General features: G+C 71.6%; 55 protein-coding genes, 1 pseudogene and 1 riboswitch (2 of these 57 only partly in view). Of the genes and pseudogenes, 31 read left to right on the top strand and 25 right to left on the bottom strand.

From position 1 onward, the window contains the following. From RB614_RS28420 to RB614_RS28410, 3 genes and pseudogenes are all read right to left on the bottom strand, one after another. A pseudogene (locus RB614_RS28420) lies at positions 1-823 on the bottom strand (DEAD/DEAH box helicase) (it extends 532 nt beyond the left edge of the window). A 209-nt stretch (positions 824-1032) separates the two neighbouring features. Then, on the bottom strand, positions 1033-2715 hold the full coding sequence (locus RB614_RS28415; protein ID WP_308715722.1) for a hypothetical protein: 1683 nt from the start codon (positions 2713-2715) through the stop codon (positions 1033-1035). Between the two features lie 1759 nt (positions 2716-4474). Continuing rightward, entirely contained in the window at positions 4475-6028 is a 1554-nt protein-coding gene (locus tag RB614_RS28410; RefSeq protein ID WP_308715721.1) for a C40 family peptidase, read from the bottom strand. A gap of 125 nt (positions 6029-6153) precedes the next feature. On the opposite strand from RB614_RS28410, the gene RB614_RS28405 reads away from it, so the two are divergent. The 3 genes from RB614_RS28405 to RB614_RS28395 are packed head-to-tail and all read left to right on the top strand — an operon-like array spanning position 6154 to position 7416. Further along, positions 6154-6675 carry a hypothetical protein gene (locus RB614_RS28405; RefSeq protein ID WP_308715720.1) on the top strand — a complete coding sequence of 174 codons (522 nt, stop codon included), beginning with the start codon at positions 6154-6156 and terminating at the stop codon, positions 6673-6675. Positions 6676-6719: 44 nt separating this feature from the next. Next, positions 6720-7142 carry a hypothetical protein gene (locus RB614_RS28400; protein ID WP_308715719.1) on the top strand — a complete coding sequence of 141 codons (423 nt, stop codon included), beginning with the start codon at positions 6720-6722 and terminating at the stop codon, positions 7140-7142. Between the two features lie 10 nt (positions 7143-7152). Next, positions 7153-7416 carry a DUF4229 domain-containing protein gene (locus tag RB614_RS28395; RefSeq protein ID WP_308715718.1) on the top strand — a complete coding sequence of 88 codons (264 nt, stop codon included), beginning with the start codon at positions 7153-7155 and terminating at the stop codon, positions 7414-7416. A gap of 7 nt (positions 7417-7423) precedes the next feature. Here the strand turns inward: RB614_RS28395 and RB614_RS28390 are convergent, their stop codons facing one another. Both RB614_RS28390 and RB614_RS28385 read right to left on the bottom strand, forming a co-directional pair. Continuing rightward, positions 7424-7846 carry a PPOX class F420-dependent oxidoreductase gene (locus tag RB614_RS28390; protein WP_308715717.1) on the bottom strand — a complete coding sequence of 141 codons (423 nt, stop codon included), beginning with the start codon at positions 7844-7846 and terminating at the stop codon, positions 7424-7426. A 59-nt stretch (positions 7847-7905) separates the two neighbouring features. Continuing rightward, a complete protein-coding gene (locus RB614_RS28385) occupies positions 7906-9249 on the bottom strand; it encodes a C39 family peptidase (protein ID WP_308715716.1) in 1344 nt (447 codons plus the stop codon). 153 nt (positions 9250-9402) lie between these two features. Between RB614_RS28385 and RB614_RS28380 the strand changes: the two genes are divergently transcribed. Then, positions 9403-11259 (top strand): M14 family metallopeptidase, encoded by a 1857-nt coding sequence (locus RB614_RS28380; RefSeq protein WP_308715715.1) that lies wholly within the window; start codon positions 9403-9405, stop codon positions 11257-11259. Between the two features lie 43 nt (positions 11260-11302). Here the strand turns inward: RB614_RS28380 and RB614_RS28375 are convergent, their stop codons facing one another. The 3 genes from RB614_RS28375 to RB614_RS28365 form a co-directional block, all read right to left on the bottom strand. Further along, positions 11303-12943: a 5'-methylthioadenosine/S-adenosylhomocysteine nucleosidase family protein gene (locus RB614_RS28375; protein WP_308715714.1), complete on the bottom strand. Its 1641-nt coding sequence runs from the start codon at positions 12941-12943 to the stop codon at positions 11303-11305. Between the two features lie 65 nt (positions 12944-13008). Next, positions 13009-13479 (bottom strand): DUF7768 domain-containing protein, encoded by a 471-nt coding sequence (locus tag RB614_RS28370; RefSeq protein ID WP_308715713.1) that lies wholly within the window; start codon positions 13477-13479, stop codon positions 13009-13011. 2 nt (positions 13480-13481) lie between these two features. Next, positions 13482-14687, bottom strand: a complete 1206-nt coding sequence (locus tag RB614_RS28365; protein ID WP_308715712.1) for a hypothetical protein — start codon at positions 14685-14687, stop codon at positions 13482-13484. Positions 14688-14870: 183 nt separating this feature from the next. Continuing rightward, positions 14871-15028: riboswitch (cobalamin riboswitch) on the top strand. A gap of 87 nt (positions 15029-15115) precedes the next feature. Between RB614_RS28365 and RB614_RS28360 the strand changes: the two genes are divergently transcribed. The 9 genes from RB614_RS28360 to RB614_RS28320 are packed head-to-tail and all read left to right on the top strand — an operon-like array spanning position 15116 to position 26019. Continuing rightward, positions 15116-16042 (top strand): ABC transporter substrate-binding protein, encoded by a 927-nt coding sequence (locus RB614_RS28360; protein WP_308715711.1) that lies wholly within the window; start codon positions 15116-15118, stop codon positions 16040-16042. Continuing rightward, the gene (locus tag RB614_RS28355; RefSeq protein WP_308715710.1) at positions 16039-17106 is read left to right on the top strand and encodes a FecCD family ABC transporter permease; all 1068 of its coding nucleotides are present in this window, start codon (positions 16039-16041) and stop codon (positions 17104-17106) included. The genes RB614_RS28360 and RB614_RS28355 overlap by 4 nt, the downstream gene beginning before the upstream one ends. Further along, positions 17103-17882: an ABC transporter ATP-binding protein gene (locus RB614_RS28350; RefSeq protein ID WP_308715709.1), complete on the top strand. Its 780-nt coding sequence runs from the start codon at positions 17103-17105 to the stop codon at positions 17880-17882. The genes RB614_RS28355 and RB614_RS28350 overlap by 4 nt, the downstream gene beginning before the upstream one ends. Positions 17883-17939: 57 nt before the next feature. Further along, entirely contained in the window at positions 17940-19277 is a 1338-nt protein-coding gene (locus tag RB614_RS28345) for a hypothetical protein (protein WP_308715708.1), read from the top strand. Then, positions 19274-20251 (top strand): glutamate ABC transporter substrate-binding protein, encoded by a 978-nt coding sequence (locus RB614_RS28340; protein WP_308715707.1) that lies wholly within the window; start codon positions 19274-19276, stop codon positions 20249-20251. The genes RB614_RS28345 and RB614_RS28340 overlap by 4 nt, the downstream gene beginning before the upstream one ends. A gap of 20 nt (positions 20252-20271) precedes the next feature. After that, entirely contained in the window at positions 20272-21459 is a 1188-nt protein-coding gene (locus RB614_RS28335; RefSeq protein ID WP_308715706.1) for a hypothetical protein, read from the top strand. Then, complete coding sequence (locus RB614_RS28330; RefSeq protein ID WP_308715705.1) at positions 21456-23723, top strand: serine/threonine-protein kinase; 2268 nt, start codon at positions 21456-21458, stop codon at positions 23721-23723. The genes RB614_RS28335 and RB614_RS28330 overlap by 4 nt, the downstream gene beginning before the upstream one ends. Next, a complete protein-coding gene (locus RB614_RS28325; protein WP_308715704.1) occupies positions 23720-24727 on the top strand; it encodes a PP2C family protein-serine/threonine phosphatase in 1008 nt (335 codons plus the stop codon). The genes RB614_RS28330 and RB614_RS28325 overlap by 4 nt, the downstream gene beginning before the upstream one ends. Further along, a complete protein-coding gene (locus RB614_RS28320) occupies positions 24724-26019 on the top strand; it encodes a VWA domain-containing protein (protein ID WP_308715703.1) in 1296 nt (431 codons plus the stop codon). The genes RB614_RS28325 and RB614_RS28320 overlap by 4 nt, the downstream gene beginning before the upstream one ends. 40 nt (positions 26020-26059) lie before the next feature. On the opposite strand, the gene RB614_RS28315 is transcribed toward RB614_RS28320, so the two are convergent. After that, positions 26060-26239 carry a hypothetical protein gene (locus RB614_RS28315; protein ID WP_308715702.1) on the bottom strand — a complete coding sequence of 60 codons (180 nt, stop codon included), beginning with the start codon at positions 26237-26239 and terminating at the stop codon, positions 26060-26062. Between RB614_RS28315 and RB614_RS28310 the strand changes: the two genes are divergently transcribed. Continuing rightward, positions 26223-26756, top strand: a complete 534-nt coding sequence (locus tag RB614_RS28310) for an FHA domain-containing protein (RefSeq protein WP_308715701.1) — start codon at positions 26223-26225, stop codon at positions 26754-26756. The genes RB614_RS28315 and RB614_RS28310 overlap by 17 nt on opposite strands. A 314-nt stretch (positions 26757-27070) precedes the next feature. On the opposite strand, the gene RB614_RS28305 is transcribed toward RB614_RS28310, so the two are convergent. From RB614_RS28305 to RB614_RS28290, 4 genes are all read right to left on the bottom strand, one after another. Next, entirely contained in the window at positions 27071-27259 is a 189-nt protein-coding gene (locus RB614_RS28305; protein WP_308715700.1) for a hypothetical protein, read from the bottom strand. Between the two features lie 206 nt (positions 27260-27465). Beyond that, positions 27466-27648 carry a YbdD/YjiX family protein gene (locus RB614_RS28300; RefSeq protein WP_308715699.1) on the bottom strand — a complete coding sequence of 61 codons (183 nt, stop codon included), beginning with the start codon at positions 27646-27648 and terminating at the stop codon, positions 27466-27468. Continuing rightward, the gene (locus tag RB614_RS28295; RefSeq protein WP_308715698.1) at positions 27645-29855 is read right to left on the bottom strand and encodes a carbon starvation CstA family protein; all 2211 of its coding nucleotides are present in this window, start codon (positions 29853-29855) and stop codon (positions 27645-27647) included. Before RB614_RS28295 ends, RB614_RS28300 begins: the two co-directional genes overlap by 4 nt. A 15-nt stretch (positions 29856-29870) precedes the next feature. Next, the gene (locus tag RB614_RS28290) at positions 29871-30041 is read right to left on the bottom strand and encodes a DUF3311 domain-containing protein (protein WP_308715697.1); all 171 of its coding nucleotides are present in this window, start codon (positions 30039-30041) and stop codon (positions 29871-29873) included. Positions 30042-30118: 77 nt separating this feature from the next. Between RB614_RS28290 and RB614_RS28285 the strand changes: the two genes are divergently transcribed. The 3 genes from RB614_RS28285 to RB614_RS28275 are packed head-to-tail and all read left to right on the top strand — an operon-like array spanning position 30119 to position 32399. Then, positions 30119-31597, top strand: a complete 1479-nt coding sequence (locus RB614_RS28285; RefSeq protein WP_308715696.1) for a sodium:solute symporter family protein — start codon at positions 30119-30121, stop codon at positions 31595-31597. Further along, positions 31594-32121 carry a SigE family RNA polymerase sigma factor gene (locus RB614_RS28280; protein ID WP_308715695.1) on the top strand — a complete coding sequence of 176 codons (528 nt, stop codon included), beginning with the start codon at positions 31594-31596 and terminating at the stop codon, positions 32119-32121. Before RB614_RS28285 ends, RB614_RS28280 begins: the two co-directional genes overlap by 4 nt. Continuing rightward, positions 32118-32399 (top strand): hypothetical protein, encoded by a 282-nt coding sequence (locus RB614_RS28275; protein WP_308715694.1) that lies wholly within the window; start codon positions 32118-32120, stop codon positions 32397-32399. Before RB614_RS28280 ends, RB614_RS28275 begins: the two co-directional genes overlap by 4 nt. 7 nt (positions 32400-32406) lie before the next feature. Here RB614_RS28275 and RB614_RS28270 read toward each other — a convergent pair whose 3' ends face one another. After that, positions 32407-33162 carry an SDR family oxidoreductase gene (locus RB614_RS28270; RefSeq protein ID WP_308715693.1) on the bottom strand — a complete coding sequence of 252 codons (756 nt, stop codon included), beginning with the start codon at positions 33160-33162 and terminating at the stop codon, positions 32407-32409. 100 nt (positions 33163-33262) lie between these two features. Here RB614_RS28270 and RB614_RS28265 point away from each other — a divergent pair, with 100 nt between their 5' ends. After that, positions 33263-34135: a helix-turn-helix transcriptional regulator gene (locus tag RB614_RS28265; RefSeq protein WP_308715692.1), complete on the top strand. Its 873-nt coding sequence runs from the start codon at positions 33263-33265 to the stop codon at positions 34133-34135. Here the strand turns inward: RB614_RS28265 and RB614_RS28260 are convergent. From RB614_RS28260 to RB614_RS28250, 3 genes are read right to left on the bottom strand one after another with little or no spacing between them, the layout of a single operon-like run. Next, the gene (locus RB614_RS28260) at positions 34083-35327 is read right to left on the bottom strand and encodes a (Fe-S)-binding protein (protein ID WP_308715691.1); all 1245 of its coding nucleotides are present in this window, start codon (positions 35325-35327) and stop codon (positions 34083-34085) included. The genes RB614_RS28265 and RB614_RS28260 overlap by 53 nt on opposite strands. 9 nt (positions 35328-35336) lie before the next feature. Continuing rightward, positions 35337-36368, bottom strand: coding sequence for an FAD-binding oxidoreductase (locus tag RB614_RS28255; RefSeq protein WP_308715690.1), 1032 nt, complete (start codon positions 36366-36368; stop codon positions 35337-35339). Next, positions 36365-37810, bottom strand: coding sequence for an FAD-linked oxidase C-terminal domain-containing protein (locus RB614_RS28250; protein ID WP_308715689.1), 1446 nt, complete (start codon positions 37808-37810; stop codon positions 36365-36367). Before RB614_RS28250 ends, RB614_RS28255 begins: the two co-directional genes overlap by 4 nt. Positions 37811-38216: 406 nt before the next feature. Between RB614_RS28250 and RB614_RS28245 the strand changes: the two genes are divergently transcribed. Next, a complete protein-coding gene (locus tag RB614_RS28245; protein ID WP_308715688.1) occupies positions 38217-38975 on the top strand; it encodes a DUF6082 family protein in 759 nt (252 codons plus the stop codon). Here RB614_RS28245 and RB614_RS28240 read toward each other — a convergent pair. The 5 genes from RB614_RS28240 to RB614_RS28220 all read right to left on the bottom strand — a co-directional run bounded on the left by RB614_RS28240 (position 38967) and on the right by RB614_RS28220 (position 43452). After that, positions 38967-39233, bottom strand: coding sequence for a hypothetical protein (locus RB614_RS28240; RefSeq protein WP_308715687.1), 267 nt, complete (start codon positions 39231-39233; stop codon positions 38967-38969). The genes RB614_RS28245 and RB614_RS28240 overlap by 9 nt on opposite strands. A gap of 62 nt (positions 39234-39295) precedes the next feature. Beyond that, entirely contained in the window at positions 39296-40453 is a 1158-nt protein-coding gene (locus RB614_RS28235) for a 4-hydroxybenzoate 3-monooxygenase (RefSeq protein WP_308715686.1), read from the bottom strand. 83 nt (positions 40454-40536) lie between these two features. Then, positions 40537-41139, bottom strand: coding sequence for a hypothetical protein (locus RB614_RS28230; RefSeq protein ID WP_308715685.1), 603 nt, complete (start codon positions 41137-41139; stop codon positions 40537-40539). A 27-nt stretch (positions 41140-41166) separates the two neighbouring features. After that, positions 41167-43170, bottom strand: a complete 2004-nt coding sequence (locus RB614_RS28225) for a HelD family protein (RefSeq protein WP_308715684.1) — start codon at positions 43168-43170, stop codon at positions 41167-41169. Positions 43171-43269: 99 nt separating this feature from the next. Further along, the gene (locus RB614_RS28220) at positions 43270-43452 is read right to left on the bottom strand and encodes a VOC family protein (RefSeq protein ID WP_308715683.1); all 183 of its coding nucleotides are present in this window, start codon (positions 43450-43452) and stop codon (positions 43270-43272) included. 106 nt (positions 43453-43558) lie between these two features. Between RB614_RS28220 and RB614_RS28215 the strand changes: the two genes are divergently transcribed. Next, a complete protein-coding gene (locus RB614_RS28215; protein ID WP_308715682.1) occupies positions 43559-44398 on the top strand; it encodes a menaquinone biosynthetic enzyme MqnA/MqnD family protein in 840 nt (279 codons plus the stop codon). Here RB614_RS28215 and RB614_RS28210 read toward each other — a convergent pair. Together RB614_RS28210 and RB614_RS28205 are read right to left on the bottom strand one after the other, a co-directional pair. Beyond that, a complete protein-coding gene (locus RB614_RS28210; RefSeq protein WP_308715681.1) occupies positions 44388-45335 on the bottom strand; it encodes a serine hydrolase in 948 nt (315 codons plus the stop codon). The genes RB614_RS28215 and RB614_RS28210 overlap by 11 nt on opposite strands. 4 nt (positions 45336-45339) lie before the next feature. Beyond that, positions 45340-46269, bottom strand: a complete 930-nt coding sequence (locus tag RB614_RS28205) for a hypothetical protein (RefSeq protein WP_308715680.1) — start codon at positions 46267-46269, stop codon at positions 45340-45342. A 245-nt stretch (positions 46270-46514) separates the two neighbouring features. On the opposite strand from RB614_RS28205, the gene paaA reads away from it, so the two are divergent. From paaA to paaE, 5 genes are all read left to right on the top strand, one after another. Then, complete coding sequence (gene paaA, locus RB614_RS28200) at positions 46515-47531, top strand: 1,2-phenylacetyl-CoA epoxidase subunit PaaA (protein ID WP_428983122.1); 1017 nt, start codon at positions 46515-46517, stop codon at positions 47529-47531. Beyond that, on the top strand, positions 47524-47811 hold the full coding sequence (gene paaB / locus RB614_RS28195) for a 1,2-phenylacetyl-CoA epoxidase subunit PaaB (protein WP_308715679.1): 288 nt from the start codon (positions 47524-47526) through the stop codon (positions 47809-47811). The genes paaA and paaB overlap by 8 nt, the downstream gene beginning before the upstream one ends. Continuing rightward, complete coding sequence (locus RB614_RS28190; protein WP_308715678.1) at positions 47808-48725, top strand: 1,2-phenylacetyl-CoA epoxidase subunit PaaC; 918 nt, start codon at positions 47808-47810, stop codon at positions 48723-48725. The genes paaB and RB614_RS28190 overlap by 4 nt, the downstream gene beginning before the upstream one ends. Then, complete coding sequence (gene paaD / locus RB614_RS28185; RefSeq protein ID WP_308715677.1) at positions 48719-49186, top strand: 1,2-phenylacetyl-CoA epoxidase subunit PaaD; 468 nt, start codon at positions 48719-48721, stop codon at positions 49184-49186. Before RB614_RS28190 ends, paaD begins: the two co-directional genes overlap by 7 nt. 63 nt (positions 49187-49249) lie before the next feature. Further along, positions 49250-50353 (top strand): 1,2-phenylacetyl-CoA epoxidase subunit PaaE, encoded by a 1104-nt coding sequence (gene paaE / locus RB614_RS28180; RefSeq protein ID WP_308715676.1) that lies wholly within the window; start codon positions 49250-49252, stop codon positions 50351-50353. On the opposite strand, the gene RB614_RS28175 is transcribed toward paaE, so the two are convergent. Next, positions 50341-51903 carry a phospholipid carrier-dependent glycosyltransferase gene (locus tag RB614_RS28175; RefSeq protein WP_308715675.1) on the bottom strand — a complete coding sequence of 521 codons (1563 nt, stop codon included), beginning with the start codon at positions 51901-51903 and terminating at the stop codon, positions 50341-50343. The genes paaE and RB614_RS28175 overlap by 13 nt on opposite strands. Positions 51904-52087: 184 nt before the next feature. On the opposite strand from RB614_RS28175, the gene mqnC reads away from it, so the two are divergent. The 6 genes from mqnC to RB614_RS28145 all read left to right on the top strand — a co-directional run. Beyond that, positions 52088-53284, top strand: coding sequence for a cyclic dehypoxanthinyl futalosine synthase (gene mqnC / locus RB614_RS28170; protein ID WP_308715674.1), 1197 nt, complete (start codon positions 52088-52090; stop codon positions 53282-53284). Positions 53285-53566: 282 nt separating this feature from the next. After that, positions 53567-54277, top strand: coding sequence for a demethylmenaquinone methyltransferase (locus RB614_RS28165; RefSeq protein ID WP_308715673.1), 711 nt, complete (start codon positions 53567-53569; stop codon positions 54275-54277). A gap of 71 nt (positions 54278-54348) precedes the next feature. Next, entirely contained in the window at positions 54349-54576 is a 228-nt protein-coding gene (locus tag RB614_RS28160; RefSeq protein ID WP_308715672.1) for a hypothetical protein, read from the top strand. A gap of 96 nt (positions 54577-54672) precedes the next feature. Continuing rightward, positions 54673-55935: a geranylgeranyl reductase family protein gene (locus RB614_RS28155; protein ID WP_308715671.1), complete on the top strand. Its 1263-nt coding sequence runs from the start codon at positions 54673-54675 to the stop codon at positions 55933-55935. Positions 55936-56008: 73 nt separating this feature from the next. After that, complete coding sequence (locus RB614_RS28150; RefSeq protein ID WP_308715670.1) at positions 56009-56374, top strand: NADH-quinone oxidoreductase subunit A; 366 nt, start codon at positions 56009-56011, stop codon at positions 56372-56374. A 13-nt stretch (positions 56375-56387) separates the two neighbouring features. Further along, positions 56388-56538 carry the 5' portion of a NuoB/complex I 20 kDa subunit family protein gene (locus RB614_RS28145; RefSeq protein WP_308715669.1) on the top strand. Its footprint extends 524 nt past the window's final position, so only the first 151 of its 675 coding nucleotides appear in the window; it begins with the start codon at positions 56388-56390; its stop codon lies off the right edge, out of view.

The following is a 56538-nucleotide window of genomic DNA, read 5'->3' as shown; positions in this document are numbered from 1 at the left end:
AGCTGCCCGACCAGCCGGTCGACACCCATCTGGGTGCGCGCGAACATGATCGTGCGCCCCTCGCGGGCGGCGATCGAGGCGGTCACGCCGAGCTTGTCGTGCGGCGGGATCAGCAGCAGGTGGTGGTCCATCGTCGTGACGGTCGCCACCGGTGGGGCGGTCGAGTGGGTCACCGGGTCGGTCATGAAGCGCTGCACCAGCGTGTCGACGTCGCCGTCGAGCGTGGCCGAGAAGAGCAGCCGCTGGGCGCCCTCCGGCGTCTTGCCGAGCAGCTCGGTGACGTCGGGCAGGAAGCCCATGTCGGCCATCTGGTCGGCCTCGTCGAGCACCGTGATGGCGATGTCGTCGAGCGAGCAGGCGCCCCGCTCGATCAGGTCCTTGAGCCGGCCGGGCGTGGCAACGAGCACCTCGACGCCGCGGCGCAGCGAGTCGATCTGCCGGTCGTACGGCACACCGCCGACAGCCGTGGCAAGAAACACACCCACGGTCTTGCCGAGCGGGCGCAGCGCGTCGGCGACCTGCATGGCCAGCTCGCGGGTCGGCACCAGGATCAGCGCGCGCGGGTGGCGTGAGCGGGCCCGGTCACCCTCCGCGACCCGGGCGAGCAGCGGCAGGCCGAAGGCGAGCGTCTTGCCCGAACCGGTCTGGCCGCGGCCGAGGACGTCGCGGCCGGCCAGCGCGTCGGGGACGGTCGCGGCCTGGATCTCGAACGGGGTGAGGATGCCCTCCCGGTCCAGCTCGCGCACCAGTGGCCGGGGAAGGCCGAGGTCGGCGAAGGACAGGTCGGTGGAGGGGTCGAAGGCGGACGGGAACGTGCTGGGATCAGCGAACGCGGTCAAGTAAACCTCTCAGCGGGGGGCGCTTCTTCGCGTGGCCCCGCCGCGGCCATGATCAGCCGCCGTGTATCGCCCCAAAGAACGCCCAAAGACGCGCCAATCAAGCGCGCCGGGGTCAGTAGATCTCGACAAGTGTACGGGCAGCCACGCGTATCACCACATGGATATACCCGGTCGTGGGGAGGCTCACCCGGGGTCAGCTCTTGAGGAAGCTGTCGAACAGGTTGGAGAACGTGTCTCCGCTTACCAGGACGACCAACGCGCCGACGGCCACCAGGATTCCCAACACGAGGGCCATGACCAGAAACACCTTGGCGGTGTTGGCGGTCGGCGTGGGCCCGTCGGAGCGCCCCTGGGAGAGGATGTGGCCGGTCAGCGAGCCGGAGTTTTCCAGCGGGCTGCCACCGGCGATCGCCATGGTCATCTGCGCCGGACCGCCGTCCGAGCCGCCGTAGACCGTACCCTGTGGAGGCTCCTCGCCCTTGCGCCCCTGGCCGCGGGCCCACTCCCCGTACTCCGGGGAGGTGGAGACCGGCGGCGCGCTCGTGGGCGCGGGCGGCGGCTGGGCGGGTGCCGGCGGTGGCGCAGGAGGAGGTGCCGCGTTCGCGGCCGCCTCACTCACCGGGGGTGGCGCGTCGATGGCACTCCAGCGCCCGGGCGCGGTCGGGTTGCCCGCCGGCGGCCAGCTCGGCAACGCGGCCGCCGGTACGACCGGTGCCGCCGGTGGCGCCTGCGCCGCGTGCGGCGGCGGCGGGGAGGCGGGTTGTGGCGGTGCGAGATACGCGGGCGGTCCAGCTGCGGCCGGCGGCGCGGCAGCCGGCACTCCCGGTCCAGGCGCGGCGAGGTACGGCGGCGGTGCCACCGCGGGTACCCCCGGCTGTGGCGTCGCGGCCGGAGCGCCAGGCTGCGGTGCCACGGCGGGTGACCCCGGCGGAGCTGCCACGGGGTATGGCGGTGCCACCCCCGGCGGACCCTGCGGTGGCGCGACGGCCGGTTGCGGTGGGACGGCCGGTTGCGGTGCGACGGCCGGTGGCAACGCGGCGGCCGGTGGCGGTGGGGCCGCCGTTGGCGGTGGGACGGTCAGTGGCGGTGCGGCGGCTCCGCGCGGTGTGAACGGCGTGGCCGCACCGCGGACCGGCGTGCCCGGCGGCGCCGGCAGCACCTGCGGGACAGACATCACCGGCGGTGGCGGCGGAAACGGCGGCGGCGGTTCCGGTGGCTGCGGTCCTGGAGACGGCGACGGTTCGGGCCCCGGCACGGGCGGGATGGGCACCGGCGGCACCGGCTCCGGCGGCGGGAACGGGTTGGGTGCCGGCCCAGGCCCGGGCGGCTGCGGCGCCGGCGGGCCGGGCGGCGGCGGCTCGACCGGCTCGGGGTCGGGGTCGGGAGTACCGGCGCGGTAGACCCGGGCGCGGCCGGCCGAGGGCTGCACGGCGACCGCCGCCTCCTCAGCGGAGACCTGGCCCACACCGGGCACGCTCGCGCGGGCGCGGGCACCCAGCGCGGAGACGAGCGAGTCACCCCGTGGTGCTGAGCGCTGCGGCGGCACGAGGTACTCCGGCTCGGCCGCCGCCTCACCCGCGGCCCCGGCAGCGTCGGCTGGTGGAGCGGGCGGCGCCAGCGCACCTCCGGGCAGCGCCAGCGCACCTCCGGGCGGCGCCAGCGCACCTCCGGGCGGGGTCGGCGTGGCGGACGGTACCGAGTAGACCGGCGGCGGCTCCGGCGGCTGCGGCTGGGCCTCGCGCTCCTCGGGCTGCGCATCGCGAGCGCTGGGGGCCGAGTCACGCCACGGCACCTCGAACGCCGACCACGGCGAATCGGTCTGCGGCTTCTTCGGCTGGCGCCGTTCCAGCGGCGGTCCGGGAATCGGCGATCTCACCGGCACCGGCACCCCAGGCGGCGTCGAACCCGACCCCGTCGATGCCGAGCCCGCGGCGGGCACTGCCGACCCGGGGCCCGCAGGCGCCGAACCCGGGGCGGGCACCGCCGTCCCTGGCACGGCCTGTCCCGAACCCGCGGCGGGCGATGCCGAAGCGGAGTCCGGCGGCGACGAGACGGCCGCCCCGAAGGGTGTGCCCGGTGGCGCGGAGACCGGCGTTCCGGAAACGGGGGCCGGCGCCCCTGCGGGCGGTGCCGGCGGCGCCGAGGCTGGCGCGCCCGAGATCGGCACCCCTGAGGCCGGCGCACCCGAGGCAGGCGTGGGCGGGTGAGCGGCGGGTGCGCCGGAGGCGGGCGTGGGCGGGTGAGCGGCCGGCGCACCGGAGACGGGAGCCGGCGGAGCGGACGCCGGCGCGAGTGGCGGCATCACCGGCGGGACGCTGGGTGCGGCCGGGGGTGTGCTCGACTCGCCGGCCCGGTAGGTGCGGCTGCTGGCTGGTGGTGCGGGCAGCGCGGCCAGGTCAGCGGGGGCGGGCGCGGCAGAGCCCGATACCGAGGCGCGGCCGACGACGCCCGGCCGGGGGCGCACCGGCTCGGGCGGGTTGTAGGGCGTCGGGTTGCTCCACGCCGGCACGATCCGCGCCGGCCCAGACGGGGCTGCGGGCGGCGCGGCCGCGGCCGGTGCCGGCGGCACGGCGGGCGGTGGCGGCACGGCGAGGGCCGGCGGCGCAAGCGGTGCCGGTGGCGAGACGGCGGCCGGCGGCGCAAGCGGTGCGGGTGGTGCGAGGGCGGCCGGCGGCGTCGACGGTGCGGGTGGCGGCGGGACTGCGGGTGGCGGCGGGACTGCGGGCGGCGGCGGGACCGCGGGCGGCGGCGGGACCGCGGGCGGCGGCGGGACCGCGGGCGGCGATGAGCCGGGCGGTGGTGGCGCGCTCACCGGCGCGGAGCTGGCCGGCCGTGCGGGCGGCGAACTCACCTGTGCCGGGGCCGGCCAGACCGCCCCTCCGCCCGATACCGGCGGCGCGGCGCCGCCCGATACCGGCGATACCGGCGGCGCGCTAACCGACGGGTAGGCGCCTCGCGGCGCCGGCGGCGCGCTCACCGATGCCGAGGCGGCCCGCGATGCGGGCGGTCCACTCACCGAGGAAGGCGGCCCACTCACAGGCGCGGACCCCACGGGCGGCGCGCTCACCGACGAAGGTGGCGCGCTCACCGAAGCGGACGCCCGCACCGGAGCCGCGGCCGGTGAGTACGGAGCCGGCGGGGGGACGGGGGCCGCAGGCGGCGCCGGGTGGGGTGCGGGTGGCGCCGAGGAAATGAAGGAAGGGGAGGACGGCGCGGGCGGCGCTGAAGTCGGGGCGGGTGAGGAGGCGGAGGGGGTCGGCTCGGGGGAGCTGAAGCCGGGCCAGAGGGCGCCCGCCGGCGGGGGCGGGGGCATCTCGTACGCCTCGGGCAGGGACTCCTGCGGCGGCTCGGGCAGCGCCGTGCCCACGGGCGGGGGCGGAGGTAGTGGCGGCAGCTCAGCCGCGAGCCCCGTCGGCTCGCCGGTCGTTCCGGCGGCTGGCGGCTCTTGTCGCTCGTCCATCATCGCCTCCCGCTCCCCCGCCGCACCGGACCGGTGACGGCCGGACCGGAGCGTCCTTCAGGTTTACCGTGCCACATCGGCCGGCGCCCGGACACCCGGAGTCGGGTTGTGGGCGTCCACCTGGTCAGCTGCCCACTCCACGCGGTCCAAACCGCCCACTATGCGGACGGATGCGTCAGCCTACCGTGCTCGCGCCAGCCGGTGATTCGGATGAAGCGGACGCATCCGGCTCGGCCTCAGAGGTGGCCGGGGCGGCGCTCGTGGTGGCCGGCGGCTCCGGGTTCTCCGCGGGCGTCGACGGCGGGTTGGGCGTCGGTGTCGGCTCGCTGCTGGTCGGCGGGGTCGTCGGCTGAGTGGTCGGCGGCGTCGTGGGTGGGGTGGTCGGCGTCGTCGGCGGGGTGGTGGGTGGCGTGGTCGGGGGCGTCGTCGGCGGCTTGGTGGTCGGCGGCGGGGTCGTGGGCGGCTTTGTGGTGGCCGGCGGCTTGCTCGGTGGCGTGGTCGGGGGTGTCGTCGGCGGCTTCGTCACGGGAGCGGCGACCGCGCCGTAGATCCGGGTGGCCGCGAAGAGCCGGGAGAACCAGACGGTGGATACCTTGACCTTTTCCCGGCTGTTGGGCGCGTGGACCATCTTGTTGTCGCCGATGTACATGCCGACGTGGTGGATCCCGCTGGCCATGCCGTTGGAGCTGAAGAAGACCAGGTCGCCGGGGAGCATCGCGCTGGTCGGCACGATCCGCGAGCGGGTCGCCGCGTACTGGTCGCGGGAGACCCGGGGGAGCTGGTAGCCGGTGCTGCGGTAGGAGGCCCACATCAGACCGGAACAGTCGTACGCGTTGGGCCCTTCGGCCCCCCACACGTACGGCTTGCCGAGCTCGCCGAGCGCGAAGTTGACCGCCTTGATCGCCCGCGGGTCGGCGGCGAGCCCGGCGATGTTGTCGGAGTTGAGGAAGTCTGCGCCGAGCGCGGCCTCCTGCGCCTCGCGCTCCCGCTCGATGACCGCGAGCTGCGCCGAGTTGCGCTCCTTGATCCCGGCGAGCGCGGCTTCCTTGGTCTTGAGCGTCGACTCGATGGTGTTGAACTGCCCGGCGAGCGTCTGCTCCTTGCCCAGCGCCGTGTTGTACGCCTCCTGGGCGACCCGCTCGGCGTCCTTTGCCCGGATCACCTCGTGCTCGGCCGCGTCGCTCTTGGCCGTCGAGGACTCGCCGCGCTGGATGCGGGACAGCTCACTCAGCCCGTGGAGGTCGGAGCCGAACGCGCCGGGCGGCAGCTCGGCCGCGTCCTTGATCGCCTGGGCGGCCGCGCTCTCCGCGTCGGCCTCGGCCGCGGCGACCGCGGCCCGCGCCTCGTCGAGCTGGCGGTGGGCGATCGCCAGGTCGGTGCGGGCCTGCGCCTGCTCCTCGCGCTTTTTCAGCAGGTCTTCGCCGAGCAGGCCGATCTCGACCTCGGCGTTGTAGATCTGGGTGGCGAGCGGCCCGGTCGCCGACGAGGCGGGCGGCGTGTAGGTGCCGCTGGAGGGTGGCGTGGTCGTGCCGGGCAGCTGCAACGAGCCGGCCGGCGCGGGTCGCGAGCCGGCGTCGGGGATCGTGTTGGGCGTGGGCTCCGCGTACACCGGGGCGGCGAACGCGGCAGCCGCGGCGGCGCCGAGCATGGCGGACCAGGCCAGTGGCCGAAGGACAGGGCTGATGAACCCGTCCGGGCGCGCCTGATGCCGGCCTTTGCGCTTCGCCATACGCGTCTCTCCCCGCCACTCGCGTCCCATTCTGTCCTACCGCACCGCGGCAACGATGTCGATTGGAGAGCAGGTAACGGGTACCTGAGAGCTCTCTTACGTAAGGGGTGACTACGCTCTAAGTCATGAACGTGGATCGCCGCCAAGAGATCGAAGAGCGTGTTTACGCAGGTGACCGGCTTACCGGCCCGGACAGCGAGGAGTTGGCCGCCGTCGACGACCTCGCGTGGCTCGGGCGGCTGGCCGACGATCGCCGCGCGGCCCACCACGGAGACCGGGTCACGTTCCTGATCGGAGGCAGTCAGGTTTCCGACAGGACGCCCGAAGGCGAGGCGCCGGAGGACGGGACGGCGCCGGCCGAGGTGCTCCGCCGGTTCGCGATCACCCGCCTGGGGATCATCGGCCCCCGCCACGTGACCTGCTCGACGGCGCAGCACACCGCCGCGCTGGCCCAGCTCGCCCTCAACTTCGGCGTCGACGACATCGTCGCCCCGCCGGACGCCGACCGCGACGAGATACTCCACCTGATCTGGGACGCCGGCTTCCGCCCCATCGAGCGGGACGCGGACGGCAACGTGGTCCGCGAGTACGACCCACCCGTGCCGCTGTCCGAGCGCCGCGCCACCCCCCAGCAGGTCTGGGCGTAGCCCAAGCGGGCGGCGCACCACGCCGGCAGTACCCTCAATGGGTCATGACTGAGGCGGAGAGTGGCTTTCCCCGGCGCGACGCCGACGGGCGGATCCTCGCCGTGACCGACCTGCTGGGCCTGGTCCTGGCCGGCCTGGTCATCGGCCTGCTCGCGCTGCTCGTCTTCGACGGCGGCTTCTCGCTGCTCGGCTTCGGCGACTTCGGCGGGGCCTCCGGGTGGCTGGCCGTGATCCTGCCGGCGTGGGCGTTCGTCGAGGAGTTCCGGGCCTGGTCCTTCGGCGCCGCCCGGGTGGTCGTCGCGCTGGTGGGCGTGGCCGTCTCGGTCACGTTCGGGCTGCTGGTCGCCGGCCTCCTCAACGAGGCTGGAGCGCTCTGGTCCGGGGTGGCCGCCGCGGCGGCGTTCGCGCTGGCGTACTCGTTGATCTGGTTCTACGGCATCCGGTGGCTGGCCCACCGGACCGGGTAAGGGATAGGACATGAGCCCGGTAATCAAGTACACCCTGGCTCGCGTCGGACTGTTCGCGGCGGTCTTCGCCGCGCTGCTCCCGCTCGACCTCGACATCTTCGTCAAGCTGCTGATCGCGCTGGTCGCGTCGGCCGGTTTCTCGTTCATCCTGCTGCGCGGGCTGCGCGACCAGGTGGCCAACCAGATGGCCGGCGCGGCAGAGCGGCGCAAAGCGGAGAAGGACCGCCTACGCGCCGCCCTGTCCGGCGAAGACGAGCAGAAGCGCGAGAGCTGACGAGCCCCTACGACACCCGGGCGACCACGCTGCCGTTGGTCACCGCGACGTACGAGGTGGGTCGGATCGTCATGACCACGCGTACCGGCGCGTCCCTGATCGGGTAGTCCATGCCGTACCGGATCTGGAGCGACTTGTAGAACGACGCCACGGCATCGTCGTCCTCGATCGCCTCGACCACGCCGCGCACCTCGAGGAAGCGGTACCCGTCCTCGGGGTCGACGACGGAGAGCGCGACCCGCGGTTCACGGCTGAGGTTTTGAAACTTTTGGCGGGTCTTGGTGTGTGTCATCCGGATCCGCTTGCCGTCCCATTCGAACCACATGACGCTGCTCTGCGGCGAGCCGTCGGGGCGGACGGTGGCCAGGTGGGCGAAGAGGGGGCGTTCGAGGAGGTCGGCGTGGGTCTCAGGGGGGAACACGTCGGTCATGGTCAACCGAATACACCCGGACCGGGGCCCGCCGCCAACCGGCGGCGGGCCCCGAACTCTCACCGCGGCAGGCCAGCCACCCGCGGCCACGGCTTCCACCAGGGCTTGATCAGGTACGCGATGCCGCCCGAACCGCCGGAGACGCCGCCGGACGCGTTGACCCGCTTGGTGCGCAGCCACACGGTCTCGAACTGCTCGCGCGGGTAGACGTTGCGCACCGCCTCGTTGGACGACGAGGCCGGGTCGTTGATGATCACGTCGCCGTCCGCGGTGAACCCCACCACCACGAAGAGGTGACCCGAGGTGCCGTAGTTGGCCCCGTCCAGCTCGCTGGCGAGGAACGACTGGCTCGTGATCACCGGGATCCCGGCGCGGATGAACCGCTCCACGTCATCCAGCGAGTGCAGCCGGGTGACGAACGCGTCCAGGCCGGGGAAGGACGCCGCGTACGCGGTGTTGAACGGCCAGTTGCCCGCCCCGTCGTACGTGTAGTCGTAGACCATCCGGGCCGCGTGGTTGACCGTCGGGTCGGGGTAGGTCGGGTCCACCCAGGACGTGTCCTCATCGGACGGACGCCGGCCCCAGTACTCCACCACCATCTCGGTGGACGTGGGCGAGCACCAGGCCTCGCCGCCGCCGTCGTACTCGGGGTAGTGGCCCTCGTGGATGTTCTGGGAGTAGCGCGGCACGGACAGCTCCCGCCCCCACGCGATGTGCCCCCGGCTGAGCGGCACGGTGAAGCGGTCCGGCACGTACGAGCTCATCGCGCCGACCATCCACACGCGGGGCGAGCGCCACTGCCCGGGAGTGCGGTAGAGGGTGACGCGCAGCTGGTAGTCGCGGAGCATGACGCCGGTCGCCACGTCGTCGATCGAGAAGGTGTCGGTCCAGATCGTGGACCACGGGTCACCCTGGCGGTTGACGCTCGTGCGGCGGATGTCCTGGTCGCCGGAGGCCCAGCGCCCCATCACGTACCAGGGGGTGTGGTCGCCGGTGTTGTAGGTCCCCTGCATCTCGACCTGGATCCAGGTGCCGGCCGGGGTCTCCGCGTTCCACGAGGCGACCAGCTCGCTGGCGTCGAAGCCGACCGCGCGGACCGGTGACGTCCAGGTCGCGTACGCCCAGGTTTTCGTTACGCCGGTGTGGGGGTCGGTGTAGTCGACGGTGCCGGCGGGCCGGCCGATCGTGATGCCAGTACGCACGCCCGGCAGGGCCACGGTGCCCCGGTGCGTGCCGCCGCGCCAGTCCTGGTAGCTGGACCAGCGCTGGAAGGTGATCTCCTCGTCGTGGCTGATGGCTCCTCCGGCCGGGGCTACGGCAGCTGCCGCGGGGGCGGCGACGGCCGGTGCCGCGGAGCCGAGCAGCGCGAGGGCCGTGACGGCTACGGCGGTGGTTCTGACCATGCCGACACTATCCCGTTTGAAGGGAAGTTTCGCCAGAGTCATCGACCAAGAAAGTCTTTGTCGGCGAGACGACCACACTGGCATGAGCCTGCGGGGCCAGGGATGTGCTTTCGTCTATTCACACGGGATCTCCCCACCCCCAGGAGGTCATGCATGTCCACCCTTCTCAGACCCCGCCGGGCCGTCATCCTCGGCGCCGCCCTCGCGGCCGGGCTGCTGCTGGTCACCAGCAGCCCCGGTGCCGCCAAGCCCGATCCCGGTCCGGCGGCGGCCGAGGTCGCCGCGCAGTACACGGTGATCGGCCCGCGCACGTTCGCCGACCGCGACGCCATCGCGCATACCGGCGCGGCCGTCGACTACATCGAGCACGGGAAGATCTACGTTTCGGCGATCCAGTCCGAGGTGCTGGCGATCCGCAAGCTCGGCTTTCAGGTCGTGCCGGTGCCGGTCGCGGCGCCGGGCGGCATGACCACGTTCGACTTCCCGCCGGCCGACTCGGCGTACCACAACTACGCCGAGCTCAACACCGTGGTCAACCAGGTCGTGGCGGACCACCCGTCGATCGCGCGCCGGATCACGCTCGGCAACTCGTACGAGGGCCGCGACATCATGGCCGTGAAGATCTCCGACAACGTCGCCACCGACGAGTCGGAGCCGGAGATCCTCTTCAACGCGCAGCAGCACGCCCGCGAGCACCTGACCGTGGAGATGGCGATCTACCTGCTCAACCTCTTCACGGACAGCTACGGCTCGGACTCGCGGATCACCAGCATCGTCGACAGCCGCGAGATCTGGATCGTGCCGACGGTCAACCCGGACGGCAGCGAGTACGACGTGGCCACCGGCTCGTACCGCTCCTGGCGCAAGAACCGCCAGCCCAACTCCGGTTCGTCCAACGTGGGCACCGACCTCAACCGCAACTGGGGCTACAACTGGGGCTGCTGCGGCGGCTCGTCCGGCTCGACCGGCTCCGAGACGTACCGCGGGGCGTCCGCCTTCTCCGCGCCGGAGACCCAGCGGCTGCGCGACTTCGTCAACAGCCGGGTGGTCGGCGGCGTCCAGCAGATCAAGGCCAACATCGACTTCCACACGTACTCGCAGCTCGTGCTCTGGCCCTTCGGCTACACGACGGCGAACACCGCGCCCGGCCTCAACGCCGACCAGGAAGCCGTCTTCCGCACGATCGGGCAGCAGATGGCGGCCACCAACGGGTACACCCCGGAGCAGTCGTCTGACCTCTACATCACCGACGGCGACAGCATCGACTGGATGTGGGCCACCCATGGCATCTGGGCGTACACCTTCGAGATGTACCCCGGCTCGTCCGGTGGCGGCGGCTTCTACCCGCCCGACGAGGTCATCCCCGCGCAGACCTCGCGCAACCGCGAGGCGGTGCTGATCCTGAGCGAGTACGCCGACTGCCCGTACCGGGCGACCGGCAAGCAGGCCCAGTACTGCGGCACCGGTGGGGGCACGACCGTCTGGTCGGACACGTTCGAGACGGACACCGGCTGGACCGTCAATCCGTCCGCCACGGACGCGGCGACGCTGGGCCAGTGGCAGCGCGGCGCGGCCCAGGCCACCAGCTCCAGCGGCGCCAAGCAGCTCGTACCGTTCGCCGGCGGCAACGACCTGGTGACCGGCCCGCTGGCCGGCGCGGGCGCCGGCGACCACGACGTCGACGGCGGCCTGACCAGCGTGCGGTCGCCGGCGGTAACGCTCCCGTCGAGCGGCACGCTGTCGCTGTCGTTCGCCTGGTACCTGGCGCACGGCTCGAACTCCTCGTCCGCCGACTTCTTCCGGGTCAGCGTGGTCCACTCCGGCGGTACGACACCGGTCTTCACGCAGGCGGGAGCGGCGAGCAACCGCAACGGCTCGTGGGCCACGGCGACGGCCAACCTGACGCCGTACGCCGGCCAGTCGGTCCGCATCCTGATCGAGGCCACGGACGCTTCCGGGGCCAGCCTGGTCGAGGCCGCGGTCGACAACGTGACGATCACCTCGGCGTAGTTCCCACACGAGGTGGGGCCCGGGCCGGTGGTCCGGGCCCACCTCACGCACTCTTACGCTTCAGGCCGCCCTGCTCGAGCACCCGGAGTACGGCCCGGGCGGCCTGCGACGCGGCAAGCTTCTGACGCGCCGCCCGGTCGACGTCCTTCTCCTGCGCGTAGTCGCAGACCGCCTTGACCACCAGCCATTCGGTCCCTTCGCGGCCACTGGCGGCTTGGACTCCGGCACCCTCCATCTCGCCGCCAATCGCTTCCGGGAACCGCTCTATCAGGGCCGACTTGAAACCGGGGTTGTCGATCAGCTTCTCGCCAGACAGGATCTCGCCCGCTTGGACCTCGATCCCCAGACCGGAGAGGCGCGCGTCCCGAAAGCGGCCCACCAGTCGGGGCGATGCCTCCGTACTGGCTCCCCGTTGCAGCACGATGGTCTGGCCCGAGGTGTCGACGCCAATCTTCGCCCGCTCGTACTCGGTGAGCCGCTCGGAGAGCAGGAGCTGCCCGATCGGCTGCTGGCCGGAGTCGATGCCGAATGCCACGCCGACACCCAGGACCGCTCCGGGATGCAGATCACGGATCGCGTCGATTGTCGTGAGGGTCGACCCGCCCTGTCCCGTGGAGCCCATGCCGCTGCGTACGTGCGCGACGACAGCATTGCCGACGGGTCCATAAACCCAGTACGTGTTGACGGGGCCCATCTCGATCCGGGCTCGATAGCCCGCGCCCTCCAGCGCCGCGGTCAACTCGTCCGTCTCGATGTCGTTGACGGTGACAAGCACTACGTCGACATTCGGCATGCTGATCAACCTGCGTGACTCGTCGAGATACGCCTTTGTGAGGGGGTCGAGCTCGCCGAGGCGATCGGCGAGCCAGAGGAGTCGGGCCTGCGCTCGTTGCGCCGCTTCCTCGGGCGGCTGCCCCCTGGGCGGCGGCGTGAGTCGCTCCGCGACGTGAGCGGCTTCGCGGATACGCGACACCATCCGGCCGCGCACGGGCTGGCGCGAGTAGAACTTGAACGCGTCGTCGCTGGGCCTCGTCTTGCGCGCCAGCTCACGCGCGTACAAGGCGGCGAGGATCCAGCGCACTGTGCCGGCCAGGAGCTGCATCGCGGCGCTGTTTCTCGCGGCAAGATACTCGACCCATGGCACGAGGTCGGTGGCGAGGTGGTCGGTGAGTCCGTTGAGCCCGATCACGCCCGCCAGCTCACCGAGGAGGCGCACGTCATAGAACGGGAAGTCGGTGGAGAGTTCGTCGAAGACCTGCAGATCCTGGATGCCGGTGGCGATGGTCCCTTCGCCGTGCCGCAGGTAGTCGTCGGTGAAGCCGGTGCTGATCCGCCTTCGTATCGTGTACTGCGCCTGCGGGCTGTCGGCCAGATCGCCGAGCTTGGGCACGAAGAGCGCGTACGTAATCGCTTTACCTTCCCGCTGCGCGAGAGCTTCGCGGACCGGCTTCTGCGCGGCCAGAGCGGACGGAAGGTAGGGGCCGGCCGGGAGCGGCATCTCCGTCCATTGCCGTAGATAGCTTTCCAACGACTTCGTGCTGCCGTCCTTCTTCTGCCACCTCGGGTACGACCAGGAGAGCCGCGCCGAAGCATCGGTGAAGTAGGTCGGATATCGGGACTCGTCGTGCGAGTACGCTTCGCGCCGCGAACGCAGGAACTCCGCCGTCGTCAGGTCTCGACTCACCGGCTGCAGCTGCTGGGCCCGGAAGAGGGCCTCGAAGACAAACCGCGTCGTAGCGGCGCCTGTCGTCAAATTCCACTTAGCTCCCGGGTGCGCCCCATGGCGCTGATGATGGTTTCGGTGGACTGTTCCACGATGTGCTGCCTGATTTGCGGCTCGTCGAGCCCGCTAATCATGAGCACCTCGTCTTCGACCGTCAGCTGCCCTGGTGGGATGGGCTCTATCTCGGCGGCTCGGGCACCGATGCTGAAAAACCGCAGGGGCTTGGCCAGCCGCGTGGCCAGGGCGATCTCGAGGATCACGCCGTCCGCCAGCTCCTGGCCGAAGACCCACACCTCGTCACTTGCCTCGATGATCCGCCGGTTGCCGTCGCGCACCACGTCACGACTCACTCGATCACTGAGGAAGTAGTCGAAAACGCGAAAGGGGTTCAGCGGGACCGCGCCCTTGTGGAAGACGAACTCACAGACGGCATCCCGGCAGTAGAAGAAGTGTTTGGACTGCGCCGTGTAGATGATGAGTTTCCGATCATCAACCATGATTAACTCCGTCGTGAGAAGGCCGTGCCCGCAACGTATCCGCTTACCAGCGCCGCGGTAAGACCACGGAAGGAGCCAACCGCGTCGCCCGCAACGCCAAGGCCTGGGAGCTGTGTATACAAGGCGTTGTCATGTATCGGGTACCAACCCACTCCCTCAAGAGTTGGCCCGATCAAGATTGCTCCCTTGAAGCAACCCGTCGGGAAGTCTCGCATAAGGCGAGTGAGACCTTGTGCCAGGCGCGCCGCTGCCACCGTGCCCAGCGCTTTACACATTGGATCATTGGCGCCGCATGCCACGGCCCTGAGAAAGTCTTCCAATCGCGTTACCACGGGTTGCTGAAGCTTCGCCGCCGCGCGTACGAACGTGGGCAAGATGTCGGCTGCTTCGAATTGGCGCACGAAGCGCACGTTGAAGCCGATGTTGGATCTTCCGGTTGGCGAGCAGTCGGCTCGACCGGAGGCGGCGTGGATGTCCTGGGAGGCGGTCCAGACGACGAGCCCGTTGCGGCAGCAGCAGAAGGTGCGCCACTCGATGCCCTGCGCCCCGTCGCGCCACAGGTACTTCGGATCAAGCTGCGGGTGGTTGGCGAGGAAGAAGTCCGACGCGTCCTGTTCGATACGAACCCCGAGCTCGATGCGGAGAAACCGCAGCGCGTACGGCGGCAGGGCATCGCGCATGAGGAGCGGACCGTAACGACCCGTCGCCAGCAGTACTTTGCGCGCCCGTATGGTGCCGTGGGTAGATCGCAGGCGCCAGGTCTCCCCGTCGCGGGTCAGATCTGAAACACGGGCGCCGGTGGTCAACCGACGGATAGGCGCGGAGAGTCGTGAGATCATTTTCGTGCGATCTTCGAAGGTGCTGTGAATGGACGGGTATCGCTTCTCGCGGATCTTCTTCACCCGCGATCGAGCGGTGGCGGCTTCGTCGGGCAGCGGCGGGATCGACTCGTGAAATACCGACAGCTGGGTGCGAAACCAGTCATATGCCAACCGCAGAAGATCTGGATCGAGCTGCCACAGCCGCGTGCCCGAAGGCCAGAAAGAGAACTTGCCGTCTGAAAACAACCCGGCGCCGCCCACGCCCTGGGCGGCGGTGGCGGGGCTGAGGTGCGCCCTTTGATGCTGGGCCGGCCCGGCGTCAATTACCAGCGGATCCAAGTGGGCCGCCGCATTAGCGGCGGCCAGGGCGGCCGGTCCGGCTCCCACGATCACAAGGTCTTCGACAGAAGTGGTCCCGGAACCTCGTAGTGCGTCGAGGGGTCGCACGGGTCCCCCGATCTTATGGGTGCAAGATATTGTCGGGCGTCTGTATCTTCTTCGCTCGACTGCCGGAATGCCATCGACGATTGGTCGGTGCATCTTCCAATATCGATTTGACGGCCAGGTGATCACCGCCGGGTGCTGGTCCGTCGGCGTTGGGGTAACGTCGCAGATGATCGGCCGCAGCGAATCCGGTGTACAAACCGGAGCTGTCCCGCAACTGTGATGCCGTACCGGTGCAAACCGGACGGACTAGCCAGGTCGCCTGCGGACGGTCGCGAACCAGCGCTCTCGAGGAAGGGCGCCTCGCGGGCCGGAGTGGCGCACCCCCTCTTGTCGGCGAAGCACCAGATCCTCGACCGACAGGAGGACCAGTGAAGAGACAGATCACAGCCGTCGCCGCGGCGGTCGCACTCGCGCTCACCGGATGCGCGACTGACAACGACGAGCCGGGCGGGGGCGGGGAGGCGACGCAGGCCGCGGCCGCCTTCCCGGTGACGGTCGGCAACCTCACGCTCGACAAGCGGCCCGAGAAGATCGTGTCCCTCTCGCCCAGCGCCACCGAGATGCTCTTCGCGATCGGCGCCGGGGCGCAGGTGACCGCCGCTGACGACAACTCGAACTACCCGCCCGAGGCGCCCAAGTCGCAGCTGTCCGGCTTCCAGCCCAACGCGGAGGCGATCGCGGCCAAGGCGCCCGACCTGGTGGTGATCTCCAACGACACCAACAAGGTGGTCGACCAGCTCACCACGCTGAAGATCCCGGTGTACCTGGCGGCCAGCGCGGTCACGCTCGACGACTCGTACAAGCAGATCAACGACCTCGGCGCGCTCACCGGGCACCCCGCCGAGGCGGCCGACAACGTGCGGCGCATGAAGGACGACATCGCCAAGCTGGTCGGCGACGTACCGCAGGGGGAGACCAAGCTCACCTACTACTACGAGCTCGACCCCACGCTGTACTCGGTCACCAGCAAGACGTTCATCGGCGCGCTCTTCTCCCTCGCCGGCCTGGAAAACATCGCCGACCCCGCGGACGCGGACGGCAAGAAGGGCGGGTACCCGCAGCTGTCGGTCGAAGCGCTGGTGAAGTCGGACCCGGACCTGATCTTCCTGGCCGACACCAAGTGCTGCCAGCAGTCGCTGGAGACGGTGAAGGCGCGCACCGGGTGGGCCAACATCACCGCGGTGAAGAACGGCGACGTGATCCAGCTCGACGACGACATCGCCTCCCGCTGGGGGCCGCGGGTCGTCGACCTCGTGCGGGCCATTACGGAAGCGGTGGCCAAGGCGCGCGCGTGACCAAGATCAGCGCAAGGGAACGCCGGGCCGGTTGGATCGTCGCGGGCGTCGTCTCCGTCGTCGTCGCGGCCCTCGCCGGCCTGGCGTTCGGCCCGGTCAACCTGCCACCGGGCAGCGTCGCGGCCGAGGTGCTCAACCTCGTCCCGGGGGTACACATCCACAGCGGGCTGGACGAGCGGGAGATCGCGATCGTCACCCAGATCCGGCTGCCGCGCGTGGTGCTCGCGCTGCTCGTGGGCGCGATGCTCGCCCTCGCCGGCGGGTGCTACCAGGGCGTCTTCCGTAACCCGCTGGCCGACCCCCACCTGCTCGGCGTCGCGGCCGGGGCCGGCCTGGCGGTGACCGCGGTCATCGCGTTCCGGATCGGCACCGGCCGCGCGGGCGGCGACGTCACCTCGGGGCTGCCGCTCACCACGCCGGTGGCCGCGTTCCTCGGCGCGGTCGGGGCGGTCCTGCTCACCTACCTGCTCGGCGTCTCCGGCGGCCGCGACCGCTCGCCGGCCACGCTGATCCTCGCCGGCGTGGCCGTCTCCGCGTTCCTCGCCGCCGGCCAGACGTACCTCATGCAGCGCAACGTCGACGCCATCCGCGAGGTCTACTCCTGGCTGCTGGGACGGCTGGCCACGGCGGGCTGGCACGACGTGCTGGTCATCCTCCCGTACGCGGTGGTGACCGGCGCCGTCCTGCTGCTCTTCCGCCGCGAGCTCGACGTGCTCTCGGTCGGCGACGACGAGGCGAGCAGCCTGGGCCTGCACCCTCAGCGCTCGCGCTACATCCTGCTCGCCGCCGCCAGCCTCGGCACCGCGGCGGCCGTGTCGGTGTCCGGGCTGATCGGGTTCGTCGGCATCATCGTGCCGCACACCGTGCGCCTGCTGGCGGGCGCCAGCTACCGCGTGATCCTGCCGCTGTCGGTGCTCTTCGGGGCCGCGTTCCTCGCGTTCACCGACCTCGTCGCGCGCACCGTCGCGAGCCCGGCGGAGATCCCGATCGGCGTGGTCACCGCGTTCTTCGGCGCGCCCTTCTTCGTGCTGGTGCTGCGCACCACCAAGCGGATCAGCGCATGAACGCGGTCGAAGCGCTGGGCGTGCGGGTCACCCTCGGCGGTGCCACGATCCTGGACGGCGTCGACCTCACGGTCGCCGCCGGCGAGTGGGTCGCGGTCATCGGACCCAATGGCGCCGGCAAATCGACCATGTTGCGCGCCGTCGGCGGCTTGCTCCCCGCGGCCGGTGCCATCTCCATCTTTGGTACGCGCACGGAAGCCCTCTCCCGCCGGCAGCGCGCCCGGCTCGTGGCGACGGTGGCGCAGTCCCCGGTGGTGCCGGCCGGTATGGCCGTCTTCGACTACGTGCTCCTCGGCCGCACCCCCTACATCCCGCCGCTGGGCCGGGAGTCCGCCGCCGACCTGGCCGCCGCCGGCGAGGTACTGGCCCAGCTCGACCTGCACCGCTTCGCCGGCCGCCAGCTCGCCACGCTCTCCGGCGGCGAACGGCAGCGGGTCTTCCTGGCCCGCGCGCTGGCCCAGGGCGCCCCGCTGCTCCTGCTGGACGAGCCCACCACCGCGCTCGACATCGGTCACCAGCAGGAGGTGCTGGACCTGGTCGACGAGCTGCGCCGGGACCGCGGGCTGACCGTACTCGCCACCATGCACGACCTCTCCATCGCCGGCGAGTACGCGGATCGCATGGTCCTGCTCGCGTCGGGCCGGGTCGCCGCGAGCGGTACCCCGCGCGAGGTGCTGACCGAGGAACTGCTGGCGACCCATTACGGCGCCCGGGTACGGGTCATCGAGGGCGATCGCGGCCCACTCGTGGTGCCGGTACGCTCCAGCATGCTTTGATCTTGGGGTGTCGGGTCTTGAAGCGGTTGGCTACCTTGATCCCCGAGGTGGTGGACGGTGACGACTCTCGTACGGGAACCGGCGACCCGAGCACCCGCCGCCGCACCCGCGGCCCGGTTGCGCAGGCGGGCGGCGGGACGGTTTCGCGGCACCCCCGGCCGGCTGGTGCTCGCCACGGTGGCGCTCGTCGTGCTCGGCCTGGCCACCGGCGTCGCCGGTGTCGTGGGCGTACGGCAGCGGGCCGACCTCGTCGACGGCGCGGTCGCGCGCAGCGGTGAGCTGGCCGTCGCGGCCCAGCGGCTCTACCGCGCGCTCTCCGACGCCGACGCGACGGCCGCGAGCGCGTTCCTGACCGGTGGTGTGGAGCCGGCGACGCTGCGCGAGCGCTACCAGACCGACATCGCCCAGGCGGCCGCCGCGCTCGCGGTCGTCTCCGGCGGTGGCGCGGGCGACGGCCGGGGCGCCAACGCGGTCGCCCGGATCGCCGCGCAGCTGCCGGTCTACACCGGCCTCGTGGAGACCGCCCGGGTCTACAACCGCCAGGGCGTGCCCGTGGGCGGTGCCTACCTGCGCGAGGCGTCCGGCGTGATGCGCGAGCGGCTGCTGCCGGCCGCTCAGGAGCTCTACACGGCGGTCTCCGAGGAGCTCGACGAGGCGCGCGGCGACGCGGGCGCCTTCCCGTGGTTCGCGGTGGCGCTCGGCGTGCTCACGATCGCCGCGCTCGTGGTGGTCCAGCGCTTCCTGACCCGCCGCACCAACCGCGTCTTCAACATCGGTCTGGTCGCGGCGACCGTCGCCGCCGTCGCCGTGGTGCTGTGGCTCGGCGTCTCCGCGCTGGTGGCCGCCGGGCGGCTGGAGGCCAGCCACGACCGGGGCTCGGAAGAGGTGGCCCGGCTCGCCGACGCCCGGATCGCGGCGCTGCAGGCCCGCGCCGACGAGTCGCTGACGCTGGTCGCGCGCGGCAACGGCCAGGCCTTCGAAGAGGACTACGACAAGATGATGGACCGGCTGGCCGGCAACGAGCGCGACGGCGGCCTGCTGGTCCCGGGCGACGCCGACGGGCCGACCCGCGAGGCGCTCACCGCCGCGCTGACCGAGGCGCGTAACTGGGACTCGGCTCACCAGCAGGTGCGCAAGCTCGACAACGACGGCCAGTACGCGCAGGCCGTCACCGCCTCGGTCGGGGCCGAGCAGACCAGCACCGCCACCATCGCCAACCGGCTCGACGAGCGGCTCGCCGCCGCGATCGACCACAACAGCGAAAACTTCCGGCAGGAGGCCCGCGGCGCGGCCGGCGCGCTCTCCGGCGCCGACATCGGGATCGGGTTGCTGGCCGCGCTCCTCGTGCTGGGCGCGGCGGCCGGCATCCAGCGGCGCCTGGCGGAGTACCGATGAGGGCCAGAGCCGCCGCCGTGGCGGCCCTGCTCTCCGTGCTCGCCCTCGCCGGCTGCGGCGGATCCGACGCCCCGCCGTTCGGCCCCGACCCGGCCGAGCCGGCGCGCCCGGTCGGCGTGCAGGACCCGGCGGTGCTCCCCACGACCAGCGCGGCGCCGGCCGGCTCGTGCGACCCGCGGGCCAGCTACCGCCCGACCGGCGCGCTGCCGGCGCCCGGCCGGATGCCGTCCGGCTCGACGATGGCGCGGATCCAGCGGGCCGGGCGGCTGGTGGTCGGCGTCGACCAAAACAACTACCGCTTCGGCTACCGCGACCCCAAGACCGGCAACCTGGTCGGCTTCGAGATCGACCTGGCCCGCGAGCTGGCCGCGGCCATCTTCGGCAGCCCCGACAAGGTGCTCTTCCGGGCCATCACCACGGCCGACCGGGAGAAGGCGATCCAGGAGGGGCGGGTCGACATCGTCATCCGCAGCATGACGATGAACTGCGACCGGTGGGAGCGGGTCAACTTCTCCACCGAGTACTTCTCCGCCGGCCAGGCCATCATGGTCGCCCGTGACTCGCCGATCAAGGGGATCGGAGACCTCGCCGACAAGAAGGTCTGCGCGGCCACCGGCAGCACCTCGATCCGCAACATCGCGGCGAAGGCGCCCGACGCGCTGCCGGTCTCGGCCGACGACGCGCTCGACTGCCTCGTCCTGCTCCAGCAGCTCCAGGTGGACGCGGTCTCGACCGACGACGCGATCCTGGCCGGCTTCGCCGAGCAGGACAAGGGGACGAAGATCCTGCCTGACCGGTTCACCGAGGAGCCGTACGGCATGGCGATGAAGAAGGAGTCCGTCGACCTGGTCCGGTTCGTCAACGGCGTGCTGGAGCAGCTGCGCGCCGACGGCACCTGGACCAGCCTCTACCGGACGTGGCTCTCCTCGCTCGGCCCCACCCCGCAGCCACCCACGCCGCGCTACCGGGGCTGACCGTGTCGACACCGCCGCAGATGAGCCGCGACGAGGTCGATCGGGCCATCGTCGGGCTGGTCGCGGCGTACGACCGGATCTCCGCCGCGATGTTCGAGATGGACGCCCACCCCGCACTCGTCCTGCTGCGCGGCAGCAGCCTGCGCGGGCGCACAGCCGAGGTGGCCACCGAGGTGCTGGCGGCGGTCGAGGTGCTCTGGTCGCAGTTCGCCGCGTTGGGCGCGCAGCTCGACCGGGCCAAGACGGTGCGCGCCGAGCGTTCCCGCCCGGGCGACGCCGAGCTGCGCGTGCTCACCTCGGTGCTGCGCCACCCGATCGTCGGGCTGAGCGCCTCCGGCCTGGTGGTCGACAGTCCCGCCGCGGGTGGGCCGGCCTCGTGGCAGACGGTGCCCGGGCTCGCCGACGACCTGGAGACCGTGGCCGCCGAGGTGGTGCGCGCGCTGGGCGAGGTCGAGGCGGCCAGCGGCCGGGTCGCCGCGCTGTACGCCCAGCCGACCGCCGCGCTGGAAAAGGCGAGCGCCGACGCGACCAACCTGGGCGGCGACGCGCTCAAGGAGTCCGATGTGGACGGGCTCGCGGCGAGCCTCGCCAATGCGCAGGCCGAGGCGCTCCGCGACCCGATCGGCGCCAGCGGCCCGCCGCCCGAGCTGGTGTCCGAGATCGACGCGCTCGCCCGACGGATCGCCGGCTTGGCGGCACTGCGCACGGCGTACCCGGAAAGGGTCCGGAGCCTGACCACGGCGGTGGACGAGGTGGCCGCGGCGGAGGCGGCGGCGGCCAAGGTCTACGCCCTTGCGTTGGAAAAGATCGCCAACGCGGGCCTGCCGCCGGCGCCGGACGCGGTGGGTGGGCTGCGCGCCCACCTGGCGCAGCTCGGGCAGCTGCACCGCGAGGGGCGGTGGGCGCGCCTGGCCGACGAGTTGTCCATTGTGGAACGCTCGGTGGCGCGGGCGAAGGAGCGGGCGGCCCACCTGCACGAGGCGGCCGACGGGCTCCTGCAGCGCCGCACCGAGCTGCGCGGGCGGCTCGACGCCTACCGGGCGCGGGCCGGCCGGATGGGGCTGGTCGAGCACGAGGAGCTCGCCGCCCGGCACCGCGCCGCGCAGGACCTGCTCTACACCAGCCCGTGCGACCTGCCCGCGGCGACCCGCGCGGTGGTCGCCTACCAGCGCTACCTCAACCAGCTCACGGAGAGGGGCAACCCATGAGGTGTGTCCGGCCCGGCTGCTCCGGCACGTACGGCGCCGAGGGCTACTGCGACGAGTGCGGGCGCCGGGCGCCGGCCGGTGGGGTGCCGGCGCAGCCCAAGCCGGCGTCGTCCGCCACACCCGCCAGCGTCGCCACGACACCCGGCTCGGTGCCGACCGTCTCCGGGCAGGGCTCGACCCGCAGCTCCGGGCGCAGCCGCGGGGCCAGCCGGGGTGGGCTCGGCGCCGGCCTCATCGAGCTGCCCCGCGTGCCGTTGCGCGACCCGGCCACCGCGGTCATGCGCGACCCCAAGGTCTCCGAGTCGCGCCGCTTCTGCAGCAAGTGCGAGGAGCCGGTCGGCCGCGGGCGCGACGGCAAGCCCGGCCGGAGCGAGGGCTTCTGCCCCAACTGCGGTACGCCGTTCTCGTTCGTGCCACGGCTGGCCCAGGGCGACCTCATCAACGACCGGTACGAGGTGCTCGGCGCGCTCGCGTACGGCGGGCTCGGCTGGATCTACCTGGCCCGCGACCGTAACGTCAGCGACTCGGTCAGCGACCGCTGGGTCGTCCTCAAAGGACTGATCAACACCGCCGACGCGGACGCGATGGCGGCGGCGGTGACCGAGCGGCGGTACCTGGTCGAGATCGACCACCCCAGCATCGTGAAGATCCACGACTTCGTGCAGCACCCGGACCCGAAGACCGGCGTGCCGGTGGGCTACATCGTCATGGAGTACGTGGGCGGCCAGTCGCTGCGCGACATGCTGATGGCCCGCCGGTCCGAGGGCCAGCGGGTGCTGCCGCTCGCCGAAGTCCTCGCGTACGGGGCCGAGGTGCTCCCCGCGCTCGGCTACCTGCACGGCCGCGACCTGCTCTACTGCGACTTCAAGCCGGACAACGTGATCCATGCCGAGGAGCAGCTCAAGCTCATCGACCTCGGGGCCGTACGCCGGGTCGACGACGACGTGAGCGCGGTCTACGGCACGCCCGGCTACCAGGCGCCCGAGGTGGCCGACGTGGGCCCCTCGGTGGCCGGCGACATCTACACGGTGGGGCGGGCGCTGGCGGTGCTCAGCTTCGAGTTCCGCGGCTTCTCCACCACGTACGCGGGGAAGCTGCCGGACCGCGCCGACGTGCCGCTGCTGGCCCAGGAGGAGTCGTACCACCGGCTGCTGCTCCGCTCCACGCACCGCGAGCCGGCCCGCCGCTTCCAGACCGCGGCCGACATGAGCGACCAGCTGCTCGGCGTGCTCCGTGAGGTCCTCTCGGCCAACGACGGCGTGCCTCGGCCAGTGGTGTCCCGGCAGTTCACGCCGGAGCGGCGGGCGTTCGGCACCGCGGCGGGCGAGGTGGGGGCCGAGACCGCGCCGGCCGACCTGCAGCCGTCCGGAGTCGCCGCCGCGCTGCCGCTGCCGCAGGTCGACGTGCTCGACCCGGGCGCCGGCTTCCTCGCCACGCTCAGCAGCACCGACCCGGCCGAGCTGGTACGGCAGCTGGAGTCGCCGCCCGTGCACAGCACCGAGGTCTCGCTCCGCCTGGTTCGCGCCCGGATCGACGCGGGTGACCTCGCCGGTGCCAGCGCCGGGCTGGACGAGCTGGCCGCCACCGACCCGTTCGACTGGCGGATCGACTGGTACCGGGGCATCGCCGCGATGGCCGCCGGCCGCCCCGGCGACGCGCGGGTCGCGTTCGACGCCGTCTACGGCGACCTGCCCGGCGAGCCGGCGGCCCGCCTCGCACTCGCCGCCGCGGTCGAGTGCACCGGCGACAAGGACGCGGCGCTGCGCCTGTACGACCGGGTGTGGCGGGTCGACCGGGGCTTCATCAGCGCCGCGTTCGGCCTGGCCCGGATCCTGCTCGGCGCCGGCGACCGCAGCGCCGCGCTGGCCGTGCTCGACCAGGTGCCGGACAGCTCCAGCCACCACGTGACCGCGCAGGTCGCCGCCGTACGGGCCAGCCTGCACGCGGGTGGCCCGATCACCCACGCCGACGACCTGCTGCGCGCCTCCGGGCGGCTGGAGCGGCTGGGGCTCGACGTGGAGCGGCAGGCGCGGCTGACCGTGGAGATGCTGGAGGCCGCGCTCGCCTGGCTGACCGCGGCCAACCTCCCGCCGCACCGGCTGCCGTCCGGCGCGCGGGTGCTGGGGCACGAGCTCTCCGAGCGGGGACTGCGGTTTGGGCTGGAGCGGGCGTACCGCACGATGGCCCAGATCGCCCGCGACCCGGACACCAAGATCGCGCTGGTCGACCGGGCCAACGCCGTACGCCCGCGGACGCTGGTATGAGGGCCTGCCCGGAGCACGGCCCGCCACCCTCGCCGGAGCACAGGTTCTGCGAGGTGTGCGGGCGCAACCTGGTCACCGGTGCGGCAGTGCCGGTGCCGACGGTCTGGCTCTCCTCCCGCGCGGGCCTGGCCTGCCTCTCCTGCGGCGCCACCGGCTCGGAGATGTACTGCGACAACTGCGGGCGCCGGCGTTCGGTCGGGCGCGACCACGCGGAGCTCGACCTGAGCGGGGCCGCCGCGGTCACCGACCGGGGCCGGCGCCGCCCGCGCAACGAGGACGCCGTGGCGATCGCCCGCTACGACGGCGGCCTGGTGTCGGTGGTCTGCGACGGGGTCTCCACGTCGAGCCGGTCCGACGCCGCCTCGCACGGCGCGGTCGAGGCGGGGCTGGCGGCGCTGCTCGACGCGCTCACCACGGGCGTCGATCCGGCCGAGGCCACCACGCTGGGCGCGCACGCCGCCGCGAAAGCCGCCCGCGCCGCCGCCGGGCCGGACGAGAGCGACACGCCGCCCAGCTGCACGTACGTCTCCGGCGTGGTCACGGCGGACGCGGTCACCGTGGGCTGGATCGGCGACAGCCGGGCGTACTGGCTCGGCGCCGAGCCGGCCTGCCTCACGATCGACGACTCGATCGCCGGACAGCTCGCCGCCGGCCGCCCAGCACCGGCCACAGTGGAGGCCGACCCGACCTCGCGGGCGCTGATCCGGTGGCTGGGCGCCGACTCCGAAGACGCCGAGCCGCAGGTGGTCACGGTGCGGCCGGGTGGCGAGGGGCGGCTGCTGCTCTGCTCCGACGGCCTGCACCACTACCTGTCCGACCCCGCCGAACTCACCGCCGCCGCCACCGGTAGCCCGATCGAGGCGGCCCGCCACCTCACCGCCGTGGCCCTCGACGGTGGCGGCCACGACAACATCGCCGTCGCCGTACTCTCCTTCCCCACTTCGTCTTCCGTTGCTTCCGTCGCCGTTTCGTCTTTCGCTGTTGGAGGAGGCTCCACCGCATGACCGCGCAGTTCACGGCCGAGGTCGACCAGAACGAGTACCTGCCCGAGGGAGGCCGCGTCGTCGACGCGATCGTCACGGTGACCGCGCAGGGCGGCGACCTGCGCGACACCTCGGCGCCGCTGAGCGCCGCGCAGGCCATCCTGGTCGACACCTCGGGCTCGATGGCGATGCCCGGCACCAAGATCGCGGAAGCCAAGAAGGCGACCGCCGTCGCGATCGACACGCTCCGCGACGGCGTGGCGTTCGCCGTGGTGGCCGGCACCGCGGGCGCCCACATGATCTATCCGGGCGAGACCCGCATGGTCCCGGCCAACCCACAGACCCGCGCCGAGGCCAAGGCCGCCGTCGCCCGGCTGCGGGCCGACGGGGGTACCGCGATCGGCCGCTGGCTCGACCTCGCCAACTACCTCTTCGCCGGGCAGCAGGCCGAGGTGAAGCACGCCATCCTGCTGACCGACGGGCAGAATCAGCACGAGACTCCCACCGACTTCCAGCGGGTGCTCGACGCGTGCGAGGGGAAGTTCATCTGCGACAGCCGGGGCGTCGGCACCGACTGGGTGGCGACCGAGCTGCGCAAGGTCGCCTCGACCCTGCTGGGCACGGCCGACGGCCTGGAGGACCCGTCCGAGCTGCCCGCCGCGTTCCGCGCGATGACCGAGGAGGCGATGGGCAAGTCGGTCGCGGACGTCTCGCTGCGCGTGTGGACCCCGGCCGGCTCGAAGATCCGCTTCGTCAAGCAGGTGTACCCCCAGGTCGAAGACCTCACCGGGCGCCGCGCCGAGGTCAGCGCCCGGATCGGCGACTACCCGACCGGCGCGTGGGGCGCGGAGAGCCGCGACTACCACATCTCCGTCGAGGTCGAGCCGGACGCGGTCGGCGAGGAGGTGCTGGCCGCGCGGTTCAGCCTGGTCAGCAGCGGGTCCGTGCTGACCGAAAAGCTGGTGCTCGCCCGCTGGACCGACGACACCGCGCTCTCCACGAAAATCAACCCGCAGGTCGCCCACTACACCGGCCAGGCCGAGCTCGCCGCGGTCATCCAGGAGGGGCTCAAGGCGCGCGACGCGGGCGACGTGGAGACGGCGACGGCCAAGCTGGGACGCGCGGTGCAGCTGGCCAACGAGTCCGGCCACGAGGGTACGGCCAAGCTGCTCGCCCGCGTGGTCGAGGTGGAGGACGCGGCGACCGGCACCGTACGCCTGAAGAAGCAGGTCGCCGGCGTGGATGCGGAGCTGACCAACGTACGCAGCACCAAGACGGTCCGCGTGAAGAAGAAGCAGCCGGAGGAGGGCTGATGGCAACCTGCCCCAAGGGCCACGACTCGGCGACGCTCGACTACTGCGAGGTCTGCGGCGCCCGGATGGGTGCGGCGCCGAGCTCCGCCCCTGCCGCGTCGCCGCCCTCTTCGCCTTCGCCTTCCTCTCCCTCGCCCTCTTCGGCCCCGGCTTCGCCCTCTTCGGCTTCGCCCTCGGCCTCCGCCTCGGTTGAGGTCTGCCCGGTGTGCGGGACGCCCAAGACGGGACGCTTCTGCGAGGAGGACGGCTACGACTTCCTGCTCGCCCCGCCGGTGCCCTCAGCCGAGTCCCCGGCGCCGCCCGCGCCCGCGGAGGCCCCGGCCACCCCTGCGGCGTCCTGGGAGGTCGTCGTCCGTGCGGACACGGCCTACTTCGAGGTGGTCAAGGCCATGGGCGGCGAAGACGCCGGCTCGCTGGCCATGCCGCGCTTCGTCGCCGAACGCCGGTTTCCGCTGACCGGCCAGCAGATGGTCATCGGCCGGCGCAGCCGCTCCCGCGGCGTCAACCCGGACATCGACCTGGTCGGCCCGCCCGAGGACCCGGGCGTGTCGCACCTGCACGCGCTGCTGGTGCCGCAGGAGGGCGGCTGGGCGGTGGTCGACATGGAGTCGGCGAACGGCACGTACGTCAACGACCCCAGCTCCAGCCCGCTCGACCCCCACGTGCCGGTCGCCCTCAAGGACGGCGACGTCGTCTATCTGGGCGCCTGGACCGCCCTGACCATCCACTCCACCTGACCCCCACGGCCTTAGGCGGCCGTAGCAGTGCGGCGGGGCTTTGGAGCTGAGCGCACTTGTGCGCCCACCGCCGAGTCCGCCTGGTCGGCTTGAGCCTTGAGCTCCCTCCCAAGGGTCCCCGCCAGATCGTGGGCCAACCGGCCGGGCCCGCGGCAATCGGTTCCAAGATCAACCCACTCCCGAGATCGTGGTACGTAGCTGCCCCTCCAGGGGCAGTCAACTACCACGATCTGCTCCGAGGCAGCGTCGATCAAGGGACGGTGTCACCGCTGCACACCGAACCACCCGCGGACCTCGATCCCTAGGCCCGCCGCCTAGGACGGTCCGTGGTCGGCGACGAAGTTGATCGTTGTCAGAGCCAGCAGCAGCGTGCCGCCGAATACGCTCCCTCCGACGAGCATGGCCCGTGGAACGGCGTCGCCGCTGGCCCATGAGAGAAGAGCGGCCGCTGCGCCGACGAGAGCAGCGGCGATGACGGCAACGGCCAGCCATAGGGCTCTCATCGCCGGGTCCTACATACGAGCCTCCTGCGGACAGATCCCTCCATCAGAGGGGTTTCGCAGGGGCTTCGCCTTGCTTCGCAAGCTGCCGGAGTTGACCGCTTCCCGTCAAGCATGTTGCGGGAAGTTGCGCTGATTATTTTCGTGGGCGTGTTTGTTGCGGCCCGGCCGGCCCGCTGAGGGCGAGCCGGGCCGCGGAGGCGAAACGTCTAGCAGCAGCTTGCGGTTGGGGTTTCGTCGCGGCGGTCGGTGCGGCAGTGTTCGAACTCGCGGCGGGTCATCAAGGGCTGCTCCGGGTGGAGGCGGCGGTGGCGGTCGACGTAGTGGTCGTACTCCGCCTCGCCGCTCAGCTCGCGGAAGTACCAGCGGAGCGCCGCCAGCGCTCGCCTCATGTCCGGTCCCCTGTCGATGAAGCGCCGGCGGCGGCCAGTTCGCGCCTTTCCTCCGCGGTGGGGAAGAGGCCGGCCGGTGCGACGATCTTCGACTCCACGTACGGGGCCTCGGTCGTGGGCAAGGGCTCGCGGGCGCGGATCGCCTTGTAGCAGACCCAGGCGGCGTTGACGATCACTATGATGACCAGGATCGCGAAGAACGCGGCCAGTACACCGTCCACAGTGGAGTTTGTCACCACCGCCCGCATGTCGTCGAGGTTCTTGGCCGGGGCCAGCACCTCGCCGCGGTCCAGGGCGTCGGAGAAGCGCTCGCGCTGGGCGAAGAAGCCGATCGCCGGGTTGTCCGAGAAGACCTTCTGCCAGCTCGCGGTCAGCGTCACCGTGGCGTCCCAGACCAGCGGTATGCCGGTGACCCAGGCCCACTTGAGCCGCCCGCTCTTGACCAGGATCGTGGTCGCCACCGCCAGTGCCACCGCCGCCAGTAGCTGGTTGGCGATGCCGAAGAGCGGGAAGAGCTGGTTGATGCCGCCGAGCGGGTTGGTCACGCCGGTGTAGAGGAAGTAGCCCCACGCGAGTACCACGACGGCGCTGGTGGCCCACAGGCCCGGCTTCCAGCTGACCCGGCCGATCGGCTTCCAGATGTTGCCGAGCGTGTCCTGGAGCATGAAGCGGCCGACCCGCGTGCCGGCGTCCACTGTGGTCAGGATGAACAGCGCCTCGAACATGATGGCGAAGTGGTACCAGAATGCCTTCAGGCCCGAGCCGCCGAGGAAGCTGGAGAAGATCTCCGACATGCCTACGGCCAGCGTGGGTGCACCGCCGGTGCGGGCGACCAGCGTCTGCTCTTCGACCTCGGCGGCCGCGGCGCTGAGGTCCTGCGGTGAGATCGTGAAGCCCAGGTTGGCCACGGCGGCCGAGGCGCTATCCACTGTGGAGCCGAGGACGCCGGCCGGCGCGTTCATCGCGTAGTAGAGGCCGGGCTCGAGGATGCAGGCGGCGATCAGCGCCATGACGGCGACGAACGACTCCATCAGCATCGCGCCGTACCCGACGAGCCGCACCTGCGACTCCTTCTGGATCATCTTGGGCGTGGTGCCGGACGAGATGAGCGCGTGGAATCCGGAGAGCGCCCCGCAGGCGATCGTGATGAAGACGAACGGGAACAGCGCTCCGGAGAAGACCGGGCCGTTTCCCTCGCGGGCGAAGTCGGTCACCGCCTCGGTCCGCAGCACCGGCGCGGCGACGAGCACGCCGACGGCGAGCAGGCCGATCACACCGACCTTCATGAACGTGGACAGGTAGTCGCGCGGCGCGAGCAGCATCCAGACCGGGAGCACCGAGGCGAAGAAGCCGTAGACGATGAGGCAGATCGTCAGCGTCTCCGGGCTGAGCGTGAACGTGTCGGCCAGGCCCGACTCCTGCACCCAGCCGCCCGCGACGATCGCGAGCAGCAGCAGGCCGACGCCGATCGCGGTGGTCTCGATGACCCGGCCCGGACGGAGTACGCGCAGGTAGAAGCCCATGAAGAGGGCGATCGGGATGGTCATCGCGATGGAGAACGTGCCCCACGGCGACTTGGCCAGCGCGTTGACCACGACAAGCGCGAGCACCGCCAGCAGGATGATCATGATGGAGAAGACCGCGACGAGTGCGGCGATGCCGCCGACGGTACCGATCTCGTCGCGCGCCATCTGGCCGAGGCTCTTGCCGTTGCGCCGCATCGAGAAGAACAGGATCACCATGTCCTGTACGGCGCCGGCGAAGATGACGCCGAAGATGATCCACATGGTGCCGGGCAGGTAGCCCATCTGCGCGGCGAGCACCGGGCCGACCAGCGGTCCGGCGCCGGCGATCGCGGCGAAGTGGTGGCCGACCAGGATCCGCCGGTCGGTCGGCTGGTAGTCGATGCCGTTGTCCAGCCGCTCCGCGGGCGTGGCCCGGGTGTCGTCCACTTTGAGCACCTTGCGGACGATGAAGCGGGCGTAGAAGCGATAGGCGATCGCGTACGAGGCGAGGGCCGCCACCACGAGCCAGATGGCGTTGATCTCCTCGCCGCGGGATAGCGCGAGCACGCCCCACGCGATCGCGCCGGCGATCGCGATGGCGGTCCAGATGGCGATCGACCTGGGGTTCAGCCGGCCACGTCCGGCGGGGGCCGGGGTCGTGGGTGGGGGCGTGGGTGGGCTCGCCGGGGTTGTCGTCGTCACGGGGGCCTCCAAGAGCTAACGACGCAGCAGCAGGTAGGCGATGAACATGAGTAGAACACTCAAGGGCACCCAAAGCATCTGGTACCAGTAGAAAAACGGCACCCCGGCGAGTGCGGGTCCGCCGGCGTAGAAGGGCACCCAGAGCAGGGCGACAAATGGGGCGGCGAGGCAGCCACCCGCGATCACCCGTGCAGTGTTCGACGTCACATGGCAGAGTTGCCCAACCAGCGCATTCGGTTTACCCGATGTTTCAGGGAGATGTCGTGCTCGCCACCGTGGCCGCGTTCCTCGCCGTCGTCGGCGGGACCTCGCTGGTCGCGGTGGGTGCGCGCTGGTTCCGGCGGGACGACTCGCTGCCCACACTGGAGGGTTGGGCGCTGGCCGGCCGGCGCTTCGGCGCGCCCACGACCTGGCTCCTGCTCGGCGGCACGATCTACACGGCGTACACGTTCGCGGCGGTGCCCGGCCTCGTGTACGGCGCGGGCGCGCTCGGCTTCTTCGCGCTGCCGTACACGGTGATCGTCTACCCGCTCGCGTTCGTGCTGCTCCCGCGCCTGTGGACGGCGGCCCGCGACAACGGCTACATCACCGTCGCCGACTACGTGAAGGGGCGGTACGATTCGCCGCCGCTCGCGCTCGCGGTCGCGCTGACCGGGATCCTCGCCACGATGCCGTACATCGCGCTCCAGCTCCTCGGCATCCGGGCCGTGCTCACCGCCGGCGGCCTGTACCCCCGCGGGTTCGCCGGCGACCTGGCGCTCATCGCGGTCTTCGGCGTGCTGGCGCTGGCCACGTACCGGCACGGGCTGCGCGCGCCGGCGGTGATCTCGATCGTCAAGGGCGCGGCGATCTTCGGGGCGACGCTGGCGGTCGTCGCGGTGGTGCTCGACGAGTTGGGCGGGCCGGGGCGGATGTTCGAGACGGCGGCGACCCGGCACACCGCACTCGCGCTGGAGCCCGAACTCTTCCCGGCGTTCGCCACGCTCGCGCTCGGCTCGGCGATGGCCCTGCTCATGTACCCGCACGTGCTGACCGCGGCCTTCGCGGCGAAAGGGCCGGACACGTTGCGCAAGGTCACCGTGGCCCTGCCGGCGTGGACGGCGGTGCTCGGCCTCTTCGGCGTACTCGGGATCGCCGCGCTCGCCGCCGGCGTGGAGGCGCCACCGGGCAACGCCGAGTCGGCGGTGCCGCTGCTGGTCGAGCAGCTCATGCCGGCCGCGCTGACCGGCGTGCTGTTCGGCGCGTTCGTGGTGGGCGCGCTGGTGCCCGCGGCGGTGATGTCGATCGCGGCGGCCACCGCCTTCGTCCGCAACATCTACGTCGAGTACTTCCACCCGACCGCCACGCCCAAGCACCAGACCCGGATCGCCCAGGCCGTCTCGCTGACCGCGAAGGTGGGCGCGGTGGCGTTCGTGCTCGGGCTGCGCAACCAGGACGCGATCAACCTCCAGCTGCTCGGCGGGGTGTGGATCCTGCAGACGTTCCCGGCGGTGGCGATCGGCCTCTTCACGACCTGGCTGCACAAGTGGGCGCTGCTCGCCGGCTGGGCGGTGGGCATGGTCGCCGGCACGCTGCTCGTGGTCTGGGGCGGCTTCTCGTCGGTCGTCTCGGTGGGGTTCGGCGACACCCCGGTCCCGGTGTACGCGGCGGTGGTCGCCTTCGCGCTCAACCTGGCCGTCGCGGCGGCGCTCACGCCCTTCTGCACCCGAGCCGGCGAGCGGGAGGCGGTGCGGGCCGCATGACCTCACCGTTGATCCGCGCCCAGCAGGCCGCCGCCGAAGCCGACGAGGCGCTGGCCACGCTCTTCCAGACGGAGTACGCCGGAATGGTCCGCCTCGCCGTGCTCCTCGGCGCCGACGACGCGGAGGACATCGTGGCGGAGGCGTTCTACCAGCTCTACCGGCGCTGGAAGAAGCTGCGCGGCGCGGACGCGGCGGTGCCGTACCTGCGGTCCGTGGTCTGCAACCTCACCCGGATGCGGCTGCGCCACCTGCAGGTCGTCCGCAAGCACACCACCCCGGAGGCGGCGGCGCCGTCGGGTAGCTCGGCCGAGGCGGAGGCGCTGCTCCACGACGACCAGCGGGCGCTGGTGGCGGCGCTCAAGGAACTGCCCGCCCGGCAGCGGGAGGCGCTCGTCCTGCGACACTGGTTGGGCCTGCGCGAGGCGGAGATCGCCGCGGCGATGGGCATCTCGGCCGGCGCGGTCAAGTCGCACACCTCGCGCGGGATGGCCGCCCTCACGCGGGTGCTGGAGGAACGCCGATGAGTCGGAGCACGGAAGAGAAGCTGCGGGAGACGCTCGGCGCGCTCGCCGCGGGGATCGAGGCCGACCCGCCCGTGTACCGGAAGGCCCGTGCCGAGTGGCGGCGGCGGGAGCGGCGGCGCCGGCTCGTGCTGGCGGTGCTGATCGCGATCGTCTTCGCGCTCGCTGACCTGATCGGCCTCTGGGCGCTCAACCAGACCCGCGACCACGACCCGATCATCTTCGACGACCGTTCCCGCATCCACCAGCCCGAGCCGGCGACCGGCGTCATACCCCCGTAACCGCTGGTCAGGGCTGCACGGTGGGCACCACGATCAGCTCGGCCACGTTCATCCGCGGCGGGGCGGCGGTGACGTACACGATCGCGTCCGCGAGGTCCTCCGGCGGCAGCGGCGGTGTCGCCCGCAGCATCCCGGCGAGCAGCTCGCGCTGGTTGGCGTCGACCATGCCCTCGCCGAGCTCGGTGCCGACGAAGCCCGGCTGGACGTTCTTGACCCGTACGCCACGCGGGCCGAGCTCCGCCCGCAGGCCCCGGGTCAGGTGCGCGACCGCGGCCTTCGTGGCGGTGTAGACGGAGTAGTTCGGAAACACCTGGTGGCCGCCGATCGAGCCGACCAGCACCAGGTCGGCCGGCTTCCCGCCGGCCGCGGCGGCGAGCAGGTCGTCGACGAACGCGCGGCCGGTGTAGAGCAGGCCGTTGAGGTTCGTGCCGATCATCTGGTCCCACTCGACGGTCTGCGCCGACTCGAAGGGCGCGGCGAGCATCACGCCCGCGTTCGCCACCACCAGGTCGACCGGGCCGAGCGCCGAGCGGACGGTTGCCGCGGCCGCGTACACGGCCTGCTGGTCGGAGATGTCGACGGCGACCGGCACGGCGGCCGTGCCGATCTCGGTGGCCAGCCCCTTGAGGCGGTCCTCGCGCCGCCCGAGGAGGGCGACCGACGCGCCGGCCGCGGCCAGGCGGCGGGCGGTGGCGGCGCCGATGCCGCTGGAGGCTCCGCTGACGACCGCGACGCGGCCGGAGAGGGTGTTGTTGTCAGTCATGGCTCCACCGTCGCGGCCGCGACGGCCGGTATCCAGGATGGGGATTTCCTGGTAGTGGCGGGGCCAGGCAGGGCCGTCGCGACCCGCCTAGCCTGGGGGTATGGACGGCGACAACCGGCTCGGTGAGTTCCTGCGGGCGCGGCGCGAGCTGACCCGCCCGGAAGACTTCGGGCTGCCCGAGCCCGGGCGGCGGCGGGTGCCGGGCCTGCGGCGGGAGGAGGTCGCGCTGCTCGCCGGCATGAGCGCCGACTACTACATCCGGCTCGAGCAGGGGCGTGACAAGCACCCGTCGGAGCAGGTGATCGAGGCGCTCGCCCGGGTCTTCACGCTCGACGAGGAGGGCGCGGCGCACCTGCGCGAGCTGGCCCGCCCGACCACGCGGCGGCGGCGCCGGGTCAGCCAGCCGGAGCGGGTCAGCCCGCACCTGGAGCGCCTGCTCGGCGCCTGGCACGGTACCCCGGCCCTGGTGCTCGGCCGCTACCTCGACGTACTGGCCAACAACCAGCTCGCCGCCGCCCTCAACCACTGCTCGGTGCGGGGCAACAACCAGGCCCGGCTGATGTTTCTGGACCCCGAGGCGCGCCGCATCTACCCGGACTGGGCCACGGTGGCGGCGGAGACCGTGGCGAGCCTGCGCGCCACCGCCGGCACCGACCTCGAAGACCCGCGCCTGACCGAGCTGGTCGGCGAGCTGTCGTTGAAGAGCGAGGACTTCCGGCGGCTGTGGGCCCGCCACGACGTACGCGCCAAGACCGCCGGCAGCAAGCGCTTCCGGCATCCGCTGGTGGGGGAGCTGACGCTGTCGTACGAGACGTTCACCGTCAACGGGGCCGGCGGGCAGATGCTGATCGTCTACCACGCCGAGCCGGGCAGCCCTTCCGCCGAGGCGCTCGCGCTGCTGGGTAGCGCCACCGCGGCGGTCAGTGCGCCGTCCCGTGGATCGACCAGTCCAGCAGCTCGACCGGGTGCATGATCAGCGGCCCGCCCTCGGCGTACCGGCGGATCTGGAGCAGGCATCCGGCGTTGCCGGTCGCGATCACATCGGGGCGCGCGGAGGCCAGGTTTTCCGCCTTGCGCCGGCCGAGCCGCTCGGCCATGGCGGGCTGGAGCAGGTTGTAGACCCCGGCCGACCCGCAGCAGATCTTCTCCTCGGGCACCTCGACCAGCTCCAGACCGGGGATCGTGCGGAGCGCGTCGCGGGGCTGGCGGGTGATCCGCTGGGCGTTCGCGAGGTGGCAGGCGTCGTGGTACGCCACGCGCAGCGGCAACGGCTGCCGCCGCGCCACCGGCTCCAGCTCGGCGAGCACCTCGCTCACGTCGCGCACCCGGGCGGCGAAGGCGGCGGCCCGCTCGGCGTACCCGGGGTCGTCGCGCAGCAGCTCGCCGTACTCCTTGAGGACCGAGCCGCAGCCGGCCACGTTGACCACGACCGTCTCGTACCCCTCGAACGCGTCGACCGTGCGCCGCGCGAACGCCCGCGCCTCCTCGTCCCGCCCGGTGTGCAGGCTCAGCGCGCCGCAGCAGCCCTGCCCTTTCGGCAGGTCGACCCGGCACCCCTCGGCCGCGAGGACGCGCACGGTCGCGTCGTTCACCGGCTTGAAGAAAACCCGCTGGGCACAGCCCGTGAGCAGCGCCACGCCGCGGGTCTGTCCGGTCCCGGTCCCTTTGGTACGGGCGAACAGGTCCTTCGCCCGCACCGGCGGCAGCAGCCCTTCCAGCGCGCGTGCCCGCGCCGGCAGGCGGCCGAGCAGCCCTGAGCGCCGGGTCAGCCAGCGCAGACCCAGCCGCTGGTAGAGCACCCCGGCGAGCGCGGCGACGCGAAGCCTTCGGGGGTACGGGAAGAGCGTGAAGATCATCGAGCGGAAGAACCGGTCGCGGGGCACCTCGCGGTCGAGCTGCGGGCGGGCCGACTCGATGAGCTGGTTGTACTTCACGCCGGACGGACAGGCCGGCACGCAGGCGAGGCAGCCGAGGCAGGAGTCGAGGTGCTGGGTGACCGGCCCGGCGACCGGCGCCTCGCCCCGGGTCGCGAGGTCCATGAGGTAGATGCGGCCGCGGGGCGACTCGGCCTCGTCGCCGGTGACCGCGTACGTGGGGCAGGTGGGCAGGCAGAAGCCACAGTGGACACACTCGTCGAGCAGCGCCCGGTCCAGGTCGAAAGCCACTCTCACCTCCTAGAACCAGGGCCGGTAGCGCCCCGGGCCCAGCCTTCCCTCCGGATCGAACCGCTGCTTGACCGCCCGCATCAGCGGCACGGCCGCGTGCGGCTCGCCCCACGCCGGTACGCCCGGCTTGTTGCCCAGCACCGTCACCTGCGTGAACTCCGCGCGGAGCCGCTCCACGTCGGCCACCCTCAGCGTGTGCACGCCCACCGCCGTGCTGCTGGTGAGCGAGGTGGCGTGTGCGGCGACGGCGGGGAGCTGGCTCGGCCGCGTGCCGCAGCGCACGACCAGGTCGCCATCGCCGACCGCGGCCACCCTCCGCCAGGCGGCCTCGGCGTCAGCGGTGGAGAGTCTGGTACCGCCGGGTGTCGCGGCGGCGCGAAGCTCCACACTGGACTCCACACCCTCGTACCGGGCGAGCAACTCGCCGTCGCACCACTCCAGCGCGGCCGGCTCGAGCCGCGCCTCCAGCACCCGCCCGGTGTGCTTGACGGCCTCGGCGGCGTCGCACGGGATCGAGACCGTGCGGGAGGCGGGTGGCAGCGGGTGTACGCGGAGCACGACCTCGGCGAGCACACCGAGCGTGCCGAACGAGCCGCAGAGCAGCTTGCCCAGGTCGTAGCCGGCGACATTCTTGATGACGTGGCCGCCGGAGCGGGCGACCGTGCCGTCCGCCAGCACCACGGTGACGCCGATGAGCAGGTCGCGCGGCCCGCCGTACGCGTGGCGCAGCGGCCCGGAGTCGGCGGTGGCGACCAGCCCGCCGACGGTGGCGCCCGCGCGGGCCGGGTCCAGGGAGACCCGCTGGCCGGCCGCTGCCAGCTCCTGCTGGACGAGGGCCAGTGGCGTACCGGCCCGCACGGCGACGGTCATGTCCGCCGGGTTGTACGTGATCAGCCCGGTCAGCCCGGCCGTCTCCAGCACGTGGTCGGTCGGGTCCGGCGCGCCGGCCCACCCCTGCGCCGTGCCCGCGCCCTTGACCAGCAGCGTGCCGCGCGTGTCCCGTACCGCGTCCCGCAGCTCGGCCAGCGACGCCGGCCTCATAGCCGCTCGATGACGCCGGCCGCCTCCAGCGGGTGCGGGCGGTACGGCCCGGGCCGCTCGCCGCAGAGCCGCGGGGTGGGGAAGACCTTGCCCGGGTTGCACAACCCCTCCGGGTCGAACGCCGCCCGCAGCCGCCGCATCGTCGCCAGGTCGTCTTCGGAGAACATCCGCGGCATCGAGCAGGCCTTGTCGGTGCCGATGCCGTGCTCGCCGGAGAGCGAACCGCCCAGCTCCACGCAGAGCTCCGCGATCGCGGTGGAGAGCGCCTCGGCCCGCTCGTGCTCGCCGCGCTCCTCGCTGTACAGCACGAGCGGGTGCAGGTTGCCGTCGCCGGCGTGGAAGACGTTTGCCACCCGGATGCCCGCCTGCTCACCCATCTCCGCGATCCGGGTGAGCGCCTCGCCCAGCCGGGTGCGCGGGACGACGCCGTCCTGCACGAAGTAGTTGGGGCTGAGCCGCCCCACCGCCGCGAACGCCGCCTTCCGTCCCTGCCAGATCTTCGCCCGGTGCTCGGCGTCCCGGGCGATCGTCACTTCGGTCGCCTTGGCACAGAGCCGGGTGAGGTCGGCAAACCGCGCCTCCACCTCGTCAGCCGGCCCGTCCAGCTCCACGATCAGCGCGGCCGCGGTGTCCGGGTCGAAGCCCGCGTCGACGGTGGCGTTGACCGCCTGGATGGCGAGGTTGTCCATCATCTCGATCGCCGCCGGCACGATGCCCGCCGCGATCACGGCCGTCACCGCGTCGCCCGCGTCCTTGGTCGAGTCGAAGTTGGCCACCAGGGTCCGCACCGTGGCCGGCGTGTGCAGCAGCCGCACCACCACCCCGGTCACGATGCCGAGCGTGCCCTCCGTGCCCACGAACGCGCCGAGCAGGTCGAACCCCGCCTGGTGCGGCGCGTCTGCGCCCAGCCGCGTGGTGGTGCCATCCGGGAGGACCACGTCGACCGCGAGGATGTGGTTGACCGTGAACCCGTACTTCAGGCAGTGCGCACCGCCGGAGTTTTCCGCGACGTTGCCACCGATCGTGCAGACCTGCTGGCTGGACGGGTCGGGCGAGTAGTAGAGCCCGTACTTCGCGGCGGCCCGGCTGATGTCGAGGTTGGTCACGCCCGGCTCCACGGTCGCCCGCCGATCGACCGGGTCGACCTCCAGGACCCGCCGGAGCCGCTGCAGCGAGATGACCACCCCGTCGGCCACCGGCAGCGCGCCACCGGAGAGGCCGGTGCCGGCGCCGCGAGCGACGAAGGGCACCTTGAACCTGGCACAGGCGGCGACGGCGGCCGCGACCTCGGCGGCATTTCGCGGCAGGGCGACGAGGGCCGGCACCACCCGGTAGCCGGTGAGCGCGTCACACTCGTACGTCCGCAGGTGCGCCGGGTCGGTGACGATCCCGTCGCGGCCGAGGCGGGCGGCGAGCTGGTCGCGCAGGTCGGTGAGAGACATGGGCGCGCCTCCTCCCGCCCGACGCTAGCAGCCAACCCGTCGGCTGGCCATTACCGAGATCATCAGATACCTGCCCAATCGCCATATGGCAATTGGACGCCTCTCATTTCGCATTGAAGACCGTGCTGGGCGAATGTCGTGAAGGCGGCTTTCATGAATCGGGCGCCGCTGAATACTGGCCAATCTTGCGGACGTTAGCACACTATGGATGCATGCGGCGGGAGGGCGGCTTCCGATACCACGGTATCGGTGCCGATGTGACAGCTCCATCGGGTGCCTTGCGGATGGTCAGTCGGGAATTGCGTTTCTTGATGCAATTGCAAAGCTGGCCTGGGGTAGTCCCGTTTTCTGATGCAAGGCTCTCGCTACCGACGGACAGACTATGAGCGCGCGCAATGGTCACCGGGTGAACAACGTCGAGGTGGCCATCCGAACCGGGAAGTGGATATCTGTGTCGGTCCTGGTCGTACTGGTGATCCTGCTGGTCGGGCTCGGTGCGGTGTCCTCGCTGCAGAGCCTGGATACGCCAGGTGCCTGGGCAGAGCGGGCCAACGTCGGCGACAGCTTCGGCGTCGTCAACGCCGTGGTCTCCGGGCTGGCACTCGCGGCCCTGATCGTGACCCTCTGGCTCCAATCCCGGGAACTGGCGCTGCAGCGAGCAGAGCTTGCCATGCAACGCGAGTCGTTGAACCAGTCTCGGGTCGAACTCCATCGCAGCGCCGAAGCGAGCCTGAGAATGCTCCATGTCGACCTCATCCGGATGAGCATCGACGATCCGTCACTCGCCGAGGTCTGGCCACCTCTCGCGCCCGGCGTGTCGCACGAGAGAGAGCGCCAGTACCTCTACGCCAACCTGATCTATCAACACGTATGGTTGGGCCTCCGCATAAGCGACTACACTGACGAGCAGATGCAGAACCACCTGCGCTACATCTTCACGAGTTCGCTGATGCGCGAATACTGGCGTGCCGCCGCGAGGGCAAGGACCTCGCTGGTCCCAGGAACGGCCGAGTACGCCTTTGCCGAGGCGGCCGATCGCATATGCGGAGAGTACGAGGATCTCCTCGCCGCATCGCGGTCGACTGATCTTGGGCGCGAAACAGAGTCCAAGCGCTGGGAGCGCTTGGACTCGGAAGTGCCGTTTGTGACTAAGCCGTCAGGCTAGGTCGGGTATGTCGCGCTTGGCGTGCATCAACGTCTCCCTGGTGATGATGACGATGCGCTCGTAGCTCGCTCGGCCGGCATCCGCCGGCAGGTGCCCCTCGAGTTCGGCGGTGGCGTCCGTGCCGATGACGGCGAACCGTCCATCGCTCAGCTCGAAGATGTCCGGACAGGTGCCGTTGTCGACACTGCCCCGCTCGCGTGGAGTCGAGCCCAGACGCCGGTTGATCCTGCCGACAAGCCCGCCATGGTCAAGAGACACAAGGCCAAAGGTTACCCAGCGCTTATCGGAGGTGATCCTCCAGGGTGGACGGTGGGTTTCATCTACCGTTGGAAGGGTAGGCCAACGTAGTTTTCGGCCAGGCTGGTCGCGGCCGCTTCCGAGGTTGCCACGTACCGGAGTTGGGCCAGTTGCAGCTTGCGCTGGAAGTCGTCCGCGTCCGGGGCCTGGTGCAGCATGCTCGTCATCCACCAGGAGAAGTGCTCGGCCCGCCACACCCGCCGCAGGCATCTGTCGCTGTACGTCTCCAGCAGATCCGTGCGCCCCACGCGGTAGTACGCGTCCAGCGCCTCGGACAGGGCCCACACGTCGGCGATCGCGAGGTTCATGCCCTTGGCGCCCGTGGGCGGGACGATGTGTGCGGCGTCGCCGGCCAGAAAGAGGCGGTCCTGGCGCATCGGCTCGGTGACCAGGCTGCGCATGGCCGTGACGCCCTTCTCCAGGATCGGGCCGGTCGCCAGCGTAAACCCGTCCGCCGCCAGCCGCCGCCCCAGCTCGTCCCAGATGCGGGTGTCCGGCCAGTCCTCGATGCGTTCGTCCGGGGCGACCTGGAGGTACAGCCGGGTGATCTCGGGCGTCCGCATGCTGTGCAGCGCGAACCCCCGCTCGTGGTACGCGTAGATCAGCTCGCTGTGCGACGGGGGTGCCTGCGCCAGCACGCCCAGCCACGCGAACGGGTAGTCGTGCGCCTGCACCGTGCCCCGCACCTCAGCCGCGCAGACGCCGTGCGAGCCGTCGCAGCCGGCGACGAAGTCGCACTCCAGCCGCTGCGGCGTGCCCTCGGCGTCGGTGAAGGTGACCAGCGGTGTCGCGGGGTCGACGGTCACCTCCGACACTTCGAAGAGCAGCGGCTCGCCGGCCCCGACCCGGGTCGCGATGAGGTCCTTGACGACCTCCTGCTGCCCGTACACGGTGATGCTCTTGCCGGTCAGGTCGGTGAGTGCGACGCGGTGGTCGGCTCCGTCGAAGCGCAGCGATATGCCGTGGTGTGGCATGCCCTCGCGGTCGAGCCGGCCGGCGACGCCGGCCTCCCGCAGCAGCTCGACGGTGGGGTGCTCGAGCACGCCGGCGCGCACCCGCCGCTCCACGTAGTCGCGGCTGCGCCGCTCCAGCACGACCGCGTCGACGCCGCGCAGCCGCAGCAGGTGGGCCAGCATCAGGCCGGCCGGGCCGGCTCCGACGATCGCAACCTGGGTACGCATCCCAGCATGCTGCCGCGAGCGGCCCGGCAGCGGAAGACCAGGAAACCTCCGGACTCTGCCGCCTGGCGCTCGCTTAGCTCGCGCTAGGCCTCCTCCGAGAGCCGGCCCTCGTCGCTGCGCTCCTCGGCTCGCCGGTCGCCGGCCCCGGGGCCCCGCTTGCGCAGCTCAGCCACCGCGCCCATCGCGTCGCGCAACTGGTCGAGCCAGGTGTTGGTGTGCTCGCCGACGAGCCGCACGCACCAGGCCAGCGCGTCCGACCGGGAACGGGCCACGCCCGCCTCGACCAGCGTGTCGAGCACCTGCCGCTCGGGCTGGCGGAGCCGGGTCATGACCGGCGCGGAGAGGTTGGTGAAGAGGTGCCGGGTGCGGCCGCACGCGGCGCCCCAGGCGACTTTGCGCTGGTAGCGCCGCTCCAGCTGCTGTGCGATCTTGATCCGCTGGTCGCGGGTGTCCTCGCGGTGCTGGTTGATCCGGCCGGCCTCGGCGGCTGCCTTGTCGGCGTCGCTCGCACCCTCGGCGAGCTGGGGCTCGGGCAGCCGCCCGACGATCACGATCTCATCCCGGTCGACGGCGATCTCGGGCGGCTCGGTGAACCACCCCTCCGGCACCGCACCCGTGACCCACGCCGCCGCGTCGTCTGCCGGCGGCGGCTCATGGCGGGCTCCCGCCCACGTCCTATCGCGCATGATTACACAATTACACTGCAACATGCCTTACACAAGTGCCGCCGGCAGCGGCTCCGCGTGGACCACCGAGAGGCGGGAGACGGCCCGGGTGAGCACCACGTAGAGGCGGTGCAGCCCACGCGGCTCCGCGGCCACGATCTCGGCCGGCTCGACGACCACGACATGGTCGTACTCGAGGCCCTTGGCCAGGCTCGCCGGCACCACCGTCACGCGCGCCACCTGGTCGTCCACTCCCGCGGCCGCGACGCCGGCGGCGGCCAGCGCGGCCCGCAGCCGGTCGGCCGCCGCGTCCGCCGCGATCACCGCCACCGACCCTTCGTGGTCGAGCGCCGCCCGCACCTCACCCACCGTCGCGGCATCCAGATCATCCGCCGCGCGAACGACGAGCTCCCCGTCATGCCGCAAAGACCGAGCCTCTGGTACGTCCACCGCGAGCGCTGGCAGCAGCCGGTTGGCGAGGGCGACAACCGCCTCGGGTACCCGGAAGCCGACGGTCAGCGGCACCACCGGCGCGTCCGGCTTGCCCAGGTGGCGCAGCGACTCGCGCCAGTCGGTGGCGGCCCACGGCGCGGTGCCCTGGGCGAGGTCGCCGAGGAGCGTGATCGAACCGTGCTCGCTGCGCCGCGCGATCGCGCGGCACTGCATGGCCGACAGGTCCTGCGCCTCGTCGAGCACCACGTGACCGAAGCCGGTGGGGCGCTCGATCAGCCCGGCCGCCTCGTCGAGCAGTACCGCGTCCGCCGCGCTCCACCGGGCCGCCTTGGGGGTGCGGGCCGGCTTCGTCCACAGTAGAGTCACCTGCTCGCCGGGGGTGAGCGCGTCACCGGCCGCCCGGGTGAGCATCGCGGCGTCGGAGAGCAGGCCGTACACGAGTCCCTCCGGCGTTACGGCCGGCCACACCGCGTCCAGGAACTCGGTCACCGGCTTGGCCCGCCCCATCCGACGCAGCCACGCGTCGCCCGGGGAGTCGCCGCGGCGGGCCTCGCTCTGCCGCTGGAGGAGGCCGACGACGCGGGCCCGTACCCGCTCGCGCCCCGTCTCGTACGGCAGTCCCTCCCGGCGCGCCTCGTCGACGACGCGGCGGAGCGGCTCTTCGGCGATCCGCCAGCGGTACGAGCCGTCGGAGACCACGATCGGCGCGTCCGGCTTGCGGATACCGCCCCACAGCGCGCGGTGCAGCACTCCGGCCATCCGCTCGTCGTGCTTGAGCGCGGCCACCTCGGGCGGGTCGGTCGCGCGTACCGGCACGCGGGCGATCAGCTCCTCCAGCGTGCTCTGCGCCACCTCGACCTCGCCGAGGGCGGGCAGGACCGCCGAGATGTACGAGAGGAAGGCGCGGTTGGGCCCCACGATGAGTACCCCGTTGCGGCGCAGCCGCTCCCGGTGCAGGTAGAGCAGGTACGCGGCCCGGTGCAGGCCAACCGCGGTCTTGCCGGTACCCGGCGCACCCTGCACGCAGATCGAGTCGGCGAGGTCCGCGCGGACCAGCTCGTCCTGCTCCGGCTGGATCGTGGCCACGATGTCGCGCATCGGCCCCACGCGCGGCCGCTCGATCTCCGCGGTCAGGATGCGGCTGGCCGTACCCAGCTCCTCGCCCCGGTCGAGATGCTCGTCCTCGAAGCTGGTGAGGACGCCACCGCTGTACCCGAAGCGGCGCCGCACCCGCACGTCCTGCGGGTCGCGGGCGCTGGCCCGGTAGAACGCCCGGGAGATCGGCGCCCGCCAGTCCAGCACCATCGGCTCGCCGGCGGCGTCCACGACGTGCCGCCGCCCGATGTGGTGGTCGCTCTCTGCGAAGCGGAGCCGCCCGAAGAAGAGCGGCGTGTCCGGGCTGTCGGCCAGCTCGGACACCCGCCGCGACAGCGTCCGCCCGAGCGTCTCCGCCGCGTACGCGTCGCCGGCCACCTGGTCACCGGTCGCGAAGAGCACCTCGGCCCGCTCCCGCATCCGCCGGAGCGCCGTCCGTGAGGCGGCCAGATGTTCTTGTTCAGCAGTGAGTTCGGTGTCAAGGTCCTGTGCGGGCACGGTCATCCTTCAGCAGTGATCTTCGAGACTGCTCGCGTACCCGAGGCGCTCAGCCGGCCTCGGCGCGCAGGGGACGCCCGATGCGGTGCATTCTCACCACGGCCGTCAAGCGGCCATCGAGATTACGCTCCGTCGCCACCCACCCGCCACCGAATTACCGGCCCACCGCCGCGCGCGGATTTCCACCCCACCGACGAACGTCGGTGGGGTGCCAAACAGCTTCTCGTACCAGGCCAGCGCCGCTGGGTAGTCGTCGACTGGGATTCCCGCGTACAGGTCGATGGCCATACCGGCGAGGCTACTGACGGACCAGCGCGCCGAGGGGGTGCGGCGTGGGCCACTTCTGCGGCATCCGCCTGATTCCTGGCGCCTGGTGGCCGATACGGTGGGGATCATGAGGCGTCCACGAGTCGGCCACATCCAGTTCCTCAACTGCCTGCCGATCTACTGGGGCCTGATGCGCTCCGGTGCCCTCATCGACGTCGACCTGCACAAGGATTCGCCCGACCGGCTCAGCGCCGCGCTCATCAGCGGCGACCTGGACATCGGGCCGATCTCGCTCGTGGAGTACCTGCGCAACGCCGACGACCTGCTGCTCCTGCCGGACCTCGCGGTCGGCAGCGACGGCCCGGTGCTCTCGGTCAACGTGGTCTCCACCCGCCCGCTGCCCGACCTCGACGGCGCCAAGGTGGCGCTCGGCTCGACCTCGCGCACCGGCGTGCTGCTCGCCCAGATGCTCCTCGCCGACCGGTACGGCGCCCAGCCCGAGTACTTCACCTGCCCGCCCGACCTCACCCAGATGTTGCTCGAGGCGGACGCCGGCGTCCTGATCGGCGACGTCGCGCTGCGTGCGCTCTACGAGGCGCCCCGGCGCGGCCTCTCCGTCACCGACCTCGGCCAGGCCTGGCGGGAGTGGACCGGCCTGCCGATGGTCTTCGCGGTGTGGGCGGCGCGCCGCGACTTCGCCGCCGATCACCCTGGCGTGGTGAAGGAGGTGCACGAGTCGTTCCTGCACTCGCGCGACCTCTGCCTGTCCGAGCTCGACGACGTGGCGGCCAGCGCGGCGCGGTGGGAGCCGTTCGACGCGGCAACGCTGGCCTCGTACTTCCGGGTGCTGGACTTTTCGCTCGGCGAGCGGCAGGTGGGTGGCCTGCGCGAGTTCGCCCGGCGGGCCGCGGAGCGGGGCGACGTGCCGGCGCTGCCGGCGGAGGGGCCGGCGTTCTTCAGCTCTTGAGCTGGCGGGCCACGTTTTCGCAGATCTTGGCGCCGTACTCGTAGCCGAGGCTCACCGGGTACCGGGTCATCACGCCCATCGTCCAGCCGTCGCCGATCGCCAGGCAGTTGACGTGCCACTCGCCCAGGGCGTCGCGGGTCACCCAGCCGTTCTTGATCGCGATGTTCTTCTGGGTGCTCGCCGGGAACGCCTTGCGGATCCCGAAGTCACCGACGCCGCGTACCGCGCGCATCTCGTTGAGCAGCCACTTGGTCCACTTCGGGCCGGCGGCGCGGCCGTCCGCGATGCACACGCCGAGCCGGGCGGTGTCGCGGGCGGAGAGGCGGGTGTTGCTCCACAGGTTCTTGTACGCGCTGCTGTCGGTGAGCTTGCACGTCTTGACGAGCCGGCCGATCGAGGCGGAGCCGCCGATCTCCTCCCAGAGCGACTGGGCAGCCTCGTTGTCGCTGTCGCGGATCATGATCGTGAGCTGCTGCATGCGGGCCGCGCTCGGGGTCTGGCCGCTCGCCGCCGCCCGGCGCAGGTAGTCCGCGGCGATCCACGACTTGATCAGCGAGGCGGTCGTATTGGTCTGGGCCATGTTGGAGGAGCCGTAGACCTTGCCGGTGCGCCGGTCGATCATCGACCACGACCACCAGCCGGTGGCGTCGATCGTGACCTTCGCCGGGCGTACGGCCAGCGGTTTGACCGACGGCGACGGCTTCGGCGTGGGCGACGGGCTCGGTGACGGTTTCGCCGGAGCGAGCGGCGAAGCGGGCGCCGACCCGGACGTCGAGGCAGTGCTGGGGCCGGTCCCCTCCCAGCGCGACGCGGCCTCGGCGGAGAGCGGGGAGCCGGGCAGGGTACGCAGGCCGACGCCGGCGAGCGCCAGCCCGATCAGCGCGGTGCCACCGAGCAGCCACCACATCCATCTGCCGCCCTGCCGCCTTGCCGCCATTCGACTACCTCCGGACGAGCTGTTCGGTGATGCCGCGACAGACGTTGGCGCCGTAGTCGAGCCCGTGCTCGGCGGGATAGCGCAGCATCACCGCGAGCACCCAGTCGTCGGCCACCGCCAGGCAGTTGACGTGCCAGTTGCCGTCGTCCCAGATCGACGTCCAGCCGTTCTTGATGCCGACGCCCTGCTGGACGATCTCGTCGGGGAGGCCGTCGATGATGCCCCACCGTCCGCCGCCCGATGTCTCGTGCTGGTCTTCGGCCGCGGTCGTGCCGCGGACCAGCGTCATCTCCTTGAGCACCCACGCGGTCCACTTGGGCCCGGCAGCGGTGCCGTTCTTGACGCATTCGCCCAGGCGCACCGCGTCGCGCGGGGACATCTGGGTGTAGCTCCACCAGCCGGACCGGGGGATGCTCGTGTCGGTCAGCCCGCACATCGAGATCATGCGCTGGACGACCTCGTCGCCCCCGCCGGCCAGGTACAGCGACTGGGCCGCGTCGTCGTCGCTGTCGCGGATCGCGGTGCTCGCCTGAGCCAGCCGCTCGGCCGAGGGCTCGGCGGTACGGCGCAGGTAGTCGGAGACGAGCCAGACCTTGATCATGGACTCGGTGGAGCTCGTCTCGGTCATGTTGTCCGAGCCGGCGATCTCTCCGGTCTGCCGGTCGAGCAGGGCCCAAGCGGCGAACCCGTCGATGGAGACCTCGACCGGGCCGGCGGCGAGCGTGGGCACAGAGGCCTCCGGCGAGGCGGACGGCGATGCGGACTGCGGCAGTGTGGCTGATGAGGACGGCACGGCGCCACCCGCACCGGCGCCGCTGGCGGCCGGCGTCGTGGGGTCGTCACCCAGCCGGGACGTAGCGGCGGGGACGGCGAAGAGGGCTCCGCCACCGATGACGAGTGCGGCAATAGCGAGGCCCATCGTGCGAGGACGCATGAGGGGGCTTTCCTGGAATCAGTGCCGAGGGGATGTGCGTCCCGGAGTCTACGGCCCCAAACTAGCCGTGCCATGAGTACTCGAACCCATTTGCGGCCGTAGCGGCATATAGAAGGCGGTATTACCGGATTATCCGTGACCTGACTCACTCCATTGTGGATACCCAAAGTGACTAGACGACTACGTTGCGCGTCGATCTGTTACACATGCTGGCCAAGCCGTCGGAGAGCTGTAACACTGTGGAGGTGTACGGCAACGACATCCCAGGCCTGCTGGGCGAGGTTGAGGCGGCCGAGACCGCCCTCCGCGAGGCTGCGGCCCGTGACACCGAGGCGGCTCATGGTGAGGCCGCGTACTTCGACGCCGTGATCAAGGCGGACCAAAAGATCGAGCCGCGCGACTGGATGCCGGATTCGTACCGTAAGACGCTGATCAGGCAGATCGCCCAGCACGCGCACTCCGAGATCATCGGCATGCAGCCGGAGGGCAACTGGATCAGCCGGGCCCCCACGCTCAAGCGCAAAGCGATCCTGCTCGCCAAGGTGCAGGACGAGGCGGGTCACGGCCTCTACCTCTACGCCGCCGCCGAGACGCTCGGGGTCAGCCGCGACGAGCTGGTCGAGCTGCTGCTGGCCGGCCGGCAAAAGTACAGCTCGATCTTCAACTACCCCACGCTCACCTGGGCCGACGTGGGCGCGATCGGCTGGCTCGTCGACGGCGCCGCGATCGTCAACCAGGTGCCGCTGTGCCGCTGCTCGTACGGGCCGTACGCGCGGGCGATGATCCGCATCTGCAAGGAGGAGTCGTTTCACCAGCGGCAGGGCTTCGAGATCCTGCACACGCTGTCGCACGGCACCGAGGCGCAGCGGGCGATGGCCCAGGGCGCGGTCGACCGGTGGTGGTACCCGTCGCTGGCCATGTTCGGCCCGCCGGACGCCGACTCCACCCACTCGGCGCAGTCGATGGCCTGGAAGATCAAGCGTTTCTCCAACGACGAGCTGCGCCAGCGCTTCGTCGACATGTGCGTGCAGCAGGCCGGCGTGCTGGGCCTGACGCTGCCCGACCCCGACCTGCGGTGGAACGAGGAGCGCCAGGCGTACGACTACACCCAGCCCGACTACGACGAGCTGATGCGGGTCATCAAGGGCGACGGTCCGTGCAACCGGCAACGGATGGCGCACCGGCGCCGATCCCACGACGAGGGCGCCTGGGTCCGCGAGGCGGCCGCGGCGTACGCCAAGAAGCGAGCCGCGGATGCCTGACAACGACTGGCCGCTCTGGGAGGTCTTCGTCCGGCCGCGGCGTGGGCTGTCGCACGGGCACGTCGGCAGCCTGCACGCCCCGGACGCGACGATGGCGCTGCGCAACGCCCGCGACCTCTACACCCGCCGCCAGGAGGGGGTCTCGATCTGGGTGGTGCCGGCCGCCGAGATCACCGCGTCGAGCCCGGACGAAAAGGACGCGTTCTTCGACCCGGCCGCCGACAAGGTGTACCGCCACCCGACCTTCTACGACGTCCCCGAGGGAACCCAGCACCTATGAACGTCGACCGCCTGCTCGGATTCGGCGACGACGCGCTCGTCGCGGCGCAGCGTCTCGCCGAGTGGCACGCCAGCTCCCCCGAGATGGAGGAGGACATCGCGCTCGCCAACATCGCCCTCGACCAGCTCGGTGCGGCGCGGCTGCTGCTCACCTACGCCGGGGAGGTCGAGGGGCGGGGCCGCGACGAGGACGCGCTCGCTTTCCTCCGCGACGACCGGGAGTTTCGCAACTGCCTGCTGGTCGAGCTGCCCAACGGCGACTTCGCGACGACGATGGCCAAGCTGCTCTTCCTCTCGGCATACCAACTCCCGCTCTACACCAAGCTCGCGGGCCTTTCCGGCCACGAAAACGCCGGCCGACTCGCGGGCCCGCCGCACCGCGATGACGCCGGCCGACTCGCGGGCCCGCCGCGCCGCGAAGACGCCGGCCGCGAAGACGCCAGTCGCGCGGACGCCGGCAGCGCGGGCCCGCCGCACCCGGAAGACGCCGGGCTCGCCGACAGCGCCGGGCCCGCCGGGCCGGCGGGCGGCGGAGACGCCGGGCCCGCAGGCAGCGGCGAAGGCGAGCGGCTCGCGGCGATCGCGGCGAAAGCGCGCAAGGAGTCCGCGTACCACCTCGACCACAGTGCACAGTGGACGATCCGGCTGGGTGACGGCACCGAGGAGTCGCACCGGCGGATGCAGGACGCGGTCGACGCGCTCTGGCCGTACACGCACGAGCTGACCAGCGGCGAGGTGAGCCGGGACGAGTGGCTCTCGATCGTGGAGCCGGTGCTGGCCGAGGCGACGCTCGACCGGCCGGCGGACGGCTGGGCGCCCGGCGGTGGGCGCAGCGGCGTGCACACCGAGCACCTGTCGTACCTGCTGGGCGAGATGCAGGTGCTGCACCGCGCGCATCCGGGGGCACGATGGTGACCCCCCGGGAGGCGGCCGCCGCCGTCGTCGACCCCGAGCTGCGGGTCGTGACGATCGAGGAGCTGGGGATCCTGCGCGACGTCAGCGTCGACGCGGGTACCGGTCACGTGACGGTGACGATCACCCCGACGTACACCGGGTGTCCCGCGATGGACGTGATCCGCGCGGACATCCGGGCCGCGCTGAGTGCGGCCGGCCACCCGGACGCGGAGGTGCGTACCGTCTTCGGCCCGGCCTGGACGACCGACTGGATCAGCGAGTCCGGCCGGGCCAAGCTGGCCGCCGCGCACATCGCGCCGCCACACCGGGCCGGCCCCGTGGCGCTGGCGCTGACCGTGCGCTGCCCGGGCTGCGGCTCGCCAGACACCGAGCAGCTGAGCCGCTTCGGCTCCACGGCGTGCAAGGCACTGTGGCGGTGCCGGGCCTGCCGAGAGCCGTTCGAGCAGGTGAAGGCGCTATGACGAGCAAATGCCGCGGCACGATGAACGCCGGCGCCATGAGCCCCGCGAGTAGGTGAAGGCGCTATGACGGTGACGATCAAGCGGCCGGTGCGGCGCCGGCCGGTCTTCCACCCGCTGCCCGTCGAGGCCGTCGACCGGCTGACCGACGACGCGGTGGCGGTCACCTTCGGCGTGCCGGGCGAGCTGCGCGAGGCCTTCGACTTCCGGGCCGGGCAGCACCTGACCGTGCGGCTGGCCGGCGAGGCCGAGGACGTGCGGCGGTCGTACTCGATCTGCTCCACCCCGGCCGAGCTCGCCGCCCGCGGACGCCTTCGGATCGGGGTCAAGGAGATCCCCGGCGGCGCGTTCTCCGCCTACGCGGCGCGGTCGCTGCGGTGCGGCGACACCGTCGAGGTCATGCCGCCGCTGGGACACTTCACGACCGCGTTCGCGCCGGACCGGGTCGGCCACTACGGCGCGGTGGTCGCGGGCTCGGGCATCACCCCGGTGCTCGCGCTGGTCGCGACGGCACTCTGCGTCGAGCCGGCCAGCCGGTTCACCATCGTGTACGGCAACCGGTACGCGCGCAGCGCCATGTTTGCCGAGGAGCTGGCCGACCTGAAGGACGTCTACCCGGACCGGCTGCAGGTGGTGCACGTGCTCTCCCGGGAGCCGCAGGAGGCTCGGCTGCTCTCCGGCCGGATCGACGCGGCCCGCCTGGCCGAGCTGCTGGAGACGCTGGTGCCGGGCGACCGGATCGACGAGTGGTTCCTCTGCGGGCCGTACGGGCTGGTCACCGACGCGCGGGCGGTGCTGTCCGGGCGAGGGGTGCCGGACTCGGCGGTACACACCGAGCTCTTCCATGTCGACGACGTGCCGGAGCCGCCGCGGCGGCCGGAGCCCGACGGCCGGGGGACCGAGGTGACGATCCTGCTCGACGGGCGGGCGTCGAGCTTTACGATGGGCGCCGGCGAGCGGGTGCTGGACGCCGCGCTCAAGGCGCGGCCGGAGCTGCCGTTCGCGTGCAAGGGCGGGGTCTGCTCGACCTGCCGGGCCAAGGTGGTCGAGGGCTCGGTCACGATGGCCCGCAACTACGCGCTGGAGCCGGACGAGCTGGCCGCCGGGTACGTGCTGACCTGCCAGTCCAGCCCGGACACCGAGCGGCTGGTCGTCGACTACGACGCCTGAGGCCTGGCGTCCTTCTCCGCCGGCTCCTCCTCCTCATCCGCGGCGGGTGAGGGATCCGCAGGGGGTGCGGGCCGCAGGCGTCCGCTCGTCAGGCCGAAGATGGCGAGTGCGGCGCCCAGGGACGCCAGTGGCAGCGCCGGCATCGCGTACCTGGCCTCGTACATGCCGATCGCGACGGTGAGGATCGTCAGGCCGGTGCCGGCGACGAGGAGCACCACCACGTCGAGCTTGATCCGGCCGGGTGCCCTGGGGCCGGGCAGCCGCCAGCGGAAGAACCGCAGGCCCGAGATGAGCGTCGCAAGCACGAGCAGCAGGCTGATCGAGAGCGTCGACGGGATGAGCCGCACGTACTTGCCGTACCAGTGCAGGCCCTCGGTCACCGCCGTCGGCTTGGGACCGGTCTTCGGGTCGGCCGCCCACTTCTGGTAGTCGCCGCGCGCCTGGGACGGGTAGCAGCGGTTGGGCACGGTGAGCGTGTCGCGGAACCCCTCCGGTGGTGTCCAGCGCAGCCGCAGGCAGTCGTTGTCGGGCCCGAGCCGGAAGCCGGGCACGAAGTGGGCGAGGCTCTCCTTGCCCACCGAGCGCAGGTAGTCGCCGGGCTGCTGGCGGATCACCGCCATGGAGAAGTCGGTGTAGAGCTTGGCCCCGTCCGCCGTGTACGCCATGTAGCGCCGTTTCGGTGGACTCGTCCAGAAGTACGCGTCGGCCCGGTCGAAGTGCCGGGTCGGGCAGAGGGTCTGCTCCTCGAACGTGAGGTCGATCCGGGAGCAGTCGGCGATCATCGCGGCTCGCCCGTAGAGGGCGATGCCGGACTGCGAGCCGTAGACGCTCTGCCGGTCGCCGATCCAGTTCATCACCAGCAGGTACGGGATCAGGAACGTGATCGCGTACGCGACGAGCGAGCGCCAGCCCGCCCAGCGCACGAGCAGCAGCAGCCCGACCAGGACCACCAGGGGCAGCGCGGTCGGCTTGGTGAACCATGCGCAGGCCAGCAGCAACCCGGCCAGCCCGGCCGCCCACCAGCGCGGCTTCTTGTCCCAGAGCACGACGATGATGGCCAGGCCGATGCAGAACGTGAGGATCTGGTCCGGCAGCAGGTAGTGCTCGACGGTCAGGAAGAGCGAGTCGAAGAGCACCGGCACGATCGCCAGGCAGGAGAGCCAGCGGGGCGCGCCGCGGTGCTGGAGGAACGCGTACATGGCGGCGGCGAGCACGAGCCCGGCCAGGTGCTGAAGGAAGATCAGCGACATGAACGTGTGGGTGGGCTCGAGTAACTTCAGCGCCACCACGTAGCCGAGGGCTCGGGTGGGGCTGGCGTAGAGGTCCTTGGCCTCCGACATCGTGATGTACACACCGCTGTCGCCGAAGTACCAGAACGCCGGCTTGTACGACAGCATGAACAGGGCTCGCAGGACGCCGCCGAGCAGGATCAGCGCGAGGAACACGCTGTGGCGCCGGAGGAGCCGGGCGAGTCTTCCCAGTCGCCCTCGGCGGAGCCGGTCGGCGGGGGCGGCCTGCGCCTCCACGTCACGGCTGAGGGTGGCGGTCACGGATCGCCTCGCTTCCGGTGGCGGTCAGCCGTAAGACTAAAAGCCCTTTGCCCGTACTTGAGGCGATTTGGGCAAGCCCATGTCGGACCGCCGCCCAGCCCGGACAATGGCGAGCCGTGCGGCGCCCTTCACAGAACGCGGCGCCAGCATATCGAGGCGCTCACCTTCCCGTAGTCTCGGTTTCGTGAACGCGAGCGCCGAGATCGAGGACATCCTGCAGCGTGGGGCCGGCGGCGGGCGGATCACGCCCGAGGAGGCGCTCCTGCTTTACACCGATGCGCCGTTCCACGCGCTCGGCGAGGCGGCCGACGCGGTGCGCCGCCGGCGGTACCCAGACGGCATCGTGACGTACCTCATCGACCGTAATATCAACTACACCAACGTCTGCGTGACGGCGTGCCGGTTCTGCGCGTTCTACCGGGCACCCAAGCACGCCGAGGGCTGGACGCACCCGATGGAGGAGATCCTGCGGCGGTGCGGCGAGGCGGTCGCGCTCGGCGCCACGCAGGTCATGCTCCAGGGCGGCCACCACCCGGACTACGGGGTGGAGTACTACGAGGAGCTCTTCTCCTCGGTCAAGCGCGCCTACCCCCAGCTCGCCATCCACTCGATCGGCCCGAGCGAGATCCTGCACATGGCGAAGGTCTCCGGGGTCTCCATCGAGGAAGCGATCGTACGGATCAAGACCGCCGGGCTCGACTCGATCGCCGGCGCCGGCGCGGAGATGCTGCCGGATCGCCCGCGCAAGGCGATCGCGCCGCTGAAGGAGTCGGGCGCGCGGTGGCTGGAGGTCATGGAGGCCGCACACCGGCTGGGTGTCCAGTCGACGGCCACGATGATGCTGGGCACCGGCGAGACCAACGCCGAGCGGATCGAGCACCTGGCGATGATCCGGGACGTGCAGGACCGCACCGGCGGGTTCCGGGCGTTCATCCCCTGGACGTACCAGCCGGAAAACAACCACCTCAAGGGCCGCACGCAGGCCACGACGGTGGAGTACCTGCGGCTGATCGCGGTCGCCCGGATCTTCTTCCACAACGTGGCGCACCTGCAGGCCTCGTGGCTCACCACCGGCAAGGAGGCGGGCCAGCTCTCACTCCACATGGGGGTCGACGACCTCGGCTCGATCATGCTGGAGGAAAACGTGATCTCCTCAGCCGGCGCCCGCCACCGCTCCAACCTGCACGAGCTGATCTGGATGATCCGCTCGGCGGGGCGGATACCGGCACAGCGAGACACGCTCTACCGCCACCTGGCCGTCCACCGCACGCCGGACGACGACCCGCGGGACGACCGCGTGGTCTCGCACTTCTCCTCCATCGCCCTGCCCGGCGGCGGCGCCGGTACGCGGATCGAGCTACCGCTGGTGGACAGCAAGTAGTCAGCCGAACGGACGGATCTCTCGCGGCATAGGCGGGCCAAATTAGGCCTGAATACGGATAAACCAGCGGCGACGCGGGGCAGAGGTAACTCTCCGATAACAAACAGGGGGTCGCGCGAGATCGCGTCCGGCCGTTAGCGTCCCTCGCGCCGTCTCGGTGGCCCCTAGGCGGTGAAGTTCCGTCTCGACCGTGCGCCGGTCGTATACATAGAGCAGGACCGCCGCGGGCGGGGTGGGAGACCGCCCCGCCCGCGACGTTTTCCGGTGCCCGATGATGGGTGCGTGACCCGCGCAGACCTGGACAAGCAGCCGCACGAGATCGCCGCGATGTTCGACGGCGTGGCCCGCCGGTACGACCTGACCAACACGGTCCTCTCCTTTGGCCGGGACCGGGGCTGGCGCAAGGCGACCCGGGAGGCGCTCGACCTGGCGCCCGGGCAGCGGGTGCTCGACGTCGGCGCCGGCACCGGGGTCTCCACCGAGGAGCTGGCCGCCTCCGGGGCGTACGCGGTGGGCCTGGACCTGTCGATCGGCATGCTGCGGGCCGGACGGCGGGTGCGGCCGGCGGTGCCGCTGCTCGCCGGCGACGCGCTGCGGCTGCCGTTTCCGGACGCCGCCTTCGGCGCGGTGACCATCTCGTTCGCCCTGCGCAACGTGGTCGAGCCGGACGTCGCGCTGCGCGAGCTGGCCCGGGTCACCCGGCCCGGCGGGCGGCTGGTGGTGTGTGAGTTCAGCCACCCGACCGCCGAGCCGTTCCGCCGGGTCTACCTGTCCTATCTGATGCGCTCGCTGCCCGCGGTGGCCCGCCGGGTCGCCAGCAACCCCGACGCGTACGTCTACCTCGCCGAGTCGATCCGGGCGTGGCCGGACCAGGCGGGGCTGGCGGCGCTGATCGGCGAGGCGGGCTGGCAGGGCGTGAGCTGGCGCAACCTGACCGGCGGCATCGTCGCCCTGCACCGGGCGACCCGCTCGGCGGCCCTGCCCCACGCGTGAGGAGCGCGGAGCGGGTACGACGCGCGGCCAGAAAGCCACAAATAGGGCATACCGGCCGCTATGCTGCGGCCATGGTGGGGGAGAGCGAAGCGATCGCGGAGATGATCGGGCAGGTGCGGCAACTGGCCGAGGAGCACCCGGAGGCGGCGCAGCGCCTCGCCGCCGATCTGACGGCGGCGCTGGGCCTGGCAGGGATGCACTTCGATGGTGAGAAGATCACCGAGCGTACCTCGGTGGGAGCGGATCCGGCGGGCGAAGGCGGCGCGGCCAGCGAAGTTGCCACAAACCAGCGACCTTAGGGTTGCCTAACCAAGCGGCCCCCTGCGAACGGTTCTAGACTCCACACCGAACGCTTGTGAAGCATTTCACGAGCGCACCGGATCGGAGGTGGAACCGTGTCCGACGAAGCCGACGTCATCGTGGTAGGCGCCGGTCCGGGTGGTTCCACGACGGCTTACCACCTGGCCCGACACGGCCTGCGGGTGCTGCTGCTGGAGAAGACCGAGTTTCCCCGCGAGAAGGTCTGCGGCGACGGGCTCACTCCGCGGGCGGTCAAGCAGATCGTCAAGCTCGGCATCGACACCAGCCCCGAAGCGGGCTGGTTGCGTAACAAGGGCCTGCGGGTCATCGGCGGCGGCATCCGGCTGGAGCTCGACTGGCCGGAGCTGGCCAGCTTCCCCGACTACGGCCTGGTCCGCACCCGGCTCGACTTCGACGACATGCTCGCCAAGCAGGCGGTCAAGGCCGGCGCGCTGCTGCACACGAAGGCCAACGTGACCGGCCCGGTGCTCGACGGCAGCGGCCGCGCGGTGGGCGTCGTCGCCGAGGTCGACGGCGAGGAAAAGACGTTCCACGCGCCGCTGACGATCGCCGCGGACGGGGTCTCCGGGCGCTTCCCGCTCGCGATGGGCCTCGCCAAGCGCGAGGACCGGCCGATCGGTGTCGCGGTGCGGCGCTACTACCGCTCGCCGCTGCGGCACGACGACGACTACCTCGAGTCCTGGCTGGAGCTGCGCAGCCGTGAGGCGGGCGACAAGCTCCTGCCCGGATACGGCTGGATCTTCGGCATGGGCGACGGCCGGGTCAACGTGGGGCTGGGCGTGCTCAACTCGTCGGCCGCGTTCGGCAAGACCAACTACCGCCGGCTGCTGGTCGACTGGCTGGGCAGCACCCCGCCGGACTGGGGCATGTCGGACGAGGCCAACGCCGACGGCCCGATCCTCGGCGCCGCGCTGCCGATGGGCTTCAACCGGGTGCCGCACTACACCCGGGGCGTGCTCCTGGTCGGCGACTCCGGCGGCATGGTCAACCCCTTCAACGGCGAAGGGATCGCGTACGCGATGGAGTCGGGCGAGCTGGCCGCGGAGGTCGCGGTGCAGGCGCTGGCGCGACCGGCCGGGCCGGCCCGGGAGCGGGCGCTCGCGGCGTACCCGGCCGAGCTCAAGGCGCGGTACGGCGGCTACTACCGGCTTGGCAACGTCTTCGTGAAGCTGATCGGCAACCCGCAGATCATGAAGATCGCCACCCGGCACGGCCTGCCGCATCCGACGCTGATGCGGTTCGTGCTCAAACTCCTGGCAAACCTGACCGATCCGCGCGGTGGCGACGCGATGGACCGGATCATCAACGCCATGACCAGGGTGGCCCCCGCGGTGTGAGCGCATCCGCGGGTGAATAGTGTGAATCGATCGAAGTAGCCGCAGGCCGGGAAGGACGAGCAGGGGAAAGAGGATGTCGCTCTCGCCGTACGTGCCCATCATCGGGGTCTTCGCCCTCGCCGCGGCGTTCGCGGTCTTCTCCGTCGCGATCGCGCCGATCATCGGCCCCCGCCGCTTCAACAAGGCCAAGCTCGCCGCGTACGAGTGCGGCATCGAGCCCTCGCCGGAGCCGGTCGGCGGCGGGCGGATCCCGATCAAGTTCTACCTGACCGCGATGCTCTTCATCGTGTTCGACATCGAGATCATCTTCCTGTACCCGTGGGCCGTCTCCTTCGACGCGCTCGGCATCTTCGGGTTCGTGGAGATGCTGCTCTTCATTGGGACGGTCTTCATCGCGTACGCCTACGTTTGGCGGCGCGGGGGGCTGGACTGGGACTGAGGTCTTACGCGCCATGGGAATCGAAGAGAAGCTGCCGAGCGGCATCCTGCTGACCAGCGTCGAAAAGCTGGTCAACTGGACCCGCAAGACCTCGACGTGGGGCGCCACCTTCGGGCTGGCGTGCTGCGCGATCGAGATGATGGCCGCCGGTGCCCCCCACTACG

Origin of the sequence: Phytohabitans maris (genome assembly GCF_031085175.1) — a bacterium.
In the GTDB taxonomy this organism is placed as follows: domain Bacteria; phylum Actinomycetota; class Actinomycetes; order Mycobacteriales; family Micromonosporaceae; genus Phytohabitans; species Phytohabitans maris.
This window is presented reverse-complemented; position numbering and strand designations above follow the sequence as displayed.

Coding starts and splice junctions, on each gene's coding strand:
- RB614_RS28410 (WP_308715721.1), bottom strand. CDS start 6,028: ATGGCGAAGCGCAAAGGCCGGCATCAGGCGCGCCCGGACGGGTTCATC.
- RB614_RS28405 (WP_308715720.1), top strand. CDS start 6,154: ATGAACGTGGATCGCCGCCAAGAGATCGAAGAGCGTGTTTACGCAGGT.
- RB614_RS28400 (WP_308715719.1), top strand. CDS start 6,720: ATGACTGAGGCGGAGAGTGGCTTTCCCCGGCGCGACGCCGACGGGCGG.
- RB614_RS28395 (WP_308715718.1), top strand. CDS start 7,153: ATGAGCCCGGTAATCAAGTACACCCTGGCTCGCGTCGGACTGTTCGCG.
- RB614_RS28390 (WP_308715717.1), bottom strand. CDS start 7,846: ATGACCGACGTGTTCCCCCCTGAGACCCACGCCGACCTCCTCGAACGC.
- RB614_RS28385 (WP_308715716.1), bottom strand. CDS start 9,249: ATGGTCAGAACCACCGCCGTAGCCGTCACGGCCCTCGCGCTGCTCGGC.
- RB614_RS28380 (WP_308715715.1), top strand. CDS start 9,403: ATGTCCACCCTTCTCAGACCCCGCCGGGCCGTCATCCTCGGCGCCGCC.
- RB614_RS28370 (WP_308715713.1), bottom strand. CDS start 13,479: ATGGTTGATGATCGGAAACTCATCATCTACACGGCGCAGTCCAAACAC.
- RB614_RS28350 (WP_308715709.1), top strand. CDS start 17,103: ATGAACGCGGTCGAAGCGCTGGGCGTGCGGGTCACCCTCGGCGGTGCC.
- RB614_RS28340 (WP_308715707.1), top strand. CDS start 19,274: ATGAGGGCCAGAGCCGCCGCCGTGGCGGCCCTGCTCTCCGTGCTCGCC.
- RB614_RS28335 (WP_308715706.1), top strand. CDS start 20,272: ATGAGCCGCGACGAGGTCGATCGGGCCATCGTCGGGCTGGTCGCGGCG.
- RB614_RS28330 (WP_308715705.1), top strand. CDS start 21,456: ATGAGGTGTGTCCGGCCCGGCTGCTCCGGCACGTACGGCGCCGAGGGC.
- RB614_RS28325 (WP_308715704.1), top strand. CDS start 23,720: ATGAGGGCCTGCCCGGAGCACGGCCCGCCACCCTCGCCGGAGCACAGG.
- RB614_RS28320 (WP_308715703.1), top strand. CDS start 24,724: ATGACCGCGCAGTTCACGGCCGAGGTCGACCAGAACGAGTACCTGCCC.
- RB614_RS28305 (WP_308715700.1), bottom strand. CDS start 27,259: ATGAGAGCCCTATGGCTGGCCGTTGCCGTCATCGCCGCTGCTCTCGTC.
- RB614_RS28300 (WP_308715699.1), bottom strand. CDS start 27,648: ATGAGGCGAGCGCTGGCGGCGCTCCGCTGGTACTTCCGCGAGCTGAGC.
- RB614_RS28280 (WP_308715695.1), top strand. CDS start 31,594: ATGACCTCACCGTTGATCCGCGCCCAGCAGGCCGCCGCCGAAGCCGAC.
- RB614_RS28275 (WP_308715694.1), top strand. CDS start 32,118: ATGAGTCGGAGCACGGAAGAGAAGCTGCGGGAGACGCTCGGCGCGCTC.
- RB614_RS28270 (WP_308715693.1), bottom strand. CDS start 33,162: ATGACTGACAACAACACCCTCTCCGGCCGCGTCGCGGTCGTCAGCGGA.
- RB614_RS28265 (WP_308715692.1), top strand. CDS start 33,263: ATGGACGGCGACAACCGGCTCGGTGAGTTCCTGCGGGCGCGGCGCGAG.
- RB614_RS28255 (WP_308715690.1), bottom strand. CDS start 36,368: ATGAGGCCGGCGTCGCTGGCCGAGCTGCGGGACGCGGTACGGGACACG.
- RB614_RS28250 (WP_308715689.1), bottom strand. CDS start 37,810: ATGTCTCTCACCGACCTGCGCGACCAGCTCGCCGCCCGCCTCGGCCGC.
- RB614_RS28235 (WP_308715686.1), bottom strand. CDS start 40,453: ATGCGTACCCAGGTTGCGATCGTCGGAGCCGGCCCGGCCGGCCTGATG.
- RB614_RS28230 (WP_308715685.1), bottom strand. CDS start 41,139: ATGCGCGATAGGACGTGGGCGGGAGCCCGCCATGAGCCGCCGCCGGCA.
- RB614_RS28225 (WP_308715684.1), bottom strand. CDS start 43,170: ATGACCGTGCCCGCACAGGACCTTGACACCGAACTCACTGCTGAACAA.
- RB614_RS28220 (WP_308715683.1), bottom strand. CDS start 43,452: ATGGCCATCGACCTGTACGCGGGAATCCCAGTCGACGACTACCCAGCG.
- RB614_RS28215 (WP_308715682.1), top strand. CDS start 43,559: ATGAGGCGTCCACGAGTCGGCCACATCCAGTTCCTCAACTGCCTGCCG.
- RB614_RS28210 (WP_308715681.1), bottom strand. CDS start 45,335: ATGGCGGCAAGGCGGCAGGGCGGCAGATGGATGTGGTGGCTGCTCGGT.
- RB614_RS28205 (WP_308715680.1), bottom strand. CDS start 46,269: ATGCGTCCTCGCACGATGGGCCTCGCTATTGCCGCACTCGTCATCGGT.
- paaB (WP_308715679.1), top strand. CDS start 47,524: ATGCCTGACAACGACTGGCCGCTCTGGGAGGTCTTCGTCCGGCCGCGG.
- RB614_RS28190 (WP_308715678.1), top strand. CDS start 47,808: ATGAACGTCGACCGCCTGCTCGGATTCGGCGACGACGCGCTCGTCGCG.
- paaD (WP_308715677.1), top strand. CDS start 48,719: ATGGTGACCCCCCGGGAGGCGGCCGCCGCCGTCGTCGACCCCGAGCTG.
- paaE (WP_308715676.1), top strand. CDS start 49,250: ATGACGGTGACGATCAAGCGGCCGGTGCGGCGCCGGCCGGTCTTCCAC.
- RB614_RS28160 (WP_308715672.1), top strand. CDS start 54,349: ATGGTGGGGGAGAGCGAAGCGATCGCGGAGATGATCGGGCAGGTGCGG.
- RB614_RS28150 (WP_308715670.1), top strand. CDS start 56,009: ATGTCGCTCTCGCCGTACGTGCCCATCATCGGGGTCTTCGCCCTCGCC.